The 57671-nt window shown below is 32.8% G+C and carries 62 protein-coding genes and 2 pseudogenes (2 of these 64 cut by a window edge); 62 read left to right on the forward strand and 2 right to left on the reverse strand.

Annotated elements, in window-relative coordinates; all coding sequences use genetic code 11:
* From HMPREF2597_RS06575 to holA, 27 genes and pseudogenes are all read left to right on the forward strand, one after another.
* On the forward strand, positions 1 to 50 hold the final stretch of the coding sequence (locus HMPREF2597_RS06575) for a DUF1292 domain-containing protein (protein WP_070817245.1). Its footprint begins 259 nt before the window's first position; 50 of the gene's 309 nt are visible here — the last part of the coding sequence; its start codon lies off the left edge, out of view; it ends in the stop codon at positions 48 to 50.
* A 362-nt stretch (positions 51 to 412) separates the two neighbouring features.
* Complete coding sequence (locus HMPREF2597_RS06580; RefSeq protein ID WP_002478093.1) at positions 413 to 1054, forward strand: O-methyltransferase; 642 nt, start codon at positions 413 to 415, stop codon at positions 1052 to 1054.
* On the forward strand, positions 1051 to 1974 hold the full coding sequence (locus HMPREF2597_RS06585) for a peptidase U32 family protein (protein ID WP_002478094.1): 924 nt from the start codon (positions 1051 to 1053) through the stop codon (positions 1972 to 1974). The genes HMPREF2597_RS06580 and HMPREF2597_RS06585 overlap by 4 nt, the downstream gene beginning before the upstream one ends.
* A gap of 11 nt (positions 1975 to 1985) precedes the next feature.
* Positions 1986 to 3254 carry a peptidase U32 family protein gene (locus HMPREF2597_RS06590; RefSeq protein WP_002478095.1) on the forward strand — a complete coding sequence of 423 codons (1269 nt, stop codon included), beginning with the start codon at positions 1986 to 1988 and terminating at the stop codon, positions 3252 to 3254.
* Positions 3254 to 3880 (forward strand): uridine kinase, encoded by a 627-nt coding sequence (gene udk / locus HMPREF2597_RS06595; RefSeq protein WP_002458952.1) that lies wholly within the window; start codon positions 3254 to 3256, stop codon positions 3878 to 3880. Before HMPREF2597_RS06590 ends, udk begins: the two co-directional genes overlap by 1 nt.
* Before the next feature lie 24 nt (positions 3881 to 3904).
* Positions 3905 to 4381: a transcription elongation factor GreA gene (gene greA, locus HMPREF2597_RS06600; RefSeq protein WP_002458953.1), complete on the forward strand. Its 477-nt coding sequence runs from the start codon at positions 3905 to 3907 to the stop codon at positions 4379 to 4381.
* A gap of 335 nt (positions 4382 to 4716) precedes the next feature.
* A complete protein-coding gene (gene pxpB, locus HMPREF2597_RS06605; RefSeq protein WP_002478096.1) occupies positions 4717 to 5448 on the forward strand; it encodes a 5-oxoprolinase subunit PxpB in 732 nt (243 codons plus the stop codon).
* Positions 5438 to 6442 carry a 5-oxoprolinase subunit C family protein gene (locus tag HMPREF2597_RS06610; RefSeq protein ID WP_002478097.1) on the forward strand — a complete coding sequence of 335 codons (1005 nt, stop codon included), beginning with the start codon at positions 5438 to 5440 and terminating at the stop codon, positions 6440 to 6442. The genes pxpB and HMPREF2597_RS06610 overlap by 11 nt, the downstream gene beginning before the upstream one ends.
* Before the next feature lie 2 nt (positions 6443 to 6444).
* Positions 6445 to 6553, forward strand: a pseudogene (locus HMPREF2597_RS13015) (acetyl-CoA carboxylase biotin carboxyl carrier protein subunit); the annotation flags it as partial.
* Positions 6554 to 6654: 101 nt separating this feature from the next.
* A pseudogene (locus HMPREF2597_RS13020) lies at positions 6655 to 6888 on the forward strand (acetyl-CoA carboxylase biotin carboxyl carrier protein subunit); the annotation flags it as partial.
* A 12-nt stretch (positions 6889 to 6900) separates the two neighbouring features.
* On the forward strand, positions 6901 to 8262 hold the full coding sequence (locus tag HMPREF2597_RS06620; protein WP_070817246.1) for an acetyl-CoA carboxylase biotin carboxylase subunit: 1362 nt from the start codon (positions 6901 to 6903) through the stop codon (positions 8260 to 8262).
* Complete coding sequence (gene pxpA, locus HMPREF2597_RS06625; protein ID WP_002478099.1) at positions 8262 to 9017, forward strand: 5-oxoprolinase subunit PxpA; 756 nt, start codon at positions 8262 to 8264, stop codon at positions 9015 to 9017. The genes HMPREF2597_RS06620 and pxpA overlap by 1 nt, the downstream gene beginning before the upstream one ends.
* Before the next feature lie 12 nt (positions 9018 to 9029).
* Positions 9030 to 10262: an NRAMP family divalent metal transporter gene (locus tag HMPREF2597_RS06630; protein ID WP_002458959.1), complete on the forward strand. Its 1233-nt coding sequence runs from the start codon at positions 9030 to 9032 to the stop codon at positions 10260 to 10262.
* Between the two features lie 145 nt (positions 10263 to 10407).
* Positions 10408 to 11094: a 5'-methylthioadenosine/adenosylhomocysteine nucleosidase gene (locus HMPREF2597_RS06635; protein ID WP_002458960.1), complete on the forward strand. Its 687-nt coding sequence runs from the start codon at positions 10408 to 10410 to the stop codon at positions 11092 to 11094.
* A 22-nt stretch (positions 11095 to 11116) separates the two neighbouring features.
* Positions 11117 to 11644: a YqeG family HAD IIIA-type phosphatase gene (locus HMPREF2597_RS06640; protein WP_002458961.1), complete on the forward strand. Its 528-nt coding sequence runs from the start codon at positions 11117 to 11119 to the stop codon at positions 11642 to 11644.
* Positions 11645 to 12745: a ribosome biogenesis GTPase YqeH gene (gene yqeH, locus HMPREF2597_RS06645; RefSeq protein WP_002478100.1), complete on the forward strand. Its 1101-nt coding sequence runs from the start codon at positions 11645 to 11647 to the stop codon at positions 12743 to 12745.
* Between the two features lie 12 nt (positions 12746 to 12757).
* The gene (gene aroE, locus HMPREF2597_RS06650; RefSeq protein ID WP_002478101.1) at positions 12758 to 13573 is read left to right on the forward strand and encodes a shikimate dehydrogenase; all 816 of its coding nucleotides are present in this window, start codon (positions 12758 to 12760) and stop codon (positions 13571 to 13573) included.
* The gene (gene yhbY / locus HMPREF2597_RS06655; RefSeq protein ID WP_002478102.1) at positions 13567 to 13857 is read left to right on the forward strand and encodes a ribosome assembly RNA-binding protein YhbY; all 291 of its coding nucleotides are present in this window, start codon (positions 13567 to 13569) and stop codon (positions 13855 to 13857) included. Before aroE ends, yhbY begins: the two co-directional genes overlap by 7 nt.
* Positions 13858 to 14430 (forward strand): nicotinate-nucleotide adenylyltransferase, encoded by a 573-nt coding sequence (locus tag HMPREF2597_RS06660; RefSeq protein ID WP_002458965.1) that lies wholly within the window; start codon positions 13858 to 13860, stop codon positions 14428 to 14430.
* Positions 14420 to 15004 (forward strand): bis(5'-nucleosyl)-tetraphosphatase (symmetrical) YqeK, encoded by a 585-nt coding sequence (yqeK, locus tag HMPREF2597_RS06665; RefSeq protein WP_002458966.1) that lies wholly within the window; start codon positions 14420 to 14422, stop codon positions 15002 to 15004. The genes HMPREF2597_RS06660 and yqeK overlap by 11 nt, the downstream gene beginning before the upstream one ends.
* Positions 15005 to 15358, forward strand: a complete 354-nt coding sequence (gene rsfS, locus HMPREF2597_RS06670; protein WP_002478103.1) for a ribosome silencing factor — start codon at positions 15005 to 15007, stop codon at positions 15356 to 15358.
* Positions 15359 to 16084, forward strand: coding sequence for a class I SAM-dependent DNA methyltransferase (locus HMPREF2597_RS06675; protein ID WP_002458968.1), 726 nt, complete (start codon positions 15359 to 15361; stop codon positions 16082 to 16084).
* Between the two features lie 96 nt (positions 16085 to 16180).
* Complete coding sequence (locus HMPREF2597_RS06680; RefSeq protein WP_225307302.1) at positions 16181 to 16630, forward strand: P-loop NTPase family protein; 450 nt, start codon at positions 16181 to 16183, stop codon at positions 16628 to 16630.
* On the forward strand, positions 16602 to 16838 hold the full coding sequence (locus HMPREF2597_RS12905) for a ComEA family DNA-binding protein (RefSeq protein ID WP_225307303.1): 237 nt from the start codon (positions 16602 to 16604) through the stop codon (positions 16836 to 16838). Before HMPREF2597_RS06680 ends, HMPREF2597_RS12905 begins: the two co-directional genes overlap by 29 nt.
* Positions 16839 to 17140: 302 nt before the next feature.
* Positions 17141 to 17602, forward strand: coding sequence for a ComE operon protein 2 (locus tag HMPREF2597_RS06685; protein WP_002458970.1), 462 nt, complete (start codon positions 17141 to 17143; stop codon positions 17600 to 17602).
* Positions 17603 to 17607: 5 nt separating this feature from the next.
* Positions 17608 to 19809, forward strand: a complete 2202-nt coding sequence (locus HMPREF2597_RS06690) for a DNA internalization-related competence protein ComEC/Rec2 (RefSeq protein WP_012990829.1) — start codon at positions 17608 to 17610, stop codon at positions 19807 to 19809.
* A gap of 66 nt (positions 19810 to 19875) precedes the next feature.
* Positions 19876 to 20850, forward strand: a complete 975-nt coding sequence (holA, locus tag HMPREF2597_RS06695; RefSeq protein ID WP_002478106.1) for a DNA polymerase III subunit delta — start codon at positions 19876 to 19878, stop codon at positions 20848 to 20850.
* 47 nt (positions 20851 to 20897) lie between these two features.
* Here holA and rpsT read toward each other — a convergent pair whose 3' ends face one another.
* Positions 20898 to 21146, reverse strand: coding sequence for a 30S ribosomal protein S20 (rpsT, locus tag HMPREF2597_RS06700; protein WP_002458974.1), 249 nt, complete (start codon positions 21144 to 21146; stop codon positions 20898 to 20900).
* Positions 21147 to 21502: 356 nt separating this feature from the next.
* On the opposite strand from rpsT, the gene lepA reads away from it, so the two are divergent.
* The 19 genes from lepA to recO all read left to right on the forward strand — a co-directional run bounded on the left by lepA (position 21503) and on the right by recO (position 40006).
* Positions 21503 to 23326 carry a translation elongation factor 4 gene (lepA, locus tag HMPREF2597_RS06705; protein WP_002478107.1) on the forward strand — a complete coding sequence of 608 codons (1824 nt, stop codon included), beginning with the start codon at positions 21503 to 21505 and terminating at the stop codon, positions 23324 to 23326.
* 182 nt (positions 23327 to 23508) lie between these two features.
* Entirely contained in the window at positions 23509 to 24630 is a 1122-nt protein-coding gene (gene hemW / locus HMPREF2597_RS06710; protein WP_002478108.1) for a radical SAM family heme chaperone HemW, read from the forward strand.
* A gap of 102 nt (positions 24631 to 24732) precedes the next feature.
* Positions 24733 to 25713 carry a heat-inducible transcriptional repressor HrcA gene (gene hrcA / locus HMPREF2597_RS06715; protein ID WP_002458977.1) on the forward strand — a complete coding sequence of 327 codons (981 nt, stop codon included), beginning with the start codon at positions 24733 to 24735 and terminating at the stop codon, positions 25711 to 25713.
* Between the two features lie 28 nt (positions 25714 to 25741).
* Positions 25742 to 26362 (forward strand): nucleotide exchange factor GrpE, encoded by a 621-nt coding sequence (gene grpE, locus HMPREF2597_RS06720; protein WP_070817247.1) that lies wholly within the window; start codon positions 25742 to 25744, stop codon positions 26360 to 26362.
* A gap of 56 nt (positions 26363 to 26418) precedes the next feature.
* Entirely contained in the window at positions 26419 to 28254 is a 1836-nt protein-coding gene (gene dnaK / locus HMPREF2597_RS06725) for a molecular chaperone DnaK (RefSeq protein WP_002478110.1), read from the forward strand.
* A 201-nt stretch (positions 28255 to 28455) separates the two neighbouring features.
* On the forward strand, positions 28456 to 29589 hold the full coding sequence (dnaJ, locus tag HMPREF2597_RS06730; RefSeq protein ID WP_002478111.1) for a molecular chaperone DnaJ: 1134 nt from the start codon (positions 28456 to 28458) through the stop codon (positions 29587 to 29589).
* 3 nt (positions 29590 to 29592) lie between these two features.
* Positions 29593 to 30531, forward strand: a complete 939-nt coding sequence (prmA, locus tag HMPREF2597_RS06735) for a 50S ribosomal protein L11 methyltransferase (protein ID WP_002478112.1) — start codon at positions 29593 to 29595, stop codon at positions 30529 to 30531.
* A 1-nt stretch (position 30532) separates the two neighbouring features.
* Positions 30533 to 31285 (forward strand): 16S rRNA (uracil(1498)-N(3))-methyltransferase, encoded by a 753-nt coding sequence (locus HMPREF2597_RS06740; RefSeq protein WP_002478113.1) that lies wholly within the window; start codon positions 30533 to 30535, stop codon positions 31283 to 31285.
* 5 nt (positions 31286 to 31290) lie between these two features.
* Positions 31291 to 32637: a tRNA (N(6)-L-threonylcarbamoyladenosine(37)-C(2))-methylthiotransferase MtaB gene (gene mtaB, locus HMPREF2597_RS06745; RefSeq protein WP_070817248.1), complete on the forward strand. Its 1347-nt coding sequence runs from the start codon at positions 31291 to 31293 to the stop codon at positions 32635 to 32637.
* Positions 32638 to 32760: 123 nt separating this feature from the next.
* The gene (rpsU, locus tag HMPREF2597_RS06750) at positions 32761 to 32937 is read left to right on the forward strand and encodes a 30S ribosomal protein S21 (protein WP_000048060.1); all 177 of its coding nucleotides are present in this window, start codon (positions 32761 to 32763) and stop codon (positions 32935 to 32937) included.
* A gap of 511 nt (positions 32938 to 33448) precedes the next feature.
* Positions 33449 to 34156 carry an NfeD family protein gene (locus HMPREF2597_RS06755; protein ID WP_002478115.1) on the forward strand — a complete coding sequence of 236 codons (708 nt, stop codon included), beginning with the start codon at positions 33449 to 33451 and terminating at the stop codon, positions 34154 to 34156.
* A 17-nt stretch (positions 34157 to 34173) separates the two neighbouring features.
* Positions 34174 to 35160, forward strand: coding sequence for a flotillin-like protein FloA (gene floA / locus HMPREF2597_RS06760; protein ID WP_002458986.1), 987 nt, complete (start codon positions 34174 to 34176; stop codon positions 35158 to 35160).
* Positions 35161 to 35176: 16 nt separating this feature from the next.
* On the forward strand, positions 35177 to 35884 hold the full coding sequence (locus tag HMPREF2597_RS06765; protein ID WP_002458987.1) for a hypothetical protein: 708 nt from the start codon (positions 35177 to 35179) through the stop codon (positions 35882 to 35884).
* A gap of 267 nt (positions 35885 to 36151) precedes the next feature.
* Entirely contained in the window at positions 36152 to 37102 is a 951-nt protein-coding gene (locus HMPREF2597_RS06770) for a PhoH family protein (protein WP_002458988.1), read from the forward strand.
* Between the two features lie 2 nt (positions 37103 to 37104).
* Positions 37105 to 37566, forward strand: coding sequence for an rRNA maturation RNase YbeY (gene ybeY, locus HMPREF2597_RS06775; RefSeq protein ID WP_002458989.1), 462 nt, complete (start codon positions 37105 to 37107; stop codon positions 37564 to 37566).
* On the forward strand, positions 37562 to 37909 hold the full coding sequence (locus HMPREF2597_RS12425; protein WP_080513643.1) for a diacylglycerol kinase family protein: 348 nt from the start codon (positions 37562 to 37564) through the stop codon (positions 37907 to 37909). The genes ybeY and HMPREF2597_RS12425 overlap by 5 nt, the downstream gene beginning before the upstream one ends.
* A gap of 14 nt (positions 37910 to 37923) precedes the next feature.
* The gene (gene cdd / locus HMPREF2597_RS06780) at positions 37924 to 38331 is read left to right on the forward strand and encodes a cytidine deaminase (protein WP_002458991.1); all 408 of its coding nucleotides are present in this window, start codon (positions 37924 to 37926) and stop codon (positions 38329 to 38331) included.
* Positions 38331 to 39230 carry a GTPase Era gene (era, locus tag HMPREF2597_RS06785; protein WP_002458992.1) on the forward strand — a complete coding sequence of 300 codons (900 nt, stop codon included), beginning with the start codon at positions 38331 to 38333 and terminating at the stop codon, positions 39228 to 39230. Before cdd ends, era begins: the two co-directional genes overlap by 1 nt.
* Before the next feature lie 20 nt (positions 39231 to 39250).
* Positions 39251 to 40006 carry a DNA repair protein RecO gene (recO, locus tag HMPREF2597_RS06790; protein WP_002458993.1) on the forward strand — a complete coding sequence of 252 codons (756 nt, stop codon included), beginning with the start codon at positions 39251 to 39253 and terminating at the stop codon, positions 40004 to 40006.
* A gap of 119 nt (positions 40007 to 40125) precedes the next feature.
* Here the strand turns inward: recO and HMPREF2597_RS06795 are convergent, their stop codons facing one another.
* Positions 40126 to 41517, reverse strand: coding sequence for a glycine--tRNA ligase (locus HMPREF2597_RS06795; protein ID WP_002478117.1), 1392 nt, complete (start codon positions 41515 to 41517; stop codon positions 40126 to 40128).
* 323 nt (positions 41518 to 41840) lie between these two features.
* Here HMPREF2597_RS06795 and HMPREF2597_RS06800 point away from each other — a divergent pair, with 323 nt between their 5' ends.
* The 16 genes from HMPREF2597_RS06800 to HMPREF2597_RS06875 all read left to right on the forward strand — a co-directional run.
* Positions 41841 to 42464 carry a transcriptional regulator CcpN gene (locus HMPREF2597_RS06800; protein WP_014533295.1) on the forward strand — a complete coding sequence of 208 codons (624 nt, stop codon included), beginning with the start codon at positions 41841 to 41843 and terminating at the stop codon, positions 42462 to 42464.
* A 13-nt stretch (positions 42465 to 42477) separates the two neighbouring features.
* The gene (locus tag HMPREF2597_RS06805; RefSeq protein ID WP_002458996.1) at positions 42478 to 43296 is read left to right on the forward strand and encodes a pyruvate, water dikinase regulatory protein; all 819 of its coding nucleotides are present in this window, start codon (positions 42478 to 42480) and stop codon (positions 43294 to 43296) included.
* A gap of 60 nt (positions 43297 to 43356) precedes the next feature.
* On the forward strand, positions 43357 to 45171 hold the full coding sequence (gene dnaG, locus HMPREF2597_RS06810) for a DNA primase (protein WP_002478118.1): 1815 nt from the start codon (positions 43357 to 43359) through the stop codon (positions 45169 to 45171).
* Positions 45172 to 45463: 292 nt separating this feature from the next.
* Entirely contained in the window at positions 45464 to 46570 is a 1107-nt protein-coding gene (gene rpoD / locus HMPREF2597_RS06815; protein WP_002458998.1) for an RNA polymerase sigma factor RpoD, read from the forward strand.
* 68 nt (positions 46571 to 46638) lie between these two features.
* Positions 46639 to 47328 (forward strand): tRNA (adenine(22)-N(1))-methyltransferase, encoded by a 690-nt coding sequence (locus HMPREF2597_RS06820; RefSeq protein WP_002478120.1) that lies wholly within the window; start codon positions 46639 to 46641, stop codon positions 47326 to 47328.
* A complete protein-coding gene (locus tag HMPREF2597_RS06825) occupies positions 47318 to 48418 on the forward strand; it encodes a Nif3-like dinuclear metal center hexameric protein (RefSeq protein ID WP_002478121.1) in 1101 nt (366 codons plus the stop codon). The genes HMPREF2597_RS06820 and HMPREF2597_RS06825 overlap by 11 nt, the downstream gene beginning before the upstream one ends.
* 36 nt (positions 48419 to 48454) lie before the next feature.
* On the forward strand, positions 48455 to 49798 hold the full coding sequence (locus tag HMPREF2597_RS06830; protein WP_002478122.1) for a DEAD/DEAH box helicase: 1344 nt from the start codon (positions 48455 to 48457) through the stop codon (positions 49796 to 49798).
* A gap of 9 nt (positions 49799 to 49807) precedes the next feature.
* On the forward strand, positions 49808 to 50698 hold the full coding sequence (locus tag HMPREF2597_RS06835; RefSeq protein ID WP_002478123.1) for a deoxyribonuclease IV: 891 nt from the start codon (positions 49808 to 49810) through the stop codon (positions 50696 to 50698).
* Between the two features lie 111 nt (positions 50699 to 50809).
* Complete coding sequence (locus HMPREF2597_RS06840; protein ID WP_002478124.1) at positions 50810 to 51586, forward strand: metal ABC transporter ATP-binding protein; 777 nt, start codon at positions 50810 to 50812, stop codon at positions 51584 to 51586.
* A 78-nt stretch (positions 51587 to 51664) separates the two neighbouring features.
* On the forward strand, positions 51665 to 52504 hold the full coding sequence (locus HMPREF2597_RS06845; protein WP_002478125.1) for a metal ABC transporter permease: 840 nt from the start codon (positions 51665 to 51667) through the stop codon (positions 52502 to 52504).
* Positions 52505 to 52506: 2 nt separating this feature from the next.
* Entirely contained in the window at positions 52507 to 52926 is a 420-nt protein-coding gene (locus tag HMPREF2597_RS06850) for a Fur family transcriptional regulator (protein ID WP_002459005.1), read from the forward strand.
* Positions 52927 to 53151: 225 nt separating this feature from the next.
* Positions 53152 to 53754 (forward strand): superoxide dismutase, encoded by a 603-nt coding sequence (locus HMPREF2597_RS06855; protein WP_002459006.1) that lies wholly within the window; start codon positions 53152 to 53154, stop codon positions 53752 to 53754.
* A 118-nt stretch (positions 53755 to 53872) separates the two neighbouring features.
* The gene (locus tag HMPREF2597_RS06860; protein WP_002459007.1) at positions 53873 to 55954 is read left to right on the forward strand and encodes a peptidoglycan D,D-transpeptidase FtsI family protein; all 2082 of its coding nucleotides are present in this window, start codon (positions 53873 to 53875) and stop codon (positions 55952 to 55954) included.
* A gap of 203 nt (positions 55955 to 56157) precedes the next feature.
* A complete protein-coding gene (gene rpmG / locus HMPREF2597_RS06865) occupies positions 56158 to 56307 on the forward strand; it encodes a 50S ribosomal protein L33 (RefSeq protein ID WP_001830957.1) in 150 nt (49 codons plus the stop codon).
* A gap of 249 nt (positions 56308 to 56556) precedes the next feature.
* Positions 56557 to 57093: a 5-formyltetrahydrofolate cyclo-ligase gene (locus HMPREF2597_RS06870; protein ID WP_002459008.1), complete on the forward strand. Its 537-nt coding sequence runs from the start codon at positions 56557 to 56559 to the stop codon at positions 57091 to 57093.
* Between the two features lie 16 nt (positions 57094 to 57109).
* Positions 57110 to 57671 carry the 5' end (the start) of a rhomboid family protein gene (locus tag HMPREF2597_RS06875; protein WP_002478127.1) on the forward strand. Its footprint extends 896 nt past the window's final position, so the window shows 562 of its 1458 coding nt (coding positions 1-562); it begins with the start codon at positions 57110 to 57112; its stop codon lies beyond the right edge, outside the window.

Genomic DNA, 57671 nt, shown 5'->3' on the forward strand with positions numbered 1-57671 from the left:
AAGAATGGGATATGATTGAAGAAGTAGTCAATACTGAAATGGATGAATAAAATACAACTTTGAATTTATATTAATAAAAACATTAGATATATGATTTAATTACTGAGTCAAAATCACAGAAAATTTTTCTCTGTGCATGAAAATTTAAAGTAATTAGCGTAATGATTTGTTTTGTGGGGCGGAAGATAAAGTCGAATTTGGCTTTATCCCGCTCCTTTTTAAGATAGCACTTAATTTAATGCATAATTTATGATAAAATATGTAAAGTTAATTTCGTATTTGCTAAGTACACAGCAATCAAAATAATCCAATCAGTCAGTTTATTTGATCCTACACGTAATTAATCAATAACCACGACTGATTGATTTTTATTTTCATTATTTATAACTTTTTTAAGAAGGAAGTAACGTCTATGGAGGACAATGAACGCTATTTAGTAGATTTACATAAGCATTTAGATAATCCTATTGAACGGCTCAGACCATATGCAATTGAGCATGCTGTGCCAATCGTCGACCGCTTAACACTTGATTTGATAAAACAGTTAATTAGAATCCACAAACCACAGTCAATTCTAGAAATTGGAACAGCAATAGGATATAGTTCAATGCAATTTGCATCAGTTGATTCAAACATACATATCACAACGATTGAACGTAATGATGATATGTTTCAACAAGCCCAACACAATGTTAAAACATTTGGCTACGAATCACAGATTGACATTATAAAAGGCGACGCACTGGAACAATTTACTCAGCTGAAAAATAAACATTTCGATATGATATTCATTGATGCAGCGAAAGCACAATCACGTAAATTTTTTGAACTTTATACACCATTATTAAATAACGGGGGTATAGTAATTACTGATAATGTCCTTTACCATGGTTTTGTTGCAGACATATCAATTGTACGTTCACGAAATGTCAAACAGATGGTTAAAAAAGTACAACAATATAATGAATGGCTCATGTCACAATCAAATTATTCTACTAATTTTGTCAATATAGATGATGGACTAGCAATTTCTATCAAAGGAGAATCAGAATGACTGAATTACTTGTAACACCTAAATCAGTTGCGCATTTAAAAACACTTATTGATTTTGGTGCAGATGCGTTTGTCATTGGCGAACAAAAATTCGGATTACGCTTAGCCGGTGAATTTAAACGTACCGATATGAAAAAAGCTGTGGAAATAGCCCACAAACATAATAAAAAAGTTTATGCTGCTGTTAACGGTATATTTCATAATTATCATTTGGAGGCACTTGAAGACTATATAACATTTTTACATGAAATCAATGTAGATCGTATTATATTTGGAGATCCTGCCGTTGTTATGTACGTCAAAGCTCAACCACATCCAATTGCATTAAATTGGGATGCTGAAGCATTAGTAACAAATCATTTTCAATGTAACTACTGGGGACAAAAAGGTGCGAAACGTGCCGTTCTTGCTCGTGAATTAAGCTTAGAAGAAATAATCAATATTAAAGAGCAATCAGATGTTGAAATTGAAGTGCAAGTTCATGGCATGACTTGCATGTTTCAATCGAAAAGAATGTTGCTAGGTAATTATTACACATTCCAAGATAAACAAATGAAAATAGAGCGTCAACAGGATGAACAGTACTTATTATTATATGATGAAGAAAGAGATAATAAATATCCTGTTTTTGAAGATTACAATGGTACACATATAATGTCTCCAAATGATATTTGTTTAATTGAAGAATTAGAACCATTATTTAGTGCAGGAATTGATTCGTTTAAGATAGATGGTATCTTGCAAACTGAAGAATATATTAATGTAACAACACGTCAATATCGCGAGGCTATTGATTTATATAATGATGATCCTGAAACCTATGAGGATGAAAAATTCATGCTTGTTGATCCAATTGAAGATATACAGCCAGCACATCGTCCTTTTGATGAAGGTTTCTTATTTAAACAAACCGTATATTAGGAGGCTTAATCATGCAAATTTTAGAAAAAGCATCACCATCACAACAAACTAAAATGAAAAAGCCTGAACTACTTGCTCCTGCTGGAAATTTAGAAAAGCTAAAAATAGCTGTACATTACGGCGCAGATGCAGTATTTTTAGGCGGTCAAGAATATGGATTACGTTCAAATGCCGATAATTTTACTATGGAAGAAATTGCTGAGGGTGTCCAATTTGCTAATACTTACGGCGCAAAAATCTATGTTACTACCAATATCATTGCACATGATGAGAATATCCCAGGCTTAGAAGCATATTTAATACAATTACAAGCTACAGGAGCTACGGGAATTATTGTAGCAGATCCTCTAATCATTGAAACATGCAAACGTGTTGCACCTAACTTAGAGATACATCTATCTACTCAGCAGTCTCTAACAAATTATAAGGCGGTAGAATACTGGAAAGAAGAAGGATTAAACCGTGTTGTGTTAGCTAGAGAAACTGGTGCCATGGAAATGAAGGAAATGAAAGAAAAGGTTGACATAGAAATAGAAGCATTTATTCATGGTGCCATGTGTATTGCATACTCTGGTCGTTGCACACTTAGCAATCATATGACAGCTCGAGACTCAAATCGTGGTGGCTGTTGCCAAAGTTGTCGATGGGATTACGATTTATTATCCATTGATCAAGATGGCGATTTAGATATGTATTATCAACAAGGTGATATCATACCTTTTGCTATGAGTCCCAAAGATTTAAAATTAATAGAAGCCATTCCTAAAATGATGGATATCGGCGTTGATTCATTAAAAATAGAAGGCCGTATGAAATCTATTCACTATATAGCTACAGTTGTATCAGTTTACCGTAAAGTCATCGATGCTTATGCTGAAGATCCAGCAAATTTCAAAATTGACCCTGAATGGCTAATAGAATTAGATAAATGTGCCAATCGTGATACAGCTCCTGCTTTCTTCGAGGGGACACCAGGTTATGAAGAGCAAATGTTTGGTATGCAACAATCCAAAAAATCTCCATATGATTTTTGCGGTTTAGTTCTTGAATATGATGCAAATACACACATCGCCACGATACAACAACGTAATAATTTTAAACCTGGACAAGAAATTGAATTTTTCGGACCTGAAATTAATAGCTTTAAACAAGTTATTGATGCAATTTATGATGAAGAAGGGAATTCTTTGGATGCTGCAAGACATCCACTACAAATTGTACAAATTAAAGTTGACCACCCAATCTACCCAAATAATATGATGAGAAAGGAAATTAGCTAATGTCTCAAACAACGATTATCGGTATTGCTGGTGGCTCAGGCTCAGGTAAAACCACCGTAACTAATGAAATTATGAAAAATTTAGCAGGTCATAGTGTTGCTTTATTGGCCCAAGACTATTATTATAAAGACCAATCCCACCTCACGTTTGAAGAACGGTTAGAAACAAATTATGACCATCCTTTTGCCTTTGATAACGATTTATTAATAAAAAATTTAAAGGATTTAAAAAATGGTCAATCAGTAGAAGTGCCTACTTATGACTATGCAAATCATACTAGAAGTGATGAAACCATTGCATTTGAACCAAAAGATGTTATTATCGTAGAAGGTATCTTTGCTTTAGAAAACAAAACACTACGTGATATGATGGATGTTAAAATATATGTTGATACGGATGCAGACATTAGAATCTTAAGAAGATTGATAAGAGATACTAAAGAGCGCGGACGGTCAATGGAATCTGTAATTAATCAATACTTGAATGTAGTTAAGCCGATGCATAATCAATTTATCGAACCTACTAAAAAGTATGCAGATATTATTATTCCTGAAGGTGGTAGTAACAAAGTTGCTATCGATATTATGACAACCAAAATACAAACACTTGTAAGTAAACAAGAGTAATATCAAGAAAAGGAAGATGACGTAATGGAAAATCAAAAACAATATCCTATGACACAAGAAGGATATGACAATTTAGAACAAGAGTTAGAAGAACTTAAGACAGTTAAAAGACCTGAAGTTGTAGAAAAAATCAAAGTAGCACGTTCTTTTGGAGATCTATCTGAGAACTCTGAGTATGACGCTGCAAAAGACGAACAAGGGTTTATTGAACAAGATATTCAACGTATAGAACATATGCTAAGATACGCACTTATTATCGAAGACACAGGCGATAATAACGTCGTACAAATCGGGAAAACTGTCACATTTGTAGAATTACCTGGTGATGAAGAAGAAAGCTACCAAATCGTTGGTTCTGCAGAAGCCGACGCATTTAAAGGGAAAATTTCAAACGAATCTCCAATGGCGAAATCTCTTATTGGCAAAGGATTAAACGATGAAGTTCGAGTACAGCTACCTAACGGTGGTGAAATCAGAGTTAAGATTGTAGATATTAAATAAGACAATATCCTCATTAATAAGCTATATAGTAAAAACCAGTTTAGCATTCTGCTTACTGGTTTTTACTATATAGCATTTTTATGTTGTGCCACATACTTTTGTTAAACTTGTTTTCTCCATGACAATTAATTACAAGTATGATTTAATTGAATATGTACAACTTTTTAAAGTAGAATCAACCGATCTACAAAGCGTAATATTTATTACTTATCGCTTTTAATTACAAATGATTATTAAACAGACAGATAAGATAAATGATATAATTCTTATTGAATTAGTCATTTATAATTTTATTTGTCTATGTTTCTATTTTTTTATACAAAGGGGGTTAGAAAATGGAAGCAACTATCATTAACGAACAAACCTTAATGATTTATTTCAAAAACGAAATTAGTGAAGACACATATAATCAAATTATTTATACAACTCAATACATTAAAAATAAAAACTTGCAAGCTATCAACGAAATTATTCCATCTTATAGAGCCATCATGGTTACTTTTGACCAACATAAAATTGATATCGATGAGTTGATTCAACAACTTCAACTTGATTCTATTAATTATAAGCACATTGATAAAGCATCTAATAATAAAGTTGTACATATTCCCGTCTTATATGGTTCAGATGCAGGGCCAGATTTATCTGAAGTAGCAAAGTATAACGGACTTACCTCTGAAGAAGTAATAGAGATACATACAAGTAAACAATATTTAATTTATATGCTTGGCTTTATGCCTGGCTTCCCATACTTGGGTGGTTTAGATTCACGCATACATATGCCTAGACGCTCTGAACCTCGAGTACGTATTGCTGCAGGCTCAGTTGGAATTGCTAATAATCAAACTGGCTTATATCCTCTAGACTCACCAGGAGGTTGGCAAATTATTGGTCGTACGCCTATTAGAGTATTTAATAAAGATGATCAGCCTATGACGCTTTATCAAGCTGGTGATAAAATAAAATTTTATGCCATCGATCAACATACTTATCAACAAATTCAAGATGACATTGATAAGGGATGCTTTAATAAAGAAAAGTGGGTGACAATGCGTAATGGGAATTAAAATTATACAACCTGGTTTATTTTCAACTATACAAGATTTAGGACGTACAGGATTTCAACATCTTGGTATTTCAAGCGCTGGTGCCATAGATCAATATAGCTATCTTATTGGACAAACATTAATCCAGCAAGATGGGCCTGCAATCGAATTTACAATTATTGGCCCTAAAATTGAATTCTCCAGCGAAAATTCATTTGTTTTAACAGGGGCTATTTTTGCAGCCAAATTAAATGGTACTGCTGTATACCAAAATGTGGTTGTACAAGCAAATAAAGGAGATATTTTAGAAATTGGTCCTGTTCAACAAGGTGCTAGGGGGTATATATTTTTTGGTCAACCACTTGATATACCAATCGTAGCAAATAGCTATGCCACTCATACTAGAACACAAATGGGTGGTTTTTATGGACGTACATTGAAGAAAAAAGATAGCATTCCTGTTGTTACAAATCAATCTTATAAACAACAATTGGGCAAAACTATTGAATTCAATGCAGTACCAGAAGATAATATCGTTCATATCATCAAAGGACCTCAATATGATGCATTTTCTACAGAATGTCATGAACAACTAACAGCACAAGTATATGAGATATCAGATAGTTCTGACAGAATGGGCATTCGACTTAAAGGAACGCCTATACCGCCTATAGAAAGTGCGGATATCATTTCAGAGCCCGTTGCATTAGGCAGTATTCAAGTTCCTAATGATGGTCACCCCATCATATTATTACACGATAGACAGACCGTAGGAGGTTACACTAAGATTGCTAGTGTTTCCCAAGCCGATATACATAAACTGGCTCAATTTAAACCAGGAGAAGAAATTCTATTCAAATGGATAACGATTGAACAAGCAATCAAAAATTTAAAACATTTTGAGCAAGTCTTTAGTTCAACAATAAATGAAATAGAATCAACTCCAAAATTCGAACTCAAGCATTTACGTCCGACATCAAAAAAAATAGCTCAATTAATTAGGGAGGAACAGTAAAAATGAATTTAGATAAGATAGAACAAATAATAGATTTAGTTAAAAAGAATGAAGTTAAAAAATTTAAATATAAAGATTTTGAACATGAAATAGAATTAGATTTTACAGAAGATATTTCACCCGTAAGTGCTAATAAAAATGATATACAAACAACTTCTACTAATCATAGCGATTCAAATAAACAAGACGAAGCAAATCCTAAAGAAGAAACGCAACAAATCAAAGCATCAATGGTAGGTACATTCTTTTTGCAAGATAGTAAAGAATTAACTGAACCAGTTGTACAAGTGGGTGATAAAATTCAAGAAGGAGACATTGTAGGTTATATTGAAGCGATGAAAGTGATGAACGAGGTTACAAGTGATGTATCAGGAGAAATTGTTGAAATTTTAGTTGATCACGGTACAAATGTGGAATATGACCAAGCATTGATACAAATAAAATAAGGGGGGCTAGCTATGTATCGTTGTTTAATTGCAAATAGAGGAGAAATCGCTGTGCGTATCATTCGTGCTTGTCGCGAATTAGGAATAGAAACCGTAGCGATATATGCTAAAGGTGATGAAGCTAGTCTTCATGTAAGCTTAGCTGACCAGGCAATTTGTATTGGTGAAGCAAATCCACTTGATAGTTATTTAAATATCGAACGTATTATCGGTGCTGCAGAATTATCCGGGGCTAATGCAATTCACCCAGGTTATGGCTTCTTATCAGAAAGCACAACATTTGCTGAAAAAGTTGAAGAAAACGACATTCATTTTATTGGTCCAAATAAAAAAACTATGGAGTTAATGGGAGATAAGATAACCGCTCGACAAACAGTTGATGCTGCTGGCGTACCTGTAATTCCGGGATCGAAAGACGCAGTTAACAATGTATCAGAAATTGAAAAGTTAGCTGAAGATATCGGATATCCTGTTGTTTTAAAGGCTGCTAGTGGCGGTGGTGGTAAAGGAATTAGAATTGTTAAAGATCCAGCTGATTTAGAAAAGTCTTTAAAAGAAGCTCAAAGTGAAGGACAAAAGTATTTCAACGATAACCGTGTATATGTAGAGGCCTTTATACCTGTAGCAAAACATGTTGAAGTTCAAGTCATTGGTGATGGCAAAGATAATTATGTACATTTAGGAGAAAGAGACTGCTCAGTTCAACGAAAAAATCAAAAGCTAATAGAAGAGTCACCATGTGCGGCACTTACTGAAGAACGCCGAGAAAAAATTTGTAATGATGCTGTTAAAGTAGCTAGAGCCTCAAAATATAGAAGTGCAGGTACAATCGAATTCTTAGTTACTGAAGATGCGCATTATTTTATTGAAATGAATGCGCGAATTCAAGTTGAACATACCGTCACAGAAATGAGAACTGATCGTGATTTATTAACTGCACAATTATACTTGTTAATGCATGATAAGTTACCATTTGCACAACAAGACATCACATTTAATGGTCATGTCATTGAAGCGCGCATCAATGCTGAAAATCCTGAGAAAAAATTTCAACCATGTCCTGGCGTAGTGAAACGTTTACATCTACCACAAGGATTTAATGTCAGAGTAGATTCACTACTTTATTCGGGTTATCAAGTTTCACCTTACTATGATTCTCTAGTAGCAAAGGTCATCGTTAAATCAGAAAACAGAGCGAGCGCCATCAATAAACTCAAAGTAACTTTGGATGAAATGGTCATTGATGGATTTACAACGACAGCTGATTTCTTATATGCTGTCCTTAGCTACCCATTATATGCTGATGGCGATGCAAGTGAAGTAGATATTAAATTCTTAGAAAAACATCAAATCGTAAAAGGGGTGACTTTGTAATGGTAACCGTCGATTTAAATTGTGATCTAGGTGAAGCCTATGGAAATTATTCATTTGGTAATGACGAAGCAATTATTCCGCTCATTACCTCAGCTAATATCGCTTGTGGTTTTCATGCTGGAGATGAAAATGTACTTAATGAAACCGTTAAATTAGCAGTTAAACACCAAATTAAGATAGGTGCACATCCTGGATTTCCAGATTTGAAAGGGTTTGGAAGACGTAAAATGGCGCTCTCTTATCAAGAAATTTATAATGCAATTATTTATCAACTCGGTGCTTTGAATGGATTTTGTAAATTATATAATACTAAAATTCATCATGTAAAACCGCATGGTGCCCTTTACAATATGGGGGCTATTGATAGTACAGTTGCTCAAGCTATAGCGCAAGCTGTATATGATTTTGATTCAGAACTCATTTTAGTTGGTTTAGCTAATACATTACTGATTTCTGAAGCAGAAAAAATTGGTTTACACGCAGCTTCTGAAGTTTTTGCTGATCGCCGATACGAGAATAATGGTCAATTGGTCAATCGTCGTGAAAATGATGCGGTGATAACTGATACTGACGAAGCATTACAACAAGTCATAAAAATGGTTAAAGAAAATAAAGTGACCTCAAGAGATGGAAAAGATATTACGTTACAGGCAGATACGATTTGTGTGCACGGCGATAGTGCACATGCACTAGATTTTGTATCTCAAATAAGAAAGACATTAATGAAAGAAGGCATTGATATTCAATCATTATAGGGGGTAAATTATATGGGAGAAAAACTAAATAAAAAGGAAAAAGATTTTACTTTTACTAAAGGTCACAGGCGCTTACTTTATGGATCAGTTTTCTTAATGGCTACGTCTGCCATAGGTCCAGCCTTTTTAACTCAAACAGCAGTATTCACAGCAGAGTTTTATGCAAGCTTTGCCTTTGCAATATTGATTTCTATTCTCATCGATATAGGTGCACAAATCAATATTTGGCGAGTATTAGTAGTTACTGGATTACGTGGTCAAGAGGTGTCTAATAAAGTTTTACCTGGTTTAGGTACAATCGTGTCAATATTAATAGCTTTTGGCGGTTTAGCCTTCAACATTGGTAATATCGCTGGGGCTGGACTTGGTTTAAATGCAATGTTTGGCTTAGATATCAAATGGGGTGCCGCAATTACTGCAGTTTTCTCAATTTTAATTTTTGTTAGCAGAAGTGGTCAAAAAATCATGGATGTCGTATCAATGATACTTGGTGTCGTTATGATTGTTGTAGTTGCTTGGGTTATGGTAGTATCTAATCCACCTTATGGCGATGCAGTAGTACATATGGTTACGCCTGAACATCCACTTAAATTGATTTTACCAATTATAACTTTAGTTGGCGGTACAGTTGGCGGCTATATTACCTTTGCTGGTGCACATAGAATTTTAGATTCAGGCATGAAGGGTAAAGAATATTTACCATTTGTTAACCGTTCTGCAATAGCTGGTATTTTAACAACAGGCGTCATGAGAACATTGCTATTTCTAGCTGTATTAGGTGTTGTTATTACAGGTGTGACTTTAAGCGCAGACAATCCACCAGCTTCTGTATTTGAACATGCTCTAGGACCTATTGGTAAAAATATATTCGGTGTTGTCATTTTTGCAGCTGCTATGTCATCAGTTATCGGTTCTGCATATACAAGTGCAACATTCTTAAAAACACTTCATAAATCACTGTTTAATAAAAATAATTTGATTGTCATAACATTTATAGTAATATCTACACTGATTTTCTTATTTATCGGCAAACCAGTTAGCTTACTTATTATTGCTGGGGCTATCAACGGTTGGATTTTGCCAATTACTTTAGGTGCCATACTTATCGCAAGCAAAAAGAAATCGGTTGTAGGAGACTATAAACACCCAACTTGGATGTTGTTATTTGGTATAGTTGCAGTTATTGTGACAATTGTAACAGCTATCTTTTCACTTCAAGACTTAGCTGCACTATGGCATAGTTAACAATGAGCTTAATAAAAAAAGATTCTCTATTTAATAGAGAGTCTTTTTTATTATGTATTATAATAAACTTTATTCTTGTGTATCGTGGTAAAGGCTAAAATATGATAGAATAACATTTGCTAAGAAATATAAATGAGGTGGATTTATGATTGGCATTATAGGTGCTATGGAAGAAGAAATTACAATTTTAAAAGAAAAATTAATAAATACACAATATCATACGATTGCTCATGTTGAATTTTATCAAGGAAAATTAAATGACGTCGATGTTGTACTTACACGAAGTGGCATTGGTAAAGTCAATGCAGCTATTTCTACTACGCTGCTCATTCAACAATTTAAACCTGAAATGATAATTAATACCGGTTCAGCAGGCGCTCTAGATGAAGACTTATCAATAGGTGATGTTGTAGTAAGTGACAGCGTTATTTATCATGACGTAGATGCAACAGCTTTTGGCTATCAGTATGGTCAAGTACCACAAATGCCACTCCATTTTGAAGCTGATAAACATTTACTAGATAATGTGTTAGTTGTTTTAAAAGCACAGTCTTTAAATGCAAAAGTTGGACTTATTGTTAGTGGTGATAGCTTTATCGGAAGCACAGACCAACGCCTTTTGATTAAAGAAAGATTTCCGCAAGCGTTAGCAGTTGAAATGGAAGCCACTGCCATAGCACAAACATGCCATCAGTTTAAACAACCATTTATTATCACACGAGCAATCTCAGATTTGGCAAACGGCAACGCCGATATCACATTTGAACAATTTATTGAACAAGCTGCCGTGTCTTCTAGTAAAACAGTTGAACGTTTAATTAAACAAATATAAATATAATTTAAAGGTGAAAATTATGGGTATTATAAAAAAATATTTTATGCCGAATTCATACGTGAAATCGGTATTTGAAATTGATATAGATAAACTTGCAAAATCCGGAGTTAAAGGTATTATTACAGATTTAGATAATACACTAGTAGGCTGGGATGTAAAAACACCTACTATAGAAATCAAAGAGTGGTTTAGAAAAGCAAGTGAAGCTGGAATTACAATCACTATTGTTTCAAACAACAATGAGCAACGTGTTGCTAGTTTTTCAAAAGATTTAGATGTTGATTTTATTTTTAAAGCTCGTAAACCAATGGGTAAAGCATTTAAAAAGGCATTAAAGTATATGAATATACAAGCCGAAGAAGCTGTAGTTGTCGGCGATCAAATGTTGACTGATGTCTTTGGTGGCAATCGCAATGGTTTGTATACAATCATGGTAGTTCCAGTGAAACGAACAGATGGATTTATAACTAAATTTAATAGAATTATCGAAAGACGACTCTTAAACCACTTCAAAAATAAGGGCTATATCTCATGGGAGGAAAATTGATTGACTGAGACTTTAAAATGTATTGGTTGCGGTGCACCATTGCAATCCGAAAATAAAAACGCGCCTGGTTATGTACCAGAACACAATTTATTTCGCGAAGATGTAATTTGTCGACGATGCTTTAGATTGAAAAACTATAATGAAGTACAAGATGTAGGAATGGATAGTGAAGATTTTTTAAATTTATTAAATGGTCTATCTGATCGCTCGGGTATCATTGTTAATGTTGTAGATATTTTTGATTTTGAGGGATCTTTTATTAATGCCTTAAAACGCATTGTAGGTAATAAAAAAATCATACTCGTTGCTAATAAATTAGACTTATTGCCGAAACAAATTAATCATCGTCGTGTGAAAGAATGGTTAAAACGCTCAGCAAAAAAATATGGTTTAGAAGCTGAAGAAGTTGTGCTAATTTCTGCTGAAAAAGGGTGGGGAATTGAAGACTTATTAACAGCTATTAATCAAAACCGTGACCATGAAGATGTTTATATTGTAGGTACGACAAATGTGGGTAAATCGACACTAATTAATAAATTAATTGAGTTAAGTGTTGGCGAAAAGGATGTTGTTACAACTTCTAGATTCCCAGGCACAACATTAGATATGATTGATATTCCATTAGATGAAACATCATTTATGTATGATACACCTGGCATTATTCAAGAACATCAAATGACACATTTAGTTACTGAAAAAGAATTGAAAACGATTATACCAAAAAAAGAAATTAAACAACGTGTATACCAATTAAATGAATCACAAACATTATTTTTCGGGGGACTCGCTCGAATTGATTATGTTTCAGGTGGAAAAAGACCACTCATTTGCTTCTTTTCAAATGATTTAAATATACACCGCACTAAAACAGAAAAAGCCAATGAGTTATGGAAAAACCAATTAGGTGATTTACTTACACCCCCAAATAATGTTTCAAATTTCAATCTGAAAGATATAAAGGCTGTGCGCTTAGAAACAGGAAAAGAAAAACGAGACATTATGATATCTGGGTTAGGTTTTATTACGATTGATTCAGGTGCCAAAGTCATTGTCAGAGTACCCAAAAACGTCGATGTAGTGTTAAGAAATTCAATTTTATAAGGTGTGATATTTATGAAATTTGCAGTTATCGGAGATCCGATTTCACATTCTTTATCGCCATTAATGCATAATGCTAACTTTAAAGCCCTTAATATGAGACATACGTATGAAGCTATTCATGTTCCAAGAGAACACTTTCATCATATTAAAGACATTATAGCCGAAAAGGAAATTGATGGTTTTAACGTGACAATACCTCACAAAGAAGCCATCATTCCATACTTAGATGTTATAGATGATACTGCTAAAAACATAGGAGCAGTGAATACCATTGCAATAAAACAAGGTAAATGGATTGGCTACAATACAGATGGTATAGGTTATGTAACTGGGTTAAAGCATATTTATCCTGATATTGAGCATGCCTACATATTGATACTAGGTGCTGGAGGTGCCAGTAAAGGCATTGCCCATGAACTTATAAAATACGTTGAACCTAAAATAACGATAGCCAATCGGACAGCTAAACGTTTTGATTCATGGACTTTAGACGTAAATAAAATTTCGTTGGAAACCGCTGAACGACATTTAAATCAATTTGATATTATAATTAATACAACGCCTGTAGGTATGTCTCAAAGTAAAGCATCAGTTGTATCACTTTCAAATTTATCACCACAAACTTTAGTAAGTGACATTGTATATATACCTGCAAAAACACCATTTTTAGACCAAGCTGAACAAAATGGTAATCCGATATATAATGGCTTAGATATGTTTATATTACAAGGAGCAGCAAGTTTTAATATATGGACTGGCCAAACTGCAAACATAAATACAATGAAGCAAACAGTAATTAATAAACTAAAAGGAGCATCCTCATGTTAACTGGTAAACAAAAAAGATATTTAAGAAGTTTAGCACATAATACGGATCCAACATTTCAAATTGGCAAATCTGGAATAAATGAAAACATGTGTAACCAAATTAGCGATACATTAGAAAAAAGAGAACTTGTAAAAATTCATATTTTACAAAATAACTTTGATGATAAAAATGATTTAGCAATACAATTAGCTAGCTCAACTAAAAGCGAAGTCGTTCAAATAATCGGGTCAATGATTGTGTTATATAAAGAATCAGAAGAAAATAAGCACATCAATTTACCTTAAATGACTAAAAAAATTGTTTTATATGGCGGACAATTCAACCCGATACACACGGCGCATATGGTGGTTGCTACTGAAGTTTATCATTTTATCCAACCAGATCATTTTTATTTTTTACCTAGTTATATGTCACCATTAAAAGATCATAAACAACACCTTAACACAAAGCATAGAATAAAAATGATTCAACTTGTTATTGATATATTAGGTTTTGGAGAGATTTGCTATGAAGAGCTGGAACGCAAAGGAACAAGTTACACTTTCGATACGATACAATCTTTGATTAGTAAAAATCAAGATGCAGAATTTTATTTTGTCATTGGAACAGACCAATACAATCAACTTGAACAATGGCATAACATCAATCAGCTTAAAGAAATAATTACATTTGTTATCGTAAATAGAGATACGTCACATCAAATAGTTGATCCGTCAATGATTTCAATAGATATTCCTAGGATAGATATTAGTTCTACCATGATACGTAATCGAGTTCAAAACAATAAAAACATCCAAGTACTCGTTCCACCAAATGTAGAAAGCTATATCAGAGAGGAAGGATTATATGAAAATTAAAAAAGCTGTCAAACTAACAAAAGAAAAGTTACCAAAAAAACGTTTCGATCATTCTTTACGTGTTGCTGAAACTGCAGTGAAATTAGCAGAAATATATGATGGCGATGTTGCTAAAGCTGAATTAGCAGGTGTATTACATGACTACTGTAAATATGATGATTTAAGTTCCATGTATCAAGTTGTAAGACAATATGATTTGGATAATGATTTACTTAGTTATGGTGGTGAGATACTACATGGCCCTGTTTGTGCTGCGTTGATGAAAGCCAAATATGGTATTGAAGATGAAGAGGTATTATCAGCGATTCATTATCATACTACAGGTCGACAACACATGACTAAAACAGAAAAATTAGTATTTATTGCAGATTACATTGAACCTGGAAGAAAAACCCCAGGAGTTGAAGAAATTCGAGATATGGCATACAATCAAGGTAGCTTAGATAAAACAATTTATGAAATTTCTAAGCGAACAGTATTATTCTTAATTGACAAAGATATTACAGTGTATGGTGCAACGATAGCATGTTTAAACTATTATAACTATAGTGATCAAAGAATAAAGGATGATTAAATGAGCTCAGAACAATTGTTAACAATGACTGTCAAAGCGACAGAAAATAAGAAAGCTGAAGATATTGTTTCTCTAGATATGAAGGGAATCAGTGATATGACTGACTATTTTGTTGTGTGTCACGGTAACAATGAACGACAAGTTCAATCCATTGCAAGAGCTGTTAAAGAAATGGCTCAAGAACAAGGTCTTAACTTAAAACGTATAGAGGGTTATGAAAGTGCACGCTGGATTTTAATAGATTTAGTCAATGTCGTTGTTCATGTATTCCATAAAGACGAAAGAAGCTATTATAATATTGAGAAACTATATCAAGATGCGCCAATAGAATCATATGGTCAGGCTGTATATTAAATGATGCAATATCAAGACATGAGTAATTTTTATGATTTATTTACTCAAGACCAACCATATGACTTGTGGTTCGATATTGTTCAACAACTATCTGTAAGTTTACCTTCAAATCCCAAAATACTTGATATCGGTTGTGGTACTGGGACTTTAACATCAATGCTAACAAATATTGGTGAAGTTACAGGTATGGATTTAAGCGTGGACATGTTAGCAATTGCAACACAAAAATCTAATCAAGTTCAATGGCTTGAAGGTGATATGACTGATTTTAACTTAAATCTTTCATTTGATTTAATAACAATATTTTGTGATTCATTAAATTATTTACCTGAAACGAATGATGTTACACAAACTTTTGCTAATATTTTCAATCATCTTTCCGATGATGGTATATTTATTTTTGATGTACATACACCATACAAAATGGAAACATTATTTAATAATCAGAATTATATAGAAGAACAAAATGATACTTTTCTAGCATGGCAAGCCTTCCGTGGAGAAGTACCATTAAGTGTTTATCATGAAATGACTTTCTTTAAGCTTAATGATCATAAAAATTATCAACGCTTTGACGAATCACATTATCAAAGAACTTTCGATGAAACACAGTATCGACTAATGTTGAAGCAAGCAGGTTTCAATCATATCAAAACTTTTACTGATTTTAATATGAATGAGCATTCAGATAACGGACTCAGATTGTTTTTTATCGTTCAAAAGTAATTTTTATAGCATAAGTAGTAAATATTAAGAATTTAAATAACAAACTCAAGTAAACTCACGCTTTCTATCGTTTATATCTTTAGAGAGGTGAGTTTTTTGTTTCAATGGAAGCAACAGTTGATAAACATATTTACTAGATGGAAATATTATTTTTTAATTGCGCTAGCTTGCATAATACTATTGATAGGTTATTTTGTATTTCAGATGCATCAGCCTTCTGCAAACATGGATAATGACGGTGCTGCATTGATAGATAACGATCAACAACAAAATTCTAATGTAAAAGAGTCTAAAGATCAGAAAGGAAAAGCATCAGATTCACAAAAGGGAACAGTTTTTGTCGATTTGAAGGGGGCTGTAGAACACCCAGATGTTTATGAAATGCCGTCAACAGCAAGAGTAAATGATTTAATCAAAAAAGCAAAGTTAAAATCAAACGCAGATATTTCACATATAAATCTGTCAGAAAAGCTTGTTGACCAAAAGATGATTTATATACCGACCAAAAATGAGCAATATGTATCAACAACCAACAAACTCAAATGAAACTATTCAAGGGCAAAGTCAAATCAATTTAAATACTGCTAATGAAGCATCACTTACAAAAGTTCCTGGTATCGGTCCTTCAAAAGCAAAAGAAATTTTAAATTACAAAGAACAGCACGGCCAATTTACCAGTGTTGATGAATTAAAAAAAATAAAAGGTATTGGTGAAAAAACATTTGAAAAATTAAAGCAATACTTTACTGTTTAAATTTTTCTATAATAATTAGGGCACACACTAGCAAGCGTGGAGTGATAACGCTTGACTATAGCCCCTGTTATGTATGACAATTTGTTTTCTTAATTACGAGGTTTAGACTGTTAGAAAGCGTTTTTCAATCGAGTGCGCAACGGGCGTAACATAGCGAGCTTACTTTGCGTAAATGAGCAAGGTACACACTAGCAAACGTGGAGTGATAACGCTTGACTACGGTCTAAAAAAGATTGAAAAATAATAAACAACATATATACTAAAACCATAGAACTTAGTAAAGTACATCACGGAGGTAAAAAATGGAAAGAATAAAATGGGAAGAATACTTTATGGCTCAAAGCCATTTGTTAGCATTACGTTCAACTTGTCAACGTTTATCTGTAGGAGCAACGATTGTGAAAGATAATCGTATTATTGCTGGTGGATATAACGGCTCAGTAGCTGGAGAGGTTCACTGTATTGATGAAGGCTGTTTAATTGAAGATGGTCATTGTATACGTACAATTCATGCAGAAATGAACGCGTTATTACAGTGTGCGAAACAAGGTGTATCAACTGAAGGGGCAACGATTTATGTTACTCATTTTCCTTGCTTAAATTGTACAAAGTCAATTATTCAAGCAGGTATTACAACAATTTATTATGCTCAAGATTATCATAACCATGAATATGCAATACGTTTATTGGATCAATCTGGTATTACATACAAAAAGATTCCATTTTCTGCTGAATATGTAGCAAAATATTTAACACAGTCGTGATTTAAGTGTTTTATATTGCATTAGCATTTCTTGCCGGAGCACTTTGGTATTCTAATTTTTATATTTCACTATTAATTTTTGTATGCTTACTTTATTTTGTTGCTATTAAAAGGTTAACACTTATTTGTTTTGTGCTTTCAATTTTCATTTCAATATTAAGCTACAATATCTATAGCAACCTTAACAATTCAATCAAAGAGCAGGAGATTTTTAATAAACATCATGAGCAAATCTCAGCATTTGCTCATGTCACATCAGCCATTGTCCAAAATAACGATTTTATTAAAGGACATCTTATAGTCTATAATCGAGAATATAATTATATTTACTATATTAAAAAACAAGATAAAGGTAAGTATATTCACAAGTTAAAACATTACACTTGCAAAATAAACGGCAATCTTACTCATTCAGAATCTCAAAATGCCCTTCTTGTAGTAAAAAGCATAGATTTTAAAAACTGTAAAATAAATTCAAATCCTAATTTGATTCAACGTCACATTGATTTTATTAATAATCAGATTGTTCATTCAGGTACAAAATATCCATACCGCATTATCGCCTTAATAACTGGAGATACTTCTCAATTAAACAGTACTATAAAAGACGCTGTTAAGGACATAGGTATATATCATCTTTTAGCTGTGAGTGGCTCTCATGTTGCTGTAATCACATTGATTATTTACCAATCGCTAGTAAGATGGAATACACCACTTATTACTATTAAATTACTTTGTGTCTGCATTTTAGTTATTTTTGCTGTTGAAACTCAGTTTGCACCAAGTGCACTAAGATCAATTATTGCTATGATAATTATATTATTTAAGCCAAAAAGGACCTCACTATCAGGCCTAAATATATTAGCTTTCGTCTTTTTATTACTCCTTATCGTACAACCTGATTTTTTATATGATATCGGATTCCAATTTTCTTTCTTAATTTCGCTTTTTCTTATATTAGCACAGCCATCAATTCATCATCTGTCAAGATTAAAGGCCTTTTTTGTAATCACATATATTGCACAGTTAGGCGCATTACTTATACAAATTTACCATTTTAACCAAGTTCAATGGATTGGCATTTTGACAAACTTAATTTTCGTACCTCTATATTCCTTTATTTATTTTCCTTTAACTCTATTTTTCTTTTTAATCTCTCACATTTTCATAAATATTAAATTATTAAATTTCATCATCGATTATTTATTTGCTTTACATGACCAATTAGTATATTTCTTTTTAAAACTAAATAATTACCAATGGAACATTCCACAATTAAGTAATATGACTATAATGTTTTTAAGTATCTTAGTGATTTTAAGTTTCATCATTTTCATTCACAAAAAGTATATTCAGTCTTTAGCACTTATAATTTTAAGTTTAATCATTGTAAGCTATACTGCACATAGTCACGTACCTACATTAACTAGCTTTGACGTTGGCCAAGGTGATAGCTTGCTGTATCAAACATCAAGAAATCATAATATACTTATCGATACAGGGGGAAAAACAGCACAAAATCATTCTACAATTACACATAATATTGCCAAATATCATATTATCCCATCATTAAAAAAACGTGGCGTATCCAAATTAGATGAAGTCATTATTACACATCCACACATTGATCATATGGGTGAATTAACTTATCTTATGCAGCATATTAGAATCAAACAACTAGTAATAAATAGTAAAAGCTTTCCTATTTCTCAATTAAATGTGATAAAAAAATGGTGTTCAAAATACAATATAATACTGATTAATGCTGATCATATCAACACTATGCACTTTGATGATTCAACAATTCAATTTTTGAGAAGTTATATTTATGACAGTCAAGATAAAAACGAACAGTCTATTGTTTTATTAATCAAATACCATTACAAAACGATATTGCTAATGGGCGACGCTAGTCAACGTAATGAAAAAATACTTATGAAAAAGTACCATTTACCTCACATAGATATTTTGAAAGTAGGGCATCATGGCAGCAAAACGAGTAGCTCTATGATATTTTTAAAACAAATTCAACCTAAAATAAGTATTATTTCTAGCGGTAAACATAACAAATATCATCATCCATCTATAGAAACTATTCATAAATTCTTATCTATACACAGTAAATTATTTAATACTCAAGATAAAGGCGAAATCAGTGTGTCACTTGATTCCAAATTAACGATAAAATTAAATCATGGTAATCACTAGAGCTAAAAGATATATCAATGCTATAATTATAAGATACCTTACATAAATGAATAAGGAGTTATAAGCATGCCTCAAAACTTAATTGCCGTCTATGGTGATGTTCCAGAATTAGTGGAAAAACAAAGCTTAGAAATCATTCAAACATATCTACAACAAGAAAGAGATGATTTTAATTTTGTGAAATTTAATTTATACGAACATGATATATCGACTATTATTGAAGAAACACTGACATTACCTTTCTTTTCAGAAAAAAAGGCTATCTTAGTTAAAAATGCTTATGTATTTACAGGAGAAAAAGTTCCAAAAGATTTATCAACAAACACTGATAAATTATTAGAATTTATTGATAAATATGATGGTGACAATCTTATTATTTTTGAAGTATATCAAAACAAATTAGATGAACGAAAAAAGTTAACAAAAGCGCTTAAAAAGCATGGACAAATTAAAAAAATTGAACAAATGTCAGAAGAAGATATAAAAAATTGGATTCAGCAACAATTACACGAAAATTATAAAGACATTAAACAAGATGCTTTAAATCTATTTATTGAATTGACAGGAATTAATTTTAACATTGTGCAACAAGAGTTGGAAAAGCTAATGTTGTTCATAGGGGATAGACCAACAATCAATAAACAGGATGTCAGCATGATTATCAATCGTAGTTTAGAACAGAATGTCTTTTTGCTCACTGAATACATTCAAAAGAATCAAAAACAAAAAGCAATAAATTTAGTTAAAGATTTAATTATTATGAAAGAAGAACCAATTAAATTACTCGCATTAATTACTAGTAACTACCGTCTTTATTATCAATGTAAAATATTAAGCCAAAAAGGATATAGCGCACAGCAAATTGCCAAAACGGTGAATGCACATCCATATCGCGTTAAATTAGCATTAGGACAAATACGACACTATCAATTGAATGATATTTTGGATATTATTAATGCTTGTGCTGAAACTGACTATAAGCTTAAATCTTCATATATGGATAAACAACTTATACTAGAGTTATTTATTCTTTCTATTTAAAAATAAAAAACAGTCTGGAAATGATATCCAGACTGTTAATTTAATATTTACTTTGCACTCATGAGTTGAGATTTAATTCGATCAGCTTTGTTTGAGTGGATTAAATTACTTTGAGCAGATTTATCAACTAATTTAATTGCAAAATTAACTAATTCTGCTTTGTTGTCAGCATTTGAAGCAATAGCTGCTTTAGCATTTTTTACTGCTGTACGCATCGCATTTTTTTGAGAAATATTACGTTCTTCAGCTGTTTGAGTTGTTTTCACACGTTTAACTGCAGATTTGATGTTTGGCATTACTGTCACCTCCTAAAAGTGAAGTTATCTTATCAAATTATATTTGATTGCAACAAGAAATATTTTATCAAAACTACTATGTTTGTGCAATCATTAATTGACCCTTGCGGAATTAAAACAGATATTTTACTTATTTATATTGGAATGCGTAATAGAACACTTTATAATTATACTATAAATAAAAATGATAAAAATTACTTGAGCTCATATATTTATCGATCAATTGCATGACCTTTAAAATTGAAGCATTTCAATTTCTGAAAAGACATATTTGCAAATGAATGTTAAAAACGTTATTATGTCAAAGATGTATACATATAAGGGTTAAATTTATGAAAGTGAGAAGGATTAATATAATGGATAAGCAAAATCGCTATGATAGAAGGGAAAACATCCGAAATTTCTCTATTATCGCACATATAGATCACGGCAAATCTACGTTAGCAGACAGAATATTAGAAAATACTAAATCTGTTGAATCTCGTGATATGCAAGACCAATTATTAGATTCTATGGATTTAGAAAGAGAACGTGGTATCACAATTAAATTAAATGCTGTACGGTTAAAATATGATGCTAAAGATGGACAGACTTATACTTTCCATCTTATTGATACACCAGGACATGTCGATTTCACATATGAAGTTTCTCGTTCACTTGCAGCATGCGAAGGTGCAATTTTAGTTGTAGACGCAGCTCAAGGAATTGAAGCACAAACTTTGGCCAATGTCTATCTTGCTTTAGACAATGATTTAGAATTATTGCCAGTAGTAAATAAAATTGATTTACCTGCCGCGGAACCTGAACGTGTGAAACAAGAATTAGAAGATGTTATTGGTTTAGATAAGGACGATGTTGTTTTAGCAAGTGCAAAATCAAACATTGGAATCGAAGATATATTAGAAAAAATTGTAGACGTCATACCACCACCAGATGGCGATCCAGAAGCACCATTAAAAGCACTTATTTTTGATTCTGAATATGATCCATACCGCGGAGTTATTTCGTCTATTCGTGTGATTGACGGTGTTGTAAAAGCTGGAGACCGTATTAAAATGATGGCAACTGGCAAGGAATTTGAAGTTACCGAAGTTGGAATTAACACACCTAAACAATTACCGATTGAAGAATTAACAGTTGGCGATGTCGGTTATATCATTGCGTCGATTAAAAACGTAGATGATTCTCGTGTGGGTGATACCATTACGCTTGCAAATAATCCAGCCGAACAACCATTAAAAGGGTATAAAAAAATGAATCCTATGGTTTATTGTGGATTGTTCCCAATAGATAATAGAGATTACAACGATTTACGTGAAGCTTTAGAAAAATTGCAGTTAAATGATGCGTCATTAGAGTTTGAACCAGAATCATCTCAAGCATTAGGATTTGGATATCGTACTGGCTTTTTAGGTATGTTGCATATGGAAATCATTCAAGAACGTATAGAACGCGAATTTGGCATAGAATTAATTGCCACTGCACCTTCAGTAATCTATCAATGTTTGATGAAAGATGGTTCTAAAGTGACTGTAGATAACCCAGCACAAATGCCTGAACGTGATCGTATTGAAAGTATATACGAACCCTATGTAAGAGCCACGATGATGGTACCAAATGACTATGTAGGTGCTGTAATGGAGCTGTGTCAACGGAAACGTGGACAATTTATTAATATGGATTATTTAGACGATATTCGCGTTAATATCGTGTATGAAATACCATTATCAGAAGTAGTATTCGATTTCTTTGACCAATTAAAGTCTAATACAAAAGGCTACGCTTCTTTCGATTATGAATTCATTGAAAACAAAGAAAGCAACCTTGTTAAAATGGATATTTTACTCAACGGTGATAAGGTTGATGCATTAAGCTTTATTGTCCATCGAGACTTTGCTTATGAGCGAGGTAAAGCTCTAGTTGAAAAGTTGAAAACATTAATCCCTAGACAGCAATTTGAAGTCCCTGTACAAGCTGCAATCGGTCAAAAAATTATTGCGCGTACGAACATTAAATCTATGGGTAAAAATGTGTTATCCAAATGTTATGGCGGGGACATTAGCCGTAAGCGTAAATTATTAGAAAAACAAAAAGCAGGTAAAGCTAAAATGAAAGCAGTGGGTAATGTTGAAATACCACAAGATGCTTTCCTAGCCGTCTTAAAAATGGATGATGAATAATGAAAATAGAGGTCAAGATACAAGAACACATACGTTTAAAGTTAAATAACGTTTCCACATTCGACGCTAACGTGGTCTTCAATTGAACTGAAGTAATAACGTTATTAGCTTTAGCAATAGATGTTTTTTGTCTTAGCCTCTATTTCGTTTGATTACTATGATAAAGTAGAGAAGGTGGCAAAATGACAATAAATAGTGCTTATATCCATATCCCATTTTGCGTAAGAATTTGCACCTACTGTGATTTTAATAAATATTTTATAGCAAAACAGCCAGTTGATGACTATTTAGATGCTTTAATAAAGGAAATGCATACAAGACTTAATCCAAATATTGAAACAATGTATGTTGGTGGCGGAACTCCAACTGCCTTAAATATTAAACAGTTAGAAAAGTTATTAAAAGCGATTAATAAGTTATTTACAATTTCAGGTGAATATACGTTCGAAGCTAATCCCGATGAATTAACCTTTCAAAAAGTTAAATTACTAAAAGATTACGGCGTAAATCGCATTTCAATGGGCGTACAAACATTTAAACCTGAACTATTAACAATTTTAGGACGTACACATAATACACAAGACATCTATCAAGCTGTTGACTATGCAAACAAGGCGGACATTTCTTCCATAAGTTTAGACTTAATGTATCATCTGCCACAACAAACTTTAGACGACTTTAAAGATAGTATAGAACGAGCGCTTAGTATGGATATAAATCATATCTCGAGTTATGGTTTGATTTTAGAACCAAAAACTCAATTTTATAACTTATATCGTAAGGGAAAACTAAAATTACCAAATGAAGATTTAGGCGCTGATATGTATCAGTATTTAATGCATCGTTTAAATCACTCAAAGTTTCAGCAATATGAAATATCGAACTTTGCTGAAAAAGGTCATGCTTCTACGCACAATATGACCTATTGGAAAAACGAGGAATACTATGGTTTTGGCGCCGGCGCAAGTGGCTATGTAAATGGCAAAAGATATACCAATGTTAATCCAGTAAATCACTATATCAAAGCAGTACAAGCTGATAAACCTCCAATGTTATCTTTCACAATACCTACAATCAAAGAACAAATGGAAGAAGAAATGTTTTTAGGTTTAAGAATGAATAAGGGCGTTAATATTATCCGTTTCAAACAAAAATTTGACCAATCCATTTATCAAGTCTTTGGTCAAACAATTCATGATTTAAGTCAAAAGGAATTAATTAAACAAAATAGTAACTATCTCGCATTAACTGAACGCGGAAAAGTCATTGGTAATGAAGTATTTGAAGCATTTTTATTAAGCTAAAAATTTTTTTACAAATCCAAGCCTTTAACATTGACTTACTTTGACCAATTTGATAAATTATAATTAGCACTTGGAAGAAAAGAGTGCTAATGAGGTGGAAACATGATTACTGATAGACAATTAAGCATTTTAAATGCGATTGTTGAAGATTATGTTGATTTTGGACAACCAATTGGTTCTAAAACCTTAATTGAAAATCATCATCTTGATGTTAGTCCGGCAACCATTAGAAATGAAATGAAATTTTTAGAGGATTTAAACTTCATTGAGAAGACACATACCTCATCTGGACGTATTCCATCTGAAGAAGGTTTTAGATTTTATGTTAATCAATTATTAGAAGATACATCTCATCAAACGTTTAAAAAAGAACAACGTTTTCATCAATTGTTGATTGAAAATCACTACGATATTTCATCGGCATTGAGTTATTTTGCAAATGAGTTGTCAACTGAATCTCAATACGCAACTTTGGTTATTCGTCCAAATCACAAACTGGATGTACTAAATAAAGTTCATTTGATTCAAGCTAACCCATTACTTGTTATTCTTATTATGATTTTTTCATCAGGTCATGTAGAAAATGTTCATATTGCAACTAAAGATAAATTATCTAGTGCTCGATTGGTTCAAATTTCAAGTTTTATTAGTGATTATTTTAATCGCCAGCGCACTTTTAATTTAATGGCCGAGTTAAACCGATTTTCGCAGTCAGATAGCGAAAAGAACTTTATTATTAAAGTCATAACAATGATGAGGCAACATATTCATAAACAAAGTAATAGCATTTACATGGGTGGAAAGGTTAAACTAATCAATGCGTTAAATGAAACGAATGTTTCATCAATTCAACCTATTCTACAATATATTGAATCAAATCGAATTATGGAACTTTTAGATGATTTTGCAAACTCTCAAGTAGATGTCAAAATTGGCAAGGAGATTGACGCAAATCTGAGCGATATTTCAATTATTGCAAGTGACTATCACTTCGATGATTCGCTCAAAGGTCAGATTGCTGTTATTGGACCAACAGCAATGCATTATCAAAATGTAATTCAATTACTCAGTAGAATTTGGTAGTAATTTGGATTATTTCGGAGGGCAGAAAATGGCAGAAGAAAAAGAATCAGTGAAACAAAATAATGCTGAAGAAGTAGAACAAACAGATCACACTGTTAATGCTACGGAAACTGACGATGAAGCAAGTCAAGCTGATCAAAGTTCAGAACAGAATCAACCAGAAGAAGCAAACAATGAATCTGAAAAAATTGATCCACAAGAAGAAAAAATTAACGAGCTAGAACAATTAGCTAATGATAATGAAGAAAAATATTTGAGATTATATGCAGAGTTTGAAAATTATAAACGTCGTATTCAAAAAGAAAATGAAACAAATCGTGCATACAAAGCTCAAAGCGTGTTAACCGATATTTTACCTACGATTGATAACATTGAACGTGCATTACAAATTGAAGGTAATGATGAATCATTTAAATCGCTGCAAAAAGGTGTTCAAATGGTTCATGAAAGCTTATTAAGAGCTTTAAAAGACAATGGTCTTGAAGTGATTGAAACTGAAGGTCAAACATTTGATCCTAATGTGCACCAAGCTGTAGTTCAAGATGATAATCCAGATTATGAATCTGGTGAAATTACTCAAGAACTGCAAAAGGGGTACAAATTGAAAGATCGCGTATTAAGACCATCAATGGTTAAAGTAAATCAATAAAACGTTGACGAAAATAACCAAATATATTACAAAACGAACATTGGAGGAATTTTATTATGAGTAAAGTAATTGGAATCGACTTAGGTACAACAAATTCATGTGTCGCTATTTTAGAAGGTGACGAGCCTAAAGTAATTCAAAATCCTGAAGGTGCCCGCACAACACCATCTGTTGTTGCATTTAAAAACGGTGAAACACAAGTTGGTGAAGTTGCAAAACGTCAAGCAATCACTAACCCAAACACTGTTCAATCAATTAAACGTCACATGGGTTCAGATTATAAAGTAGATATTGAAGGAAAATCATACACACCTCAAGAAATTTCAGCTATGATTTTACAAAACTTAAAAAATACGGCTGAAAGTTATTTAGGAGAAAAAGTTGATAAAGCAGTAATTACTGTTCCAGCATACTTCAATGATAGTGAACGTCAAGCTACTAAAGATGCTGGTAAAATCGCTGGCTTAGAAGTAGAACGTATCATCAATGAACCTACAGCTGCAGCATTAGCTTATGGCTTAGATAAAACTGAAAAAGATCAAAAAGTATTAGTATTCGACTTAGGTGGCGGTACATTTGACGTTTCTATTCTTGAATTAGGTGACGGTGTATTCGAAGTACTTTCAACTGCTGGTGACAATAAACTTGGTGGTGACGACTTTGACCAAGTCATTATCGATTATTTAGTATCTGAATTTAAAAAAGAAAACGGTGTCGATTTGTCTCAAGATAAAATGGCATTACAACGTCTTAAAGATGCAGCTGAAAAAGCTAAAAAAGATTTATCAGGTGTATCACAAACCCAAATTTCATTACCATTCATCTCTGCTGGAGCAAATGGTCCATTACACTTAGAAATTAGCTTAACTCGTTCTAAATTTGAAGAATTAGCTGATTCATTAATTAAACGTACTATGGAACCAACACGTCAAGCGTTAAAAGATGCTGGCTTATCAACATCAGAAATTGATGAAGTTATCTTAGTAGGTGGCTCAACACGTATTCCAGCTGTACAAGAAGCAGTTAAAAAAGAAATCGGTAAAGAACCACATAAAGGTGTAAATCCTGACGAAGTCGTAGCGATGGGTGCTGCTATTCAAGGTGGTGTTATCACTGGTGATGTTAAAGACGTTGTATTATTAGATGTAACGCCATTATCATTAGGTATCGAAATCATGGGCGGTCGTATGAATACGTTAATTGAACGTAATACTACAATCCCAACATCTAAATCACAAGTTTATTCAACTGCTGCTGATAACCAACCATCAGTTGATATTCATGTGTTACAAGGTGAACGTCCTATGGCTTCTGACAACAAAACACTTGGCAGATTCCAATTAACTGATATTCCACCAGCTCCACGTGGCATACCTCAAATCGAAGTTACATTTGATATCGATAAAAATGGTATTGTTAACGTAACTGCTAAAGACTTAGGTACTAATAAAGAACAAAATATTACAATCCAATCTAGCTCTTCTTTATCTGATGAAGAAATTGATCGTATGGTAAAAGATGCTGAAGAAAATGCTGAAGCAGATAAAAAACGTCGTGAAGAAGTTGACTTAAGAAATGAAGCTGATAGTTTAGTATTCCAAGTTGAAAAAACAATTAAAGACTTAGGCGACAATATTAGCGAAGATGATAAGAAAAATGCAGAAGAGAAAAAAGATGCTCTTAAATCTGCATTAGAAGGTCAAGACATTGATGACATTAAAGCTAAAAAAGAAGAACTTGAAAAAGTAGTTCAAGAATTATCTGCTAAAGTTTATCAACAAGCACAACAACAAGCGCAACAAGCTCAAGGTGCTGAAGGTAACCAACAAAACGATAGCACTGTTGAAGATGCTGAATTTAAAGAAGTTAAAGATGACGAAGATAAAAAATAATAGCTAATCGTTTATAAATAAGTCATATACCATTTTAAATAGTAAGACTATATATAAACTGACAGCCAAAAAGTCAAAGTCAATTGAGCATTGGCTTTGACTTTTTATTTAACATGTTAGTTTAAATGACATTCGCCTCTCAAACAGCATTAAACAGTAGTAAGTGCTTAAAAATTTATCAATTAAAAGGAGCGAGATGAATTGGCCAATAAAAGAGATTACTATGAAGTATTAGGTGTCAGCAAAGATGCCTCAAAAGATGAAATAAAAAAAGCATACCGAAAATTATCAAAAAAATATCATCCTGATATCAACAAAGAAGAAGGTGCAGATGAAAAATTCAAAGAAATTTCTGAGGCCTATGAAATTTTAAGTGATGATAATAAACGAGCTAATTATGATCAATTTGGCCATAGTGGTCCTCAAGGAGGTTTCGGCAACCAAGGATTTGGTGGTCAAGATTTCAGTGGCTTCGGCGGTGGTTTCGAGGATATCTTCAGTTCTTTCTTTGGAGGATCTAGACAACGAGATCCTAACGCCCCACGTAAAGGCGATGATTTACAATATACAATGACTATTGATTTTGAAGAAGCAGTATTTGGTGCAACAAAAGAGATATCTATTAGAAAAGATGTAAAATGTCATACATGTAATGGTGAAGGTGCTAAACCAGGAACCAGCAAAAAAACATGTAGTTACTGTAAGGGATCAGGCCGTACTTCTGTTGAACAAAATACTATACTTGGTCGTGTAAGAACTGAACAAACTTGCCCTAAATGTCAAGGTACTGGTCAAGAATTTGAAGAACCATGTCCAACATGTCATGGTAAAGGTACTGAAAACAAAGTAGTTAAACTAGAAGTTAACGTGCCTGAAGGCGTTGACAACGAACAACAAATTCGCTTAGGTGGTGAAGGTTCTCCAGGTGAGAACGGTGGCCCTAACGGTGATTTATATGTTGTTTTCCGTGTTCGTCCTTCTAAGAAATTTGAACGTGATGGCGACGACATTTATTACAACTTGAACATTAGTTTCCCACAAGCTGCCCTTGGAGATGAAATAAAAGTACCAACGTTAAAAGGCAATGTCATGTTAACTATTCCTTCAGGTACACAAACGGGTAAACAATTTAGACTTAAAGATAAAGGTATTAAAAATGTTCATGGCTACGGTTATGGCGACTTATTCGTTAATATTAAAGTTGTAACACCAACAAAATTAAATGAAAAACAAAAAGAATTAATGCGAGAATTTGCTGAAGTTAGTGGAGAAGAAATTAAAGAACAACATTCTAATTTTAAAGATAAAGCACGTAAATTTTTCAGAGGTGAATAAGCAATGAATTGGGTAGAGCTCTCAATCGTAGTTAACCATGAAGTAGAACCTTTAGTCACTAACATTTTAGAAAATTTCGGTTCAAATGGTGTTGTTATTGAAGATTCTCATGACTTGATACAACCACCTGCCGATAAATACGGTGAAATTTATGAATTAAAATCTGAAGATTATCCTGAATTTGGCGTCCGTTTGAAGGCCTATTTTAACGAAATTAAATTTACAAAGTCTTTAGCAACACAAATAAAAAAAGAAATTTTAAATTTAACCGAATTAGATACCACAGTTTTTACTTATAATACGCAACCTGTGGCTGAAGAAGATTGGGAGAATGAATGGAAAAACTATTTCCATCCTTTTAGAGCTTCGAAACGATTTACAATTGTACCCAGTTGGGAAACCTATACCAAAGATAGTAACGAGGAACTCTGTATTGAATTAGATCCTGGTATGGCTTTTGGTACGGGTGATCACCCAACGACAAGTATGTGCTTACACGCTATAGAGAAATACGTTTCCTCTGACAAAAATGTCATTGATGTCGGAACTGGATCTGGAATCTTGAGTATTGCATGCCATTTATTAGGTGTACGGCACATCAAAGCGATAGATATTGATGATATGGCAATTAAAGTAGCAATAGAGAACTTTAAAAAGAATCACTGTGAAGCTGTTATTGAAGCAAACACTGGTAATTTACTCAAAGATGAAACTAAAAAATACGATGTAGTCATTGCAAATATTTTAGCTCATATTATTGATGAAATGATAGAAGATGCTTATAATACATTAAATGAAGATGGTTATTTTATAACGTCTGGTATTATCACTGAAAAACATTTAGAAATAGAAGCACACATGAAACAGGTTGGCTTTGATATCATTTCAATTGAACAAAATAATGGATGGGTATGCCTTGTTGGTCAGAAAGTGAGTGAATAAGTTGCAACGATACTTTATTAACGAAAACGCTGATGACGGTCAGCGTTTTTTTATTCGAGATAAAAATGACCGTCATCATATTATTAATGTTATGCGCAATTGTGTTGGAGATCATATCATTATTACATTCCAAAATCAAAGCGTATTCGAGTGTGAAATTACAGATATTAATGATGAATATATTCAAATAATGCCGAAAGTCAAATTAGACATACATACTGAATTACCTCTGTATGTAACAATTTGTAGTGGGCTCATTAAGGCAGATAAGTATGAGTGGATGCTTCAAAAAGCTACAGAGCTAGGTGCCAATGAGTTTTGGGCAGTAGATATGGCGCGCTCGGTTGTGAAACTAAATCAAACAAAAGCTATGAAGAAAATTGATAGATGGCAAAAAATTGTCAAAGAAGCTGCCGAGCAAAGTTATCGACTTACTATACCTTCAGTAAAGTACATGTCGAATTTGAAATCCGTTTATGATAAAATAAGTCATTATGACTATATTCTGATTGCATATGAAGAACAAGCAAAGCAAAATGAAAGAAGCCATTTCAGACAATTATTACAATGTTTTAAGCCAAACGATCGCGTTTTAATGATATTTGGTCCCGAAGGTGGGTTAACAGAGTCAGAAATCGAGATGTTTAAGGATAATAGTCACACAGTAGGTTTAGGACCTAGAATTTTAAGGGCAGAAACAGCACCATTGTATGCACTAAGTGCAATGAGCTATGAAAATGAATTATTGGGGTGAATGACATGTCAACGGTAGCTTTTCATACATTAGGTTGTAAAGTAAACCATTATGAAACAGAAGCAATTTGGCAATTATTTAAAGAAGCAAATTATGAAAGAGTAGATTTTGAAACCAATGCAGATGTGTATGTTATTAACACATGTACGGTTACAAATACTGGAGATAAAAAAAGTCGACAAGTCATACGTCGTGCTATTAGAAAAAATCCTGATGCAGTTATATGCGTCACTGGTTGTTATGCACAAACATCATCAGCAGAAATTATGGAAATTCCAGGCGTTGATGTTGTAGTTGGTACGCAAGACCGTCATAAATTACTATCATATATAGATGAGTTTCAAAAAGAGCGCCAACCTATTAATGGTGTAGGAAACATTATGAAAAATCGCACCTATGAGGAATTAGATGTACCGTATTTTACAGATCGTACACGTGCTTCATTAAAAATTCAAGAAGGCTGTAATAATTTCTGTACATTTTGCATCATACCATGGGCTCGAGGTTTAATGCGTTCTAGAGATCCGAAAAAGGTTGTTGAACAAGCCACAACGCTTGTCAATGCAGGTTATAAAGAGATTGTGCTCACTGGTATTCACACTGGTGGTTACGGTCAAGACTTGAAAAACTATAATCTAGCACAACTGTTACGCGATTTAGAAACGATTGATGGTCTAGAAAGAATTCGTATTTCTTCAATTGAAGCCAGTCAACTAACAGATGAAGTGATTGATGTCATTGAAAAATCTAATAAAGTTGTCCGTCATTTGCATATTCCGTTACAATCAGGTTCAGATAGCGTGCTTAAACGTATGCGACGTAAATACACGATGGAACATTTTTCAGAACGTCTATCAAAACTTCATAAAGCGTTGCCAGATTTGGCAGTGACAAGTGATGTTATAGTAGGTTTTCCTGGAGAAACTGATGAAGAGTTTCAAGAAACCTTTGATTTTATAGCAAAACATAAGTTTTCTGAATTACATGTATTTCCATATTCTTCACGAATCGGTACACCTGCTGCTCGTATGGATAATCAGATTGATGAAGATGTTAAAAATGAACGTGTTCACAAATTAATTGCTTTAAGTGATCAATTAGCTAAAGAATATGCTTCTAAGTTTGAAGATGACGTATTGGAAGTTATTCCTGAAGAAAAAGGTAGTTTCCATGGTTCACTGGTTGGTTATGCAGATAACTACATGAAAGTACAATTTGATGGTGATGAATCATTGATAGGTCAAATTGTCAAAGTAAAGATTGTACATGCTGATTATCCGCTAAATAAAGGTGAAGCATTAAGAGTAGTTGAACATGCTTCTAATTTATCTGAGCAAGAAGTACTAATGTAAACTTTCCGCGCTTTACTAATTGACCGCACAATGGAGATATATTATACTAAATAAAGCATAGTCTATTGTACTATGCACATAATTATTAAAGTTCCGTTGATATTTGGAGGGAGGGAAATACAGATGTCTAAAACAGTAGTACGTAAAAACGAATCACTTGAAGATGCGTTACGTAGATTTAAACGTTCAGTATCAAAAAGCGGTACAATTCAAGAAGTACGTAAACGTGAATTTTACGAAAAACCTAGTGTTAAACGTAAAAAGAAATCTGAAGCTGCGCGTAAACGTAAATTCAAATAATTAATAGCTCTGTTGACTCCCTCAACACGAATGTTAATTATATATAAGGTTAGGACTATAAATAGGTTCCAACCAACGAAAAATGGCAATTTCTATTGAAATAACGTAGAAATTGCCATTTTGTTATACTTTTGTTTTTTAGTTTGCAAAGTTATTATCTTTTCATATATTTTAATGATGTATTGCAAAAGTATATTTGAATATGAATTATCGTTTCATGGAACTGTAGAGAAAGTAGTACCAAGCAGGGGTTAAGTGATAACAACATATTATACAAGTGATATTACAATATAAAAAATATAATTAAAAATTCTAAATGCATTTCAAAAATCATTAAACTTTATTATTTAGGTTGTTGATTTTATCAGACTCATTATATCGTTAAAAATAAATACCAGCTATTATTCATTTATTTAATATATTGTTGTTGGAAATCTTATAGATTCTCTTTTATATCCCTATAATCTTAGTCATGATTCATGTATAATCAAAATGGGAGCGAGGTGAATTTATGACAGTTATAAATGGAATACATACCTTTTTCTTGCTGAACTTTTCTTCTGATGTCTCTTGGATATTTGATGTAGCTCAAATTCTTACACATCCATTGATGACACTTATTCTGACAGTCGCTATATTTTTAGGATTTTTATATCAATTATACTCTCCTAAAATTAATTTAATAGGTGTAGTTGCAGCATTATGTTTATTACTATTATTTTTAGGATTTCTCATCAATGGCGACGTCAATTTGATATCGGTAATTTTATTTGGCATAGGGGTAATTTTTGTTATCATAGAGCTCTTTATTGTAGGTGCAGTAATAGGCTTTTTTGGCATAGTTCTAATCTCATTAAGCTTAATAATGCTTGGTGATAACTTGTTTATTATGTTATTCAATGTCATTATTGCAGTTATTCTTAGTATTGTTGAATGGGTCATTTTAGTAAAACTTTTAAATCGAAAAATATCTTTTTTTGAAAAAGTTGTACTTAAAGATTCGACAAATGCTGAAGCTGGTTATAGATCTCACGATGACCGTTCTCACTTAGTTGGCAAAATAGCTCGTACTTCTACAGACTTACGTCCAGCAGGCATTATTTTAATAAATGATGAAAGAATAGATGCTGTGTCAGATGGTTCATTTATTTTAAGAAATAAAGATGTCAAAATATTAGAAGTAGAAGGCACTCGAGTTGTAGTAAGAGAGATAGATTAATTTATAGGAGTGATTTAATGTTTAGTATTGGATTTATTGTAATTGCTATTATAATTCTTGTAGCAATTCTTATTTTATTTTCATTTGTTCCAGTTGGACTGTGGATTTCAGCAATTGCAGCAGGCGTTAAGGTTGGAATCGGAACACTCATTGGTATGCGTTTACGTCGCGTTTCGCCTAGAAAAGTAATTGCGCCATTAATAAAAGCACATAAAGCTGGTTTAAACTTAACAACTAATCAGTTAGAATCTCACTACTTAGCTGGTGGTAACGTTGATAGAGTTGTTGATGCAAACATCGCTGCGCAACGTGCAGATATAAATCTACCGTTTGAACGCGGTGCTGCGATTGACTTAGCCGGTCGTGATGTATTACAAGCTGTTCAAATGTCTGTTAATCCTAAAGTTATAGAAACACCTTTTATTACTGGTGTGGCTATGAATGGTATCGAAGTTAGAGCTAAAGCACGTATTACGGTTCGAGCTAATATTTCTCGATTAGTCGGTGGTGCTGGTGAAGAAACAATTATTGCTCGTGTAGGTGAAGGTATTGTTTCAACTATCGGTTCAAGTGAACATCATACACAAGTTCTTGAAAATCCAGATAATATTTCTAAAACTGTATTAAGCAAAGGTTTAGATTCAGGTACAGCCTTTGAAATTTTATCCATTGACATTGCTGACGTAGATATCGGTAAAAATATTGGTGCTGATTTACAAACTGAGCAGGCACTAGCAGATAAAAACATTGCTCAAGCTAAAGCCGAAGAACGTCGCGCGATGGCAGTAGCTAAAGAACAAGAAATGAAAGCAAGTGTACAAGAAATGCGTGCAAAAGTTGTTGAGGCAGAATCTGAAGTACCTCTTGCTATGGCAGAAGCACTACGCAACGGTAATTTAGGTGTCAAAGACTATTATAATTTAAAAAATATAGAAGCTGATACAGGAATGAGAAATGCTATCAATAAACATACAGACAAAGAAGACCCAGAATCACCAAAATAATTAAAGGGGTGATGTCATGAACATTGGTATTCTCATATTTGCTATTTCGGTCATCATTTCAATTATCAGTGCGATGGGGGATAAGAGTCATAAACAACGTCAGAATCAAAAACCACCTAAAAAGAAAGCTCAGTCTAAACCAACATCACGTCAACCACAAAAAGGTTCGTTCTTAGATAAAGTTGGAGATAAGCTAAATGAAATGAATGAAGAAATTTCAGGTGAACATACGAAACATAAAAAAGTACAACACGATAAAAATACCTCTCAACCTGTGTATAAAGATCGTAAATTAGAACGAGAGATTAAGGTGGAAACACAAGATAAAGCACGTCCTACAGTTCAAAGATCATCAAGGCAACTAACACAATCTCAAAATAGCAATAATGATACCTTACAAACACAGCCATCATCAAGAGATGTTGTGAATAAGCAGCCTTCAAATCAAGATTTAGAACATACACTTATGGATGATTTAAAACGTGTTCGTTTAGATATTGATAATGAAAAAGAAAAGCAACTCGCAATGATTGAGCAAAAAGCAAAAGAAATTATTAGCGATAAATATTTATCACCTAGAGCTAAACAATATCGCTTAAAGCAATTGCTAAACACCAAATCAATCGAACAAAATATGACCCATCAAGCACTACAATTTGATAACAATCCTGTAGTTAATGGTTTAATTTGGCAAGAAATATTGAATAAACCAAAGCAATTATAATATATAACATATTCCACTAATTAAATTGTATGTAGTGGGATATGTTATTTTTTATATTTTGAGCCCATTAGCCAATCTTTTTTAAATTTACAAACACATTAATTTGTATCAATATGGATTGTTTAGTAAACTTTTATTGAAAGTGAGTTTTAATAATTTTCACATCCAAGGTTATCTAGTTATCATGATATAATAATCATAAATTGACCTATTTATATCATGCAGTAAAAATTTGATAAATAATGTTACTTGTAAAGGAGCCCGTTTATGCCAGAAATAATTCAAATCGACAACATTAATCAATCTCAAGCTTTAATCGGAAATAATGATGAGCATTTAAAAGCGCTAGAGGATGCATATGATGTTGTCATACATGCCAGAGGTCAAGAAATTGCTGTTAAAGGCGAACGTCTGGAGCATGTTGAAAAGGCAGAACAAATTCTTAAAAATTTATTAAAAGTTATAGAACTCGGCCATGTTATTACACTTAAAGACGTAGAAGCTGCTATTAAAATGGCTGATAATAATACTTTGCAATTTTTATTAGATTTATATGAGGATGAAATTACAAAAGATGCATATGGTAAAACCATTCGTGCAAAAACTATGGGACAACGTATGTATGTCAATGCAATGCAACGAAATGATTTAGTTTTTGGCGTGGGTCCTGCTGGCACTGGAAAAACATTTTTAGCTGTTGTTTATGCAGCTAAACAATTACGAAAAGGGAAAGTCAAACGCATTGTGCTAACACGCCCTGCTGTTGAAGCTGGTGAATCTTTAGGATTTTTACCAGGTGATTTAAAAGAAAAAGTAGATCCTTACTTAAGACCATTATATGATGGCTTAAATACGGTATTAGGTCGTGAACAAACAGCACGTTTTATTGAAAGAGGAATTATTGAAATTGCACCACTTGCTTATATGAGAGGTCGTACATTAGATGATGCCTTTGTGATTTTAGATGAAGCACAAAACACAACACATGCACAAATGAAAATGTTTTTAACAAGGTTAGGCTTCGATTCAAAAATGGTTGTTACTGGAGATCAAACCCAAATTGATTTACCTAAAGGCGTTAAAAGTGGTTTGAAAGAAGCTATAAGCAAATTGCAAGGGGTAAATGGTATTCATATTATGAATTTGGATCAATCCGATGTTGTTAGACATCCTTTAGTAGGTAAAATTATCGCAAGATATGATGGGGAGGTAAAATAAACATGTTTACCATAGATTTTAGTGACCACACGCAAATGGTTGATGAAGCATGGTTTCAACAAATTGACGATTTACTTAACTTTGCAAAAGAACAAGAAGGTATTACACAAGATGCAGAATTATCCGTGACATTTGTAGATAAAGAAGAAATTCAACAAATTAATAAAATATATCGAGATAAAGATAAAGTAACCGATGTTATATCCTTTGCTTTGGAAGAGGATGAACCTGAAATAACAGGCTTGGAGATACCTCGCGTACTAGGTGATATTATTATATGTACAGATGTAGCACAAGAACAAGCTACGACATATGGTCATTCATTTGAACGAGAGTTAGGCTTTCTTGCTCTTCATGGATTTTTACATTTATTAGGCTATGATCATATGAATGAAGAAGATGAAAAGAAAATGTTTGGTCGGCAAGAAACAATATTAACTGCATATGGACTGACGAGAGATTAAAGAGTTTAAACGTTTTAGATACGCCTTTAATGGTTTTAAAGCACTGCTTGTTAAAGACCATAATTTCTTACTTCATCTTATCATTTCAATACTTGTTATTGTTTTAGGATTTGTCTTTCAACTTAACAGATATGAGTGGCTTTTTATCCTATTATCCATATTTCTTGTCTTAACATTAGAAGCACTGAATACGGCTATAGAATTTGTTGTTGATTTAGTAACATTGGATTATCATGAGTTTGCAAAGTACGCCAAAGATATCGCGGCTTTTAGTGTCATGCTAGTATCTATCTTTGCTATTATTACTGGACTAATTATTTTTATTCCTCATATATTTTCGTAAAGGAGTTTGTTACAATGAGTTATCAACAACATTATTTTGAAGAAGCTCAAAAAGCTCAAAGTAACGCTTACACGCCTTATAGTCAATTTAAAGTAGGCGCTTATTTGAAAACTAAGGATGGCAGAGGGTTTTATGGTGCCAATGTTGAAAATGCATCTTATCCTGCAACAATTTGTGCAGAACAATCCAGTCTTGCCGCAGCAATCGCTCTTGGATATCAGCCTGGGGATTTTGAATCAATAACTGTGACAGTTAATAGTATAAAACCAACATCGCCATGTGGTATTTGTAGACAAGTTTTAAAAGAATTATGTGATGATGATATGCCCATATATATGACAAATAATACAGGTGAAATGCGTGCTTCCTCAGTTTCAGAATTGTTACCATTTGGATTTTCCGGAAAGGATTTAGAAAATTAATGACAGTACATAAATCAGGTTTTGTTTCAATTATAGGTCGACCAAATGTTGGTAAATCAACATTTGTTAATAGAGTGATTGGCCATAAAATAGCAATAATGTCAGATAAAGCTCAAACAACGCGTAATAAAATTCAAGGCGTAATGACGCGAGATGATGCGCAAATTATTTTTATCGATACACCAGGTATTCATAAGCCAAAGCATAAGCTTGGTGATTATATGATGCGCGTGGCTAAAAATACATTGTCTGAAATTGATGCTATCATGTTTATGGTCAATGTAAACGAAGATATCGGACGTGGTGATGAATATATCATGGACATGCTACGTAATGTGAAGACACCCGTATTTTTAGTATTAAATAAAATTGATTTAGTACATCCAGATTCTTTGATGCCACGTATCGAAGCTTATCAAAAATATATGAACTTCACTGAGATAGTACCTATTTCAGCATTAGAAGGACTTAATGTTGACCATTTTATAGATGTGCTTAAAAGCCATTTACCAGAAGGACCAAAGTATTATCCTGACGATCAAATTTCAGACCATCCCGAACAATTTGTTGTTAGTGAAATCATTCGTGAAAAAATATTACACTTAACTAGCGAAGAAATCCCTCATGCTATTGGCGTGAATGTCGATAGAATGATTAAAGAAAATGAAGATCGTGTTCGCATTGAAGCAACGATATATGTTGAACGTGATTCTCAAAAAGGAATCGTTATTGGTAAAGGTGGAAAAAAATTAAAAGAAGTAGGTAAACGTGCACGTCATGATATTGAAATGTTACTTGGTTCCAAAGTATATTTAGAATTGTGGGTAAAAGTTCAAAAGGATTGGAGAAATAAAGTGAATTTTATACGTCAAATTGGATATATTGAAGACCAAGATTAAACAGAGAGTGGGTGTTATTTATGCTCATGAAACAAAAAGGGATTATTATTAAGTCTGTGGATTATGGTGAATCAGATAAAGTAATTACTATCCTTAATGAACATGGCGCTAAAGTACCCTTAATGGTACGTCGTGCAAAAAAAGCCAAAAGTGGTTTTCAAGCTCATACACAATTATTTGTGTATGGCTTATTTATTTATAACCAATGGCGTGGAATGGGAACCCTTAATTCTATTGATGTTATAAATCAGCATTACGAGTTAAGGCTTGATTTATACACACATAGCTACGCATCACTTAGTGCTGAAATTATAGACAAAGCCATGGACGATCAAGAAATTTCAAAATATTATTATGAATTATTGCATTTTGTTTTAACAAAAATTACTGCAGGTACTTCTGCACAGCTAATGTCGATAATTACGATGTTGAAATGTATGCATAAATATGGCTTTTCCGCAAACTTTAACCATTGTGTCATAACTGGTTCAACTAATCCGTCTAACTTAATAGGGTACAGTTTTAAATTTCATGGTGCTATTTCACAAGAAGCAGCTTATCGAGATCCACATGCCTTATTAATATCAAATAAAACCTTGTACCTGTTAAATATATTACAACAATTACCCATTGAAAAAATGAATCAACTTAGCATCCATCAAGAGATTATAAACGAAATGTCTGACTTTATGATTATGTTATATAGAGAATATGCTGGTGTATTTTTTAAAAGTCAAAAATTAATTAATCAACTCAATAGATTAGAACCCAAATAACTATTAAAACCTCCCATAACTGTTGTCCATTTCTAGACAATCTTTTTACGGGAGGTTTTATTTAGCTATTGATAATCTATTGCGCACAGAATTAGCAAGTATTAACCTTTACGTATATCTTAAAATTTAACTTTTTCTGTTAAAAATGCTTCTAATTCAGCAATCGGCATACGTACTTGATCCATAGAATCACGATCACGAACAGTTACTTGATTGTCTTCTAATGAATCAAAGTCAAATGTAATACAATAAGGTGTTCCAATTTCATCTTGTCGACGATATCGCTTACCAATTGATTGGGATTCATCAAAATCAATAGCAAATTTTGAACTTAAATCTTCAAAAATCTTAATCGCTTCTCCTGAAAGCTTTTTACTCAATGGTAACACTGCTGCTTTATACGGCGCTAAAGCAGGGTGGAAATGAAGAACCGTACGAGCGTCTTTACTGCCTTCAACACCTTCTTGATCATAGGCATCACACAAGAACGCTAATGTTACACGGTCAGCACCAAGAGACGGTTCGATACAATAAGGAATATATTTCTCATTTGTTTCAGGATCATGATATTTAAAATCTTCTCCTGAATGCTCACTATGTTGTTTTAAGTCGAAGTCAGTACGGCTTGCAATACCCCATAATTCACCCCAACCAAATGGGAATTTATATTCTATATCAGTCGTAGCGTTAGAATAGTGAGATAACTCATCTTCATCATGGTCTCTTAAACGCATATTTTCTTCACTAATATTTAAGTCTTTTAACCACTGACTAGCAAAAGTTTTCCAATAGTTCTGCCATTCGATTTCTTCGCCAGGCTTACAGAAGAATTCTAATTCCATTTGTTCAAATTCTCTTGTTCTAAAAATAAAGTTACCTGGTGTAATTTCATTACGGAATGATTTACCTATTTGACCAATACCAAATGGCAACTTTTTACGCATAGAGCGTTGCACATTTTTGTAATTAACAAAAATACCTTGCGCAGTCTCTGGACGTAAGAAAATTTCATTTGTTGAATCTTCTGTTACACCTTGGAAAGTTTTAAACATAAGGTTAAATTGACGAATATCTGTCCAATTTGCAGTACCACTTACAGGACAAACAATGCCTTCTTCATCGATAATGCGCTTCATTTCATCAAAACTCAAGCCATCAGCAATAAAGTTTTCGTCTCCTTTTTGTTGTTGCATATAATCTTCAATTAGTTTGTCTGCACGATAACGAATTTTACTATCTTTATTATCAATCATAGGGTCATTAAAATTACCTAAATGTCCAGAAGCTTCCCAAGTTTTAGGATTCATTAAAATCGCTGCATCAATCCCGACGTTATAAGGTGATTGTGTAATAAATTTTTGCCACCATGCTTTTTTAACGTTATTTTTTAATTCTACACCAAGAGGCCCATAATCCCATGTATTTGAAAGCCCTCCGTATATATCACTGCCAGGGAATACAAACCCTCTGTGCTTTGCTAACGAAACAATTGTATCCATATCTTTTACCATATGCTTATCCTCTCCTTGTACACAAAAACGTCCCAAAGACGTTGATATAATATATCTCCATCTTTGGGACGAGTCATTATTTTTAACCGAATAATAAATATTCGTTTATTAACATATTAACCCGCGGTTCCACCCAAATTAGTGTAGCCACTCTCTTTACTTATCAAATTGTTATGCCAATGTCATCGTTAAGCTTGCACCGTCCTTAACTCGCTTAAGTTCATTCTAATTGAAAGTATTTTTTTAAGCAAGTATTTATATGTATTTGTAGCAACAACCATTTACAGTTATAATATAATAGAAATTAAGAGGGGTGAAGACCTATAGAACTTAGTAAAAGGCAAGAGCAAATAATTGATATTGTTAAGCATGAAGGACCTATCACTGGTGAGCATATTGCTGAACACCTAAATCTTACACGAGCAACTTTAAGACCTGATTTAGCTATTTTAACTATGTCTGGTTTTTTAGAAGCACGACCTCGCGTTGGCTATTTTTATTCTGGTAAATCTAAAAATAAAATATTTAAAGATCAATTGCGCCAATATAATGTCAAAGATTACATGTCACATCCAGTTGTAGTAAAGGGAGATATGACTGTTTACGATGCCATTTGCACGATTTTCTTAGAAGATGCGAGCACATTGTTCATTGTGAATAACAATAATGATTTTATAGGCATTTGTTCTCGCAAAGATTTATTACGCGCTTCTATGATTGGTGAGGATATACATACTATGCCGATTAGTATCAATATGACAAGAATGCCAAACGTCACATATTTAGAGGAATCGGAATTAGTCGTATATGCTGCAAATCAAATGATAGAAAAAGAAATTGATGCTTTACCTGTAGTTAGAAAAAAAGACAATAATAAATACGAAGTTGTGGGTCGTATTTCAAAAACAACAATAACAAAACTTTTTGTATCTTTATTTAAAGAATAGGTGGTATACATTAATGGAAAATATAAAGATTATTATTGCCTCAGATTCAATTGGAGAGACAGCTGAACTCGTGGCACGGGCTTGTGTGTCTCAATTTAATCCTAAACAATGCAAAAATGAATTTTTAAGATATCCTTATATCGAATCGTTTGAAAATATTGATGAAGTCATTCAAGTTGCGCATGACACAAAGGCTATCATTGTTTATACATTAGTTAAACCTGAAATGCGCAAATATATGGAAGCAGAACTTAAAGATAAACAGATTCAGTCTGTTGATATTATGGGTCCATTGATGAGTATATTATCAGAGTCAGTTGAACAAACACCTTATTATGAGCCTGGAATGGTTCATCGATTGGACGATGCTTATTTTAAAAAAATAGATGCGATTGAATTTGCTGTAAAATATGATGATGGTAAAGATCCAAAAGGTTTGCCAAAAGCAGATATCGTGCTCATAGGTATTTCAAGAACATCGAAAACACCGCTATCTCAATATCTTGCTCATCGTAGTTATAAAGTAATGAATGTGCCAATTGTACCAGAGGTTACACCGCCTGATGCACTATTTGAAATAGATCCTGCAAAATGTATTGCACTTAAAATTAGTGAAGATAAATTAAATCGTATTCGAAAGCAACGTTTAAAACAACTTGGCTTAGGAGATTCTGCACGTTATGCAACCGACGCTAGAATTAAAGAAGAAATTAAATACTTCGAAGACATTGTTGCACGGGTAGGATGTCCTGTTATCGATGTTTCTGACAAGGCGATTGAGGAAACTGCAAATGATGTTATTGCACTTATAGAACAGCGTCAATCAAAATAATATCTTTTGAAACAAAAAAGCGTTATAATTTGACGACTAACAAGTAATAGGTGATCGAAATTGCGAATAGAACAATCCGTGATTAATGAAATAAAAGAAAAAACTGATATCTTAGATTTGGTAAGTGAATACGTTAAATTAGAAAAAAGAGGGCGCAATTATATAGGTTTGTGTCCTTTTCATGATGAAAAAACACCTTCATTTACAGTTTCTGAAGATAAGCAAATTTGTCATTGCTTTGGTTGTAAAAAGGGTGGAAATGTCTTTCAATTTACACAAGATATAAAAGATATCTCTTTTGTTGAAGCAGTGAAAGAATTAGGTGCACGTGTCAATATAAACGTTGATATTGGTACACCTTCAGAAACACCACAAATCGCATCTGATGACTTAAAAATGATAGAGATGCACGAATTGATGCAAACATATTATCAATATGCTTTATTAAAAACAGTTGAAGGGGAAGAAGCATTAAACTATTTAAAACAGCGCGGTTTTACCGACGAGTTAATTCAACAACGCGGCATAGGATATGCCCCAGATAATGCACACTTCTGTTTAGATTTTTTAACAAAGAATGACTATGATATTGAACTTGCATACGAAGCAGGGCTACTGTCCAGAAATGAAGAAAACTTTAGCTACTATGATCGCTTTAGAGACCGCATCATGTTTCCATTAAACAATGCACAAGGACGTATTGTAGGCTATTCAGGCAGAACCTATCGTAATCAAGAGCCCAAATATTTAAACAGTCCTGAAACACCTATATTCCAAAAGAGAAGGTTATTATATAATCTTGATTATGCTAGAAAACGTATACGTAAAAATGATGAAGTTATTCTCTTAGAAGGATTTATGGATGTCATTAAGTCAGACGCTGCAGGATTAAAACACGTAGTTGCCAGCATGGGAACAGCTCTATCACAAGAGCATATAACATTTTTAAAAAAATTAACCAGCAATGTTACCCTTATGTTTGATGGCGACTTTGCTGGTAGAGAAGCTGCACTTAAAACAGGCCAAGTATTATTACAACAAGGACTTAATGTTTATATTATACAGTTACCAAATGATATGGATCCAGACGAATATATAGTGAAATATGGTAAAGAGGAATTTTTGAATTTTGTAGCTACTGAAAAGAAATCTTTTATTGTCTTTAAATACAAGACGAAACAAGACGAAATACAACATAATGATTTAGCCTACGAACGATATTTGAAGGAAGCTATACAAGATGTCGCATTTGTACAATCAAATATTCTGAAAAACAAAATTGTTCAAGATGTAGCTGGTGTGTTTAATATTGAGGCAAATCGTTTAAATAATGAAATAGCTCAACAATCTCATTCAATTACTGAATATGATTACGATAACTATTATTCTGGTGCATATTTTCATGATAATCAGCCTATGCATGCGCCTCAAATAGACAATTTTAATCATTTAAATAAACGTGAAAAAGCAGAGCGTGGCTTACTAAAACATTTTATGAATGATAAAGATACATTTTTAAATTATGCAGCAAATATCAATAGTCAACTTTTTTCTAATCCCTCTTTCAAACAAATATTTGAGATATTAAAAGATTTTTATGCTGAAAATGACAATTATCATATCAGCGATTTCATTCAATATACAGATTCTAGTGATTTGAGAGAAATGATGATTTCACTAGATAATTATGATTTAAATTTAGAGCCTTTTGACCATGAAATTGAAGACTATATCGCGACCTTAATGGAAAATAATGATGAAGATTCGATTGAAATCTTAAATCACAAGTTAAACGAAGCGCAGCGTACCGGCGATATTGATATGGTTAAATACTATTTACAAATGATTGTTCAAAAAAATCAACAACGAATGTGATGATGTAACAAATGATAAGTATTTCAAAACATAATAATATTAGTGCACAGACTGTTTCTATTTTAAGGTTTATATTGTATAATGGTTATTATGCGCTTTTAATGGGTAAATATAGTCTGTGATTGATATTTGTCTATTAATTCAAAATGATTATAACGTAGTAAATAAAAATAACGACAATACTTGTGCGTAATTGTTATGAATTTTTAATTATACTATCGACATTATATAAGTTTGTTATATAATTAAATATCGCTATTGAAAGCTTATATTATTTTCGGGAGGCCTTTTCATGTCTGATAACAAAGTAAAAATTAAAAAGCAAACAATTGATCCTACTTTAACTTTAGAAGATGTAAAAAAACAATTGCTTGAAAAAGGTAAAAAAGAAGGCCATTTGAGCCATGAAGAAATTGCAGAAAAAATGCAAAACTTCGATATGGACACCGATCAAATGGATGAATTTTTTGATCAATTGAATGATAATGACATTTCACTAGTAAACGAAAAAGATAGTTCAGATACCGATGAAAAACTTAATCCAAATGATTTAAGTGCACCTCCAGGCGTTAAAATAAATGATCCTGTCCGCATGTACTTAAAAGAAATTGGACGTGTTAACCTTCTTAATGCACAAGAAGAAATTGAATTAGCAAAACGTATTGAGCAAGGCGATGAAATTGCTAAATCACGTTTAGCTGAAGCAAACTTAAGACTTGTGGTAAGCATAGCTAAAAGATATGTAGGACGAGGCATGTTATTCCTTGACTTAATTCAAGAAGGCAACATGGGACTAATTAAAGCTGTGGAGAAGTTTGACTTCAATAAAGGGTTTAAATTCTCAACTTATGCAACGTGGTGGATTAGACAAGCAATTACTCGTGCAATTGCTGACCAAGCACGTACAATTCGTATCCCAGTGCATATGGTAGAAACGATTAATAAATTAATCCGCGTTCAACGTCAATTACTTCAAGATTTAGGACGAGATCCTGCACCTGAAGAAATTGGTGAAGAAATGGACCTACCTCCTGAAAAAGTTCGAGAAATACTAAAAATTGCTCAAGAACCAGTGTCTTTAGAAACGCCAATCGGTGAAGAAGATGATAGTCATCTTGGTGATTTTATTGAAGACCAAGAAGCTCAAAGTCCTTCTGACCATGCAGCTTATGAATTGCTCAAGGAACAGCTCGAAGATGTGTTGGATACATTAACTGATAGAGAAGAAAATGTATTGCGCTTAAGATTCGGTTTAGACGATGGACGAACACGCACTTTAGAAGAAGTTGGTAAAGTATTTGGTGTAACAAGAGAACGTATTCGTCAAATAGAGGCAAAAGCTTTGAGAAAACTTAGACATCCAAGTCGAAGCAAACGCTTAAAAGACTTTATGGACTAAATCATATCGCTTTATTCGGCTGAGACAATATAAGATGTCTCAGCCTCTTTTACATAAAGGAGAAATCAATGATATCACTAAATAAAAGATTGCAAACTGTTAGCAAATATATTCAACCAGGCGTTTTGGCTGACATTGGTTCAGATCATGCTTATTTACCCATCTATGCAGTTCAACATCATTTATGTAATAACGCAATAGCAGGAGAAGTTATCGAAGGACCGTTTAAGGCAGCTAAACAAAATGTCCGTGCACATCACTTAACACAACAAATAGATGTTCGATTAGGCGACGGCTTAGCAGTTATTTATGATAATGACGTAATTGATTCAATATCAATTTGTGGCATGGGTGGACCGCTCATTGCTAAAATATTAACTGAAGGCCAGGCAAAATTATCAAAACAAACACGACTTATCCTTCAAAGTAATATTCAAACTGAGACGTTGCGTAAAACGCTAGTAAATTTAAACTTTACTATTATTGCGGAAGAAATTTTGATAGAAAAAGGTCATATTTACGAAATTGTTGTCGCAAAGTATAGCAATGAGAAACCACAATATACTAAATACGAACTTAAATTTGGTCCCATCTTGTTGCGCAATAAAAGTGATATTTTCTTTTCGAAGTGGCATCGTGAACTTACTGCACTAAAACATATAAAAAAACAGTTAAATCCAACGACACATCAGGAGAGACTTCAAGAGGTCTCTCTTGAAATCGATTTGATTGAAGAGGTGTTAGCCAATGAAAATTGATGAATTAATGCAAATAATTGAAAAACATGTCCCTTTAAAAACTGCCGAATCATGGGATAATGTTGGCTTATTAATTGGTGACAAACATACAAAGATGACTGGAATTTTAACTGCGTTAGATTGCACAAATGAAGTGGTTGAAGAAGCATTAACAAGAGAAATCAACACTATTATATGTCATCATCCTTTAATCTTTAAAGGACTGACATCCATTACAGATGACGGTTATGGACAGTTGATACGTAAAATAATTCAACACGATATCCAAGTTATCGCGTTACACACTAATTTAGATCACTATTACAAAGGTGTCAACGCTATGCTAGCTACCAAATTAAAATTGCAAGATACTGAAATATTAGTGCCTCAAACTACAACATATTACAAAGTTCAAACATTTATTCCCGAAGAACATTTGGAACAATTTAAACGCCAAATTAGTAAAGCTGGATTAGCACAAGAAGGCAACTATGAATATTGTTTTTTTGAAAGTAAAGGTACGGGACAGTTTAAACCAGTAGGTGAAGCTAATCCTTTTATCGGTAAAATAGATCACATTGAATATGTGAATGAAGTTAAGCTTGAATTTATGATTCAATCACAACAACGTAAACTTGCAGAACATTTAATTCAACAGTATCATCCTTATGAAACACCAGTTTATGATTTTATTGAACTATCAAAAGAAGCTGATAGCGGTTTAGGAATGATTGGAAATTTAGCAACACCTCAAAATGTTAAAGATTTTATTCAAGAAACAAAATCCACTCTAGCTATTCCAAGCTTGCGTTATGCTGGAAAACCTGATATAACAATTAGTCGAGTTGCAATCATTGGCGGCTCAGGTATCGGCTTTGAGCACGTAGCATTTCAAAGAGGAGCAGATATTTTTGTAACTGGAGATGTTAAACATCATGATGCGCTCGATGCAAAAACAGAAGGCATGAATATTTTAGATATCAACCATTATAGTGAATACGTCATGAAAGATGGTTTGAAACAGCTATTATCTGATTGGTTAACTGATCATGAAGCTGATATAACAATAGCATCTTCTTCTATCAATACTGATCCATTTCAATACTATTAATCATAGTAAAATAAACATAAATTAGGAGGCATTTTCATGTCCAAGCATCCATTTGAAACATTTAATTTAGAATCAACCATGCTAGATGCGATTAAAGATTTAAATTTTGAAAAGCCTACGGAAATACAAAATCGTATTATTCCTAAAATATTAAAAAGAACAAATTTAATCGGACAATCTCAAACTGGTACAGGTAAATCACACGCTTTTTTATTGCCACTCATGCATTTAATTGACATAGATCTTCAAGAGCCTCAAGTGATCGTGGTTGCACCAACCAGAGAACTAGCTCAACAACTTTATCAGGCTACTCAGCATTTGGCACAATTCAAATCAAACGTTAAGGTTTCATTGTTTATCGGGGGAACTGACATTGAAAAAGACAAACAACGTACGCATATACAACCACAATTCATCATTGGTACACCTACACGGATTAATGATTTAGCAATGAGTGGTCATTTACATGTTCATTTAGCTTCGTACTTAATTATCGATGAAGCAGATTTAATGATTGATTTAGGATTAATAGATCAAGTAGATCAAATTGCAGCGCGTCTAAATGATACGTCAAATATTGCAGTCTTTAGCGCAACTATACCTAAATCACTGCATCCATTTTTAAACAAATATCTAAATCAACCAGAGTTCATAGTTGTCGATAATCAATCTCAAAATAAGAAAAATATCGAATTCTATCTTATTCCAACAAAAGGTACAGCTAAAGTTGAAAAAACATTACAATTAATTGATATGTTAAATCCTTATTTATGTATTATTTTCTGCAATAGTCGTGAAAATGCTAATGAATTAGCAGACTCTCTAAATGCATCTGGCATCAAAGTCGGCATGATACATGGAGGTTTAACACCGCGTGAACGTAAACAGCAAATGAAACGCATTCGCAATTTAGACTTCCAATTTGTTATTGCAAGTGATTTAGCTTCTCGTGGAATCGATATTGAAGGTGTGAGCCATGTTATCAATTTTGATGTACCAAATGATATCGATTTCTTCACACATCGAGTTGGAAGAACAGGACGAGGTAATTATAGAGGCGTAGCTATTACACTATATAGTCCTGATGATGAACATAATATTTCATTAATTGAGGACAAAGGTTATCAATTTGAAACGGTCGATATCAAAAACAATGAATTACAACCAGTGAAATCATTCAATACACGGAAAAAGCGCGAACGTAAAGACGACCACTTAACTAATGAAGTAAAGCAAAAAGTACGTAGTAAATCTAAAAATAAAGTGAAGCCTGGCTATAAAAAGAAATTTAAACAACAGGTTGAACAAATGAAGCGTCAAGAAAGAAAACAATATAGCAAACGACAAAATAGACAGAATAGAAAAAACAAAAAAGGTTAGGTGATAGTTATGCTATTAGGATCTCATGTGTCAATGAGTGGTAAAAAAATGTTACAAGGTGCTGCTGAGGATGCGCATAGTTACGGAGAATCAACATTCATGATTTATACCGGTGCGCCACAAAATACACGTAGAAAAAAGATAGAAGATTTAAATATCGCAAAAGGTCATGAAGCAATGAAATCCTATGGCCTATCAAATATTGTAGTACATGCGCCTTACATTATTAATATCGCTAATACTACAAAACCAGAAGTTTTCGAATTAGGCGTCAATTTTTTACAAAATGAAATTGAACGTACTCAAGCGATAGGAGCTAAAGATATCGTCTTACACCCTGGTTCACATGTTGGTGCTGGTGCAGATGCCGGTATTAAACGTATTATTGAAGGTTTGAATGAAGTACTAACGAATGATAATGACGTTCGTATCGCACTTGAAACAATGGCAGGAAAAGGCTCTGAAGTTGGACGCTCTTTTGAAGAGATTGCACGCATTATTGATGGTGTAAACAACAATGAACGTTTATCTATTTGTTTTGATACATGTCATACTCATGATGCTGGATATAATGTTAAAGAAGATTTTGACGGTGTTTTAAATGAATTTGACAAAATAATTGGTGTTGATCGCATCAAGGTTGTTCACGTCAATGATAGTAAAAATGAACGTGGTGCACATAAGGATCGTCATGAAAATATTGGATTTGGATACATTGGCTTTGATGCATTAAATTATATTGTCCATCATGATGCTTTTAAAGATATACCTAAAATTCTTGAAACACCTTTTGTAGGTGAAGATAAGAAAAATAAAAAAGCACCTTACAAGCTTGAAATTGAGATGCTAAAAGCACAACAATTTGATCCACAACTCAAAGATAAATTGCTAACGCAATAACTATTTAAAAACTGAGATTTTGATAAAGTCTCAGTTTTTGCAATTCTATCGTAAAGGTTACTATTTACAAATTTTATAAATATATGTATAGTAAATTGCGGGGTGAAAAAGATGTCAACACCAGTATTTGAATTGAGAAATATTAATTATTATTATGATCATAAGCAAGTTCTTGAAAATATTAATATTAAAATAAATAAAGGTGACTTTTTAGCAATTGTCGGTCCAAATGGTGCCGGGAAGTCAACGTTGTTAAAGATTATCCTCGGATTATTGCCATTGCAAACTGGCGACATTTATGTAGATGGGCAACAATATAAAAAGAAAAAGTCATCATTAAAAATAAGCTATGTATCACAAAAAGCAATTGCTTTTAATGCAGGATTTCCTGCAAGTGTAAGAGAAGTCGTTATGAGTGGCTTAACGAAAACAAAGCGACTTTTTCAACACTTTAATAAAAACGATTATCAACAAGTAGAACATGTCTTAAACAAATTGAATATTAGTCATTTAATGCATAAAAATATTGCCAAACTTTCTGGCGGTCAACAACAACGCGTCCTTATTGCACGTGCACTAATATCTAACCCTAGTGTACTTGTATTGGATGAGCCCACTAATGGCATTGATGCTAAACATGTTAGTGAATTTTATGAAACATTAGAAACATTAAAGAGAGAAGGCATCACTATCATTTTAGTTACACATGATATAGGTGTTGTAGCAGATACTGCAACAACAGTGGCTTGTTTAAATAAACATCTTCATTTTCATGGTACAACAGAAGCGTTTAAATCTTTGGATGAAGTCGAAATTTCTAAAATTTATGGTCACCCAATACAATTTGTTGACCATCAACATAACCGACAATGTTGTCAAAAATCATAATACTAATATCACTAGGAGTCAGATTATGTTATTAAATGTATATCGTTATCACACAAGTTTGATTAGAGGTGTTTACTTTTGATCGATGCATTATTAAACTTTGATTTTATGAGATACTCATTGATTAGCGGACTTTTAATAGGTTTTATTGCCCCATTGATCGGCGCATTTATTGTGGTTCGTAGATTATCCCTTATTGCTGATGCTTTAAGTCATGTCACTTTAGGCGGAATATCTTTTGGCATGTTTATACTAACCGTTTTTCCTGCGCTCATTATCATAAATCCAATGTGGTTTGGCATACTTTTTGCAATCATAGGTGCCTTACTTATTGAAAAATTACGTACTTCTTATACAAATTATCAAGAAATAGCTATCCCAATAATTATGAGTGCAGGTATCGCTTTAAGTGCCATATTTATATCTTTGGCAGATGGTTTTAATCAAGAAATAGTTGGATTACTCTTTGGGTCGATTAGCGCAGTAAGTTTAAGTGATTTAGTGACAATTATTATTATTACTATAATTGTATTCAGCTTTGTCATGCTATTTTACAAAGAAATGTTTATCCTATCATTTGATGAAGAATATGCTACCGTTATCGGCATTCCAAAATGGATACAATTCTTATTTATTATTATTGTGGCTATGGTAATCTCAGCATCCATGCGCGTAGTTGGTATTTTATTAGTAAGTGCATTAATCACTTTGCCTATTGCAATTTCTATGAGAATTACAAATGGCTTTAAACAACTTATCATCAGTAGTATTATACTAGGGGAATTGTCAGTTGTATTAGGTTTAGTATTAGCATTTTATATGAACATTTCTCCTGGCGGTGTTATCGTTGCTTTATTAGTGATAATGCTAGGATTAACTATGCTACTACAAAAAGTAAATTTTAAAAAGGGTGTTTAATTATGAATACAAATGATGCTATTAAAATCCTTAAAGATAATGGTTTAAAATATACAGATAAGAGAAAACACATGCTTGATATTTTTGTTGAAAAAGATAAATATATTAACGCAAAGCATATCCAACAACAATTAGATCAACATTATCCTGGAATTTCTTTTGATACTGTCTATAGAAACTTACATTTATTTAAAGATTTAGGAATCATTGAAAGTACAGAACTAGACGGAGAAATGAAATTTAGAATTGCATGTACAAATCACCACCATCACCATTTTATTTGTGAACAATGTGGTGATACTAAAATCATTGAATATTGCCCAATTGATGAAGTTAAACAATTTTTACCAAACGTTGATATCCACACGCATAAACTTGAAATATATGGTACATGTGAGTCTTGTCAACATAAATCACATTAACTTTTCATCAATCATATTTATACCAATAAATGTTTAAATATAGGTCAATAGTCTGAATTTCCTTCCATTTAAGTATTTATATTAGTTTTATGTTTAAAATAATTTCAAATGCGCTATAGTAATATAGTAAGAATAATAATATAGTATATGGATAAGCAAATACTTTGTTGTATCCCAGATTACTTGTTATTATGAGTTAGAACATATTTAGGAGGATGATTAATAATGGCTTTTGAATTACCAAAATTACCATATGAAGCAGATGCATTAGAACCACATATTGATAAAGAAACAATGGAAATCCATCATGATAAACATCATAATACGTATGTGACTAAATTAAATTCTGCAGTTGAAGGTACAGACTTAGAGTCTAAATCTATTGAGGAAATTATTGCCAATTTAGATAGCGTTCCTGAAAACATTCAAACAGCTGTACGTAATAATGGTGGCGGACACTTAAACCATTCACTATTCTGGGAATTTTTAACTCCTAATTCTGAAGAAAAAGGTACTGTAGTTGATAAAATTAAAGAACAATGGGGTTCTTTAGATGAATTCAAGAAAGAATTCGCTGACAAAGCTGCAGGTCGTTTTGGTTCAGGTTGGGCATGGTTAGTTGTAAATAACGGTAAATTAGAAATTGTTACAACGCCTAACCAAGACAACCCATTAACTGAAGGAAAAACACCTATCTTATGTATAGATGTATGGGAACACGCATACTACTTAAAATATCAAAATAAACGTCCTGATTATATTAGTGCATTTTGGAATGTGATAAATTGGGAAAAAGTTGACGAATTATATAATGAAGCTCAAAAATAATTAGTCACATATCACGGTCTCGCTATCGAGACCGTTATTTTTTTACCAAAATAATAGAAATATCTCGCGATTTCATATATCATTTGATAGTAGAGAAGTTGAATAGAGGTAGGTTATTTTGCTTAAAAGGTTAAAGGAAAAATCAAACGATGAAAAAATAAGAAATACAATGAATCACCGCATTAATTTTATATTCGGACTCATTGTCTTTATTTTTGTAATAATTGTACTCAGATTAGGATACTTGCAAATCGCACAAGGCTCACATTACAAACAAGAAATCAAAGATAACGAAAATATCACTGTAAATGAATCTGTACCACGGGGACGTATATTAGATCGAAACGGCAAAGTGCTTGTAGATAATGCTTCAAAAATGGCTATTACATATACGAGATCTAAGAAAACATCCCAACAAGAAATGTTAGACACGGCTAAAAAGTTAGCCAAATTAATTCATATGGATACAGATAAAATAACAACTAGAGACAAACAAGACTTTTGGATACAACTTCATCCGAAACAAGCCCAGCAAATGATGACAAAAGAACAAAACTTAATTGATGATGGTAGTATTACTCAAGATCAATACGATGAAGCACTTCATAATAAAATAAGTAAAAAACAATTAAATTCATTCTCTAAAGATGATTTGCAAGTACTAGCAATCTATAGAGAAATGTCAGCTGGTTCAACTTTAGACCCACAAATGATTAAAAATAAAGATGTTTCAGAAAAAGAATATGCAGCCGTATCTCAACAGTTAAATAAATTACCTGGCATTAATACAACTATGGATTGGGATCGTAAATATCCTTATGGTGATAGCCTAAGAGGTATTTTTGGTAATGTTTCTACACCTGCTGAAGGTGTACCTAAAGAATTAACGGAACAATATCTTGCTAAAGGCTATTCTAGAAATGATCGTGTGGGCAAGTCATATTTGGAATATCAATATGAAGATGTGTTACGTGGTAAGAAAAAAGAAATGAAATATACGACCGATAAATCAGGACGTGTTATTAATTCTGAAGTAATCAATCCAGGTGCACGTGGTCATGATTTACAACTAACTATAGACATCGATTTACAGAAAAAAGCTGAGGAATTATTAGAAAAGCAAATTAATAAATTAAGAAGTCAGGGTGCAAAAGATATGGATAACGCTATGATTGTTGTTCAAAACCCTAAAAACGGTGATATCTTAGCAATGGCTGGTAAACAAATTGATAAAAATGGTAAGCTAACTGACTATGACATTGGTAACTTCACAGCACAGTTTGCAGTTGGGTCATCAGTGAAGGGTGGCACACTACTTGCTGGATATCAAAATAACGCCATAAAAGTTGGTGAAGAAATGGTAGACGAACCACTACATTTCAGAGGCGGACTCACTAAACGCTCTTATTTTAATAAAAATAATCGTATTACAATCAATGACAAAGAAGCCTTAATGCATTCATCGAACGTATATATGTTTAAAACTGCATTAAAATTAGCTGGAGATCCATATTCATCTGGCATGACATTACCAACCGATATCTCAGCAGCGGGGCAAAAACTTCGTAAAGGCCTTAATCAAGTAGGCTTAGGAGTAAAAACTGGCATTGATTTACCAAACGAAACTGCAGGTCAAACGGCACCATTGACAAATAATCCTGGTAATTATTTAGACTTAGCGATAGGACAATACGATACCTATACGCCAATACAATTGTCGCAATATGTGTCTACAATTGCTAATAACGGATATCGCATACAACCTCATATCGGTCTTGCAATACATGATTCTACAAATACCGATGAGTTAGGACCACTTAAGAAAAAAATTAAGGGTAACGTATTAAATAGAGTCAATAATACACAAGATCAACTTGATGAAGTTAAAGCAGGCTTTAAAATGGCCTTTAATAAACAAGACGGTACTGGATATGCAAGTTTCCATAAAACCACTGTGCCTTCTGCAGGAAAAACAGGTACAGCTGAAGTCTTCCAAAATGGCGAATCACGTGTTAATTCAACATATATTGGATATGCACCGATAGATAATCCACAATTAGCATTTTCTATCGTTTATACAAATCAACCGGTGCCACCACCATGGTTAAACGGTGGCGATTTAGGAAGAGATATTATTAATTACTATTTTAAAGATCATGCCGATAAAAAGGATAACGATGGTAATAATGAAACAGATTAACATCAAAATGTATATAGGTTTAAGCTAACAATAATAGCCGTCTAATACATCAACAATCCACTTAAGACTTAATATTCATTGCAGAAGTATAGGTGTTCATTTAGCAGCTATTAACACAGCTAATTAAAAATAGTACTTTTCAATTAAGTATGATAGTGGTATGATTAATAAGTCGTATTTAGATAAGGTAAGGAGGTATAATCATGCGCGTAAACGTTACATTAGCTTGTACAGAATGTGGTGACAGAAACTACATCTCAACTAAAAACAAAAGAAATAATCCTGAACGTGTTGAAATGAAAAAATATTGTTCACGTGATAATAAACATACTTTACACCGTGAAACTAAATAATTTGGTAATGGTTTGACAAGCTAGGACATTATTCCTAGATAAATTAGCCAGTAAGTGAGTTTTGTAAATTCATTTACTGGCTTTTTTATTGGCTTTGAATAGAAATCATACAGATAAAAAGATTTAGGTGTTGCAATTTTAATCCGTTTTATTTATGTTCAAACCGTTTTAATTATTACAAATTATCGTTTTGTATAAATGACAATATATTTTATAAACGTTATAATAAGTGGATAAGAGGGTGATAGATTGACTAAAAAACAAATTCGTCAAAATATGATTTCAAAGATGAAATCTTTTGATGCTTCTTCTAAAAAAACTGCAGACCTATGGCTAAAGGGTCAATTATTCCAGCAAGAAGTATTTCAAAAAGCTCAAAAAATTTCTATCGTGCTTTCTATGCCCCATGAAGTGAATACATATGACATTATAGAAACGGCAATTAAAATGGGAAAACAAATATATGTTCCTCACACTGATTATAATGAAAATCATATGACATTTAAGCAATTATTATCATTAAATGATATAAGTAAAGATGCAAAAGGAATTAATTATTCTACTTCAAACACGGCTACAACCAATGAGTTAGATTTAATTATTGTCCCTGGTGTAGCCTTTAATAAAGACGGATATAGAATAGGCTACGGGGGCGGATATTATGACCGCTTTTTAAGTGAACATCCTTCTCATACGATTAGTTTAGTTTATGATTTCCAAATCGTGAACTTTGCAACTGATTATTATGATCAGGCTGTGGATCAATTAATTATTTATACAACATAGCGCTATGGAGGACGCCATGAAATTAGAAAAACTTTATTGGAAATCAAGTTATTACTGGATTAGATATTTAAACTATGACTATATATATCAAAATAGCGAACAGCATGAACTATGGTTATGCAATAGAAAAAAACAGTCTCTCATTATTATTAAAGATACCGTTAACTCATCACAAGAAATTAGATTTGACAAATCAAAGATTAAAGAAAACATCAATGATATTGCGCTAAAATTTAACTTCCAACCAAAAACCTGTGATTTTTACTACTTTTCGGACAAACCTGTCCCCATTGAAGATTTACAAGAATTACAGCCGTTAAAAATAAGTGTTAAAATAATAGCGTCTGAAGCTGATGCGCAACAATGTATACCGAATAAATTTTTACGTCGTCTTTTTAATAAAAAAGATAGTAAAACAACAGCTTATTACAAAAAAAGAGTGCTAAATCAAAATCCTCTAGACAAATATATGGCAAAATTTTCTCCTGCTACCTATAGTTTAATTACTATAAATATTGTAATTTGGCTTAGCATGATATTACTATTAAATCGCTTTTCAAATATAAAGCTCTTAGACA

Source organism: Staphylococcus sp. HMSC063A07 (genome assembly GCF_001836955.1).
Lineage (GTDB): Bacteria > Bacillota > Bacilli > Staphylococcales > Staphylococcaceae > Staphylococcus > Staphylococcus lugdunensis.

What these genes read in the sequence shown, in the direction of transcription:
- HMPREF2597_RS06580 (WP_002478093.1), top strand. Translation starts at nt 413, where the DNA reads ATGGAGGACAATGAACGCTATTTAGTAGATTTACATAAGCATTTAGAT.
- HMPREF2597_RS06585 (WP_002478094.1), top strand. Translation starts at nt 1,051, where the DNA reads ATGACTGAATTACTTGTAACACCTAAATCAGTTGCGCATTTAAAAACA.
- HMPREF2597_RS06590 (WP_002478095.1), top strand. Translation starts at nt 1,986, where the DNA reads ATGCAAATTTTAGAAAAAGCATCACCATCACAACAAACTAAAATGAAA.
- udk (WP_002458952.1), top strand. Translation starts at nt 3,254, where the DNA reads ATGTCTCAAACAACGATTATCGGTATTGCTGGTGGCTCAGGCTCAGGT.
- greA (WP_002458953.1), top strand. Translation starts at nt 3,905, where the DNA reads ATGGAAAATCAAAAACAATATCCTATGACACAAGAAGGATATGACAAT.
- pxpB (WP_002478096.1), top strand. Translation starts at nt 4,717, where the DNA reads ATGGAAGCAACTATCATTAACGAACAAACCTTAATGATTTATTTCAAA.
- HMPREF2597_RS06610 (WP_002478097.1), top strand. Translation starts at nt 5,438, where the DNA reads ATGGGAATTAAAATTATACAACCTGGTTTATTTTCAACTATACAAGAT.
- HMPREF2597_RS06620 (WP_070817246.1), top strand. Translation starts at nt 6,901, where the DNA reads ATGTATCGTTGTTTAATTGCAAATAGAGGAGAAATCGCTGTGCGTATC.
- pxpA (WP_002478099.1), top strand. Translation starts at nt 8,262, where the DNA reads ATGGTAACCGTCGATTTAAATTGTGATCTAGGTGAAGCCTATGGAAAT.
- HMPREF2597_RS06630 (WP_002458959.1), top strand. Translation starts at nt 9,030, where the DNA reads ATGGGAGAAAAACTAAATAAAAAGGAAAAAGATTTTACTTTTACTAAA.
- HMPREF2597_RS06635 (WP_002458960.1), top strand. Translation starts at nt 10,408, where the DNA reads ATGATTGGCATTATAGGTGCTATGGAAGAAGAAATTACAATTTTAAAA.
- HMPREF2597_RS06640 (WP_002458961.1), top strand. Translation starts at nt 11,117, where the DNA reads ATGGGTATTATAAAAAAATATTTTATGCCGAATTCATACGTGAAATCG.
- aroE (WP_002478101.1), top strand. Translation starts at nt 12,758, where the DNA reads ATGAAATTTGCAGTTATCGGAGATCCGATTTCACATTCTTTATCGCCA.
- yhbY (WP_002478102.1), top strand. Translation starts at nt 13,567, where the DNA reads ATGTTAACTGGTAAACAAAAAAGATATTTAAGAAGTTTAGCACATAAT.
- HMPREF2597_RS06660 (WP_002458965.1), top strand. Translation starts at nt 13,858, where the DNA reads ATGACTAAAAAAATTGTTTTATATGGCGGACAATTCAACCCGATACAC.
- yqeK (WP_002458966.1), top strand. Translation starts at nt 14,420, where the DNA reads ATGAAAATTAAAAAAGCTGTCAAACTAACAAAAGAAAAGTTACCAAAA.
- rsfS (WP_002478103.1), top strand. Translation starts at nt 15,005, where the DNA reads ATGAGCTCAGAACAATTGTTAACAATGACTGTCAAAGCGACAGAAAAT.
- HMPREF2597_RS06675 (WP_002458968.1), top strand. Translation starts at nt 15,359, where the DNA reads ATGATGCAATATCAAGACATGAGTAATTTTTATGATTTATTTACTCAA.
- HMPREF2597_RS12905 (WP_225307303.1), top strand. Translation starts at nt 16,602, where the DNA reads ATGTATCAACAACCAACAAACTCAAATGAAACTATTCAAGGGCAAAGT.
- HMPREF2597_RS06685 (WP_002458970.1), top strand. Translation starts at nt 17,141, where the DNA reads ATGGAAAGAATAAAATGGGAAGAATACTTTATGGCTCAAAGCCATTTG.
- holA (WP_002478106.1), top strand. Translation starts at nt 19,876, where the DNA reads ATGCCTCAAAACTTAATTGCCGTCTATGGTGATGTTCCAGAATTAGTG.
- rpsT (WP_002458974.1), bottom strand. Translation starts at nt 21,146, where the DNA reads ATGCCAAACATCAAATCTGCAGTTAAACGTGTGAAAACAACTCAAACA.
- lepA (WP_002478107.1), top strand. Translation starts at nt 21,503, where the DNA reads ATGGATAAGCAAAATCGCTATGATAGAAGGGAAAACATCCGAAATTTC.
- hemW (WP_002478108.1), top strand. Translation starts at nt 23,509, where the DNA reads ATGACAATAAATAGTGCTTATATCCATATCCCATTTTGCGTAAGAATT.
- hrcA (WP_002458977.1), top strand. Translation starts at nt 24,733, where the DNA reads ATGATTACTGATAGACAATTAAGCATTTTAAATGCGATTGTTGAAGAT.
- grpE (WP_070817247.1), top strand. Translation starts at nt 25,742, where the DNA reads ATGGCAGAAGAAAAAGAATCAGTGAAACAAAATAATGCTGAAGAAGTA.
- dnaK (WP_002478110.1), top strand. Translation starts at nt 26,419, where the DNA reads ATGAGTAAAGTAATTGGAATCGACTTAGGTACAACAAATTCATGTGTC.
- prmA (WP_002478112.1), top strand. Translation starts at nt 29,593, where the DNA reads ATGAATTGGGTAGAGCTCTCAATCGTAGTTAACCATGAAGTAGAACCT.
- mtaB (WP_070817248.1), top strand. Translation starts at nt 31,291, where the DNA reads ATGTCAACGGTAGCTTTTCATACATTAGGTTGTAAAGTAAACCATTAT.
- rpsU (WP_000048060.1), top strand. Translation starts at nt 32,761, where the DNA reads ATGTCTAAAACAGTAGTACGTAAAAACGAATCACTTGAAGATGCGTTA.
- HMPREF2597_RS06755 (WP_002478115.1), top strand. Translation starts at nt 33,449, where the DNA reads ATGACAGTTATAAATGGAATACATACCTTTTTCTTGCTGAACTTTTCT.
- floA (WP_002458986.1), top strand. Translation starts at nt 34,174, where the DNA reads ATGTTTAGTATTGGATTTATTGTAATTGCTATTATAATTCTTGTAGCA.
- HMPREF2597_RS06765 (WP_002458987.1), top strand. Translation starts at nt 35,177, where the DNA reads ATGAACATTGGTATTCTCATATTTGCTATTTCGGTCATCATTTCAATT.
- HMPREF2597_RS06770 (WP_002458988.1), top strand. Translation starts at nt 36,152, where the DNA reads ATGCCAGAAATAATTCAAATCGACAACATTAATCAATCTCAAGCTTTA.
- ybeY (WP_002458989.1), top strand. Translation starts at nt 37,105, where the DNA reads ATGTTTACCATAGATTTTAGTGACCACACGCAAATGGTTGATGAAGCA.
- cdd (WP_002458991.1), top strand. Translation starts at nt 37,924, where the DNA reads ATGAGTTATCAACAACATTATTTTGAAGAAGCTCAAAAAGCTCAAAGT.
- era (WP_002458992.1), top strand. Translation starts at nt 38,331, where the DNA reads ATGACAGTACATAAATCAGGTTTTGTTTCAATTATAGGTCGACCAAAT.
- recO (WP_002458993.1), top strand. Translation starts at nt 39,251, where the DNA reads ATGCTCATGAAACAAAAAGGGATTATTATTAAGTCTGTGGATTATGGT.
- HMPREF2597_RS06795 (WP_002478117.1), bottom strand. Translation starts at nt 41,517, where the DNA reads ATGGTAAAAGATATGGATACAATTGTTTCGTTAGCAAAGCACAGAGGG.
- HMPREF2597_RS06805 (WP_002458996.1), top strand. Translation starts at nt 42,478, where the DNA reads ATGGAAAATATAAAGATTATTATTGCCTCAGATTCAATTGGAGAGACA.
- rpoD (WP_002458998.1), top strand. Translation starts at nt 45,464, where the DNA reads ATGTCTGATAACAAAGTAAAAATTAAAAAGCAAACAATTGATCCTACT.
- HMPREF2597_RS06820 (WP_002478120.1), top strand. Translation starts at nt 46,639, where the DNA reads ATGATATCACTAAATAAAAGATTGCAAACTGTTAGCAAATATATTCAA.
- HMPREF2597_RS06825 (WP_002478121.1), top strand. Translation starts at nt 47,318, where the DNA reads ATGAAAATTGATGAATTAATGCAAATAATTGAAAAACATGTCCCTTTA.
- HMPREF2597_RS06830 (WP_002478122.1), top strand. Translation starts at nt 48,455, where the DNA reads ATGTCCAAGCATCCATTTGAAACATTTAATTTAGAATCAACCATGCTA.
- HMPREF2597_RS06835 (WP_002478123.1), top strand. Translation starts at nt 49,808, where the DNA reads ATGCTATTAGGATCTCATGTGTCAATGAGTGGTAAAAAAATGTTACAA.
- HMPREF2597_RS06840 (WP_002478124.1), top strand. Translation starts at nt 50,810, where the DNA reads ATGTCAACACCAGTATTTGAATTGAGAAATATTAATTATTATTATGAT.
- HMPREF2597_RS06850 (WP_002459005.1), top strand. Translation starts at nt 52,507, where the DNA reads ATGAATACAAATGATGCTATTAAAATCCTTAAAGATAATGGTTTAAAA.
- HMPREF2597_RS06855 (WP_002459006.1), top strand. Translation starts at nt 53,152, where the DNA reads ATGGCTTTTGAATTACCAAAATTACCATATGAAGCAGATGCATTAGAA.
- rpmG (WP_001830957.1), top strand. Translation starts at nt 56,158, where the DNA reads ATGCGCGTAAACGTTACATTAGCTTGTACAGAATGTGGTGACAGAAAC.